Source organism: Stenotrophomonas sp. AC248 (assembly GCF_979258185.1).
The window spans coordinates 3461353-3519023 of the sequence record NZ_OZ409840.1; the positions used below are offsets into that span (position 1 = coordinate 3461353).

Below are 57671 nucleotides of genomic sequence, written 5' to 3' on the forward strand. Positions count from 1 at the left end.
TGCGGGCAGATGTTCAACCACCCGCGCACGTCGTCACCATGGCGGTACATGACCAGCGACTCGCTGTCGCCGTCCAGGGTGACCTCGACCTCGGCAAAGCCTGCGTCGGCAATGGCGTCCAGGGCCATCAGGGGAACGGCGGCGGTATCGGAAACAGACATGTCGGCACGCGGATTCAACGGGGCGGCATTCTCTCACGCCGTCACGTGGCTGGCCCGGCGATGAACACAAGTCATTGATTTGAAATGAACGCACGGTACGTTTAACGAGTTTTTCACTCAATGACAGAGGCCACCCCGGATACTGATGGCTCGCTGACTTCAGCCAAAGAAACGCCATGTACAAGCGCTACTTCCAGTTCAACACGTTCCGCACCCTGTTCGCGCCGCGCAAGCCGCGCCATCCGCTGGTGCGCGTCGCGGTGGGTCTGTTGGGCTTGGCTATCCTGGCCGCGCTGGTGTTCGTAGGGGTATTCGTGGGTGCGGCGATGATCATCGCCGGCGTTGCGTGGAAGCTGCTTGCCCAGCGCAAGCAGGGCACGCGCCCGAGCGACCCGCAGGTGGTGGACGCCGAGTACCGCGTGGTTCGCAAGCAGGCATTGCCGCTGTCGCGTTGAGGGGTTGCCGCGCCGTCGCGCGGCCCTCTGTCCGTCCCGCATTCGGCCACGTTTGGCGTGGCACGTCGCGCGCGCTCGTTCTAGACTGCCTGTGACCCAATGTGACAGGACGCGAGCATGACTGATGTAATTCCCACGCCCGAGCAGCCGCGCATTCCGGTGGCCGGTGGCGGCACGTTCCCGGTGCGCCGCATCTACTGTGTTGGGCGCAATTTCGCCGACCACGCACGCGAGATGGGCGCCGCCGTTCCGGCAGCCGATGACCGCGGCCGCCCGATGTTCTTCAGCAAGCCCGCCGATGCGATCGTGGTCGGGCATGACGATGTGATCCCCTACCCGCCTGCCACCCACGACCTGCACCACGAAGTGGAGTTGGTGGTGGCGATCGGTCGCGATGCGCCCGCCGGCGAGCTGCCGGTGGACCAGGCCGAGGCGCTGGTGTTCGGCTACGGCGTCGGGCTGGACCTGACCCGCCGCGACCTGCAGGCGGCGGCCAAGGCCAAGGGCCACCCGTGGGACCCGGCCAAGGGCTTCGATCATTCCGCGCCGATCAGCGAACTGGTGCCGGCCGGTGAAGTGGGCGACCTGGCCGCGCTCAACCTGTCGCTGGAAATCAACGGCGAAGTGCGTCAGCAATCGCTGCTGGACCAGATGATCTGGAACGTGCCGGAGATCCTGCACGAGCTGTCCAAGCTGTGGGCGTTGAAGGCCGGCGACCTGGTCTTCATGGGCACCCCGGCGGGCGTGGCGGCACTGCAGCCCGGGGACCGTTTCAGCGCGCGTCTGGAGAATGTGGCAGAGCGCCACGGCATCATCGCCGGATGACACCTGCTGCGTTACGCTGCGCCGTCATTTGATTACACCTGCCACAGGAGAGCCCGATGGGAATGTTTACCGAGTTCAAGGAATTTGCCATGCGTGGCAATGTCATCGACCTGGCGGTCGGTGTCGTGATCGGTGCGGCGTTCGGCAAGATCGTCACCGCACTGGTGGACAAGATCATCATGCCGCCGCTGGGCTGGCTGATCGGCCGGGTGGATTTTTCGCAGCTTGCCTGGACCCTTGCCCCCGCGCGGCTGGGACCGGATGGCAAGGAAATCCCGGCGGTGGTGATCGGCTACGGTGACTTCCTCAACACGCTGGTGCAGTTTGTGATCGTGGCGTTTGCGATCTTCCTGGTGGTCAAGGTGATCAACCGCCTGGCCCGCAAGAAGGAAGCCGCGCCGGCCGCCCCGGCTGAAGAAGTGCTGCTGCTGCGCGAAATCCGCGACAACCTCAAGCGCTGAAGCATCAGCATCCCGGTAGTGCCGGCCGCCGGCCGGCTCCGGGCGATGCTGGATGTCCGCAGAGCCGGCCAGCGGCCGGCACTACCGGCTCCGGGCGATGATGGGTTCATGCAGAGCCGGCCAGCGGCCGGCACTACCGGCTCCGGGCGATGATGGGTTCATGCAGAGCCGGCCAGCGGCCGGCACTACCCGGTGGTTCTGGCGGTTGCCGATGCACATGCGAAACCTCGCCCCGGCGGGGTTTTCGCGTATGGAAAACAGCGTCCGCGCAACCATGACCTCCCACCCATGTGCGGGCCGGGCAGGCTGCTAAGCTCGGACGCTTCTGTCCTGCTTTCCGGAGCTGTCCATGCGTCGCCGCGTCCTTGCCATCGCATCCTCCCTCGCACTGTTGGCCGCCCCGGCGTTCGCGGCGACCGGCCCCACCACGCTGGCGCCCAAGTCGCTGGCCACCGCCGCCGAACTGCGCGAGCAGGCCCTCAAGGACGACACCGGCTGGAAGGTGGTCGAGTCGCTCACCACCGAGATCGGCCCGCGCATCGCCGGTGGCGAGGCCGATGCCCGCGCCGTGGCCTGGGCCGTGGCCAAGTTCAAGGCACTGGGTTTTGACAAGGTCTGGACCGAGCCGGTGACCTTCCCCAAGTGGGAACGCCGCAGTGAACACGCCCAGGTGATCGGCAAGCACGCCCAGCCGCTGACCATCACCGCGCTGGGCGGCAGCCCGGGCGGCACGGTCGAGGCCGAGGTGGTGCGCTTTGCCGACCTGGCCGCGCTGCAGGCGGCACCGGAAGGTTCCCTGAAGGGCAAGATCGCCTTCGTCGACTACCAGATGACCGCCTACCGCGACGGCCGTGACTACGGCAACGGTGGCGCGGTGCGCAGCAAGGGCCCGTCCGAGGCGATCCGCAAGGGTGCGGTGGGCTTTGTGATGCGCTCGGCCGGTACCGATTCGCACCGCGTGCCGCACACCGGCATCACCCGTTTCGATGACGGCCTGACGCCGGTACCGGCCGCGGCCTTGTCGGTACCCGATGCCAACCAGCTCGCCCGCCTGGTCGCGCTTGGCAGCACCACGCTGAAGCTGAGCCTGGATTGCGGGTGGGACGGCAAGGCCACCTCGTACAACGTCATCGGCGAAATCACCGGGCGCAGTCTGCCCAAGGAAGTCGTTGTCATCGGCGGTCACCTCGATTCCTGGGACCTGGGCACCGGTGCCGTGGACGATGGCGCCGGCGTGGGCATCACCATGGCCGCGGGCCACCTGATCGGCCAGCTCAAGCAGGCCCCGAAGCGCACCATCCGCGTGGTGGCGTTCGCCAACGAGGAACAGGGTCTGTACGGCGGCAAGGCGTATGCCGAGGCCCATGCCAAGGACGTGGTGCTGCACCAGCTGGCCGCCGAGAGCGACTTCGGCGCCGGCCGCATCTACGCCTTCAACACCGGCTCGCCGAACCCGCAGGGCTCGCGCGATGCCACCCGCCAGATTGCCGACGTGCTCAAGCCACTCGGCATCGAGTACGCCGCCGACAAGGGCGGCCCCGGCCCGGACGTGGGTCCGCTGGCCGCCAAGGGCGGCGCCTGGGCGTGGTTGGCGCAGGACGGCAGCGACTACTTCCACCTGCACCACACCGCCGACGACACGCTGGACAAGATCGACCCGGCCGCGCTGGCACAGAACGTAGCCGCCTACACCGTGTTTGCTTACCTGGCCGCCGAGGCCGACGGCAGCTTCGGCAGCGAAGCCAAGCCGACCACGCCGCCCAACGAATGACGGTCCGCAGGGACCGTGGCGCTTCGCCACGGTCCCTGCCCTGCTCATTTGCCGCCGCGCGCGGCGATCTCGTTCCACAGCTCGGCCCGGGCAACGCCGGCCACCTGCGGGTTGAACACCGGATCGATGCCGGCACGCCGGCTCTTCTCATAGTCGCGCAACGCGGCCAGGGCCGGCTTCTGCAACAGCAGCAGCGCGATGATGTTCAACCAACTCATCAGGCCGACGCCGATGTCGCCCAACGACCACGCTACGGTTGCGGTATTGACCGCCGACCACGTGGCCACGCCCAGGAACGCCACCTGGAACAGCCGCAGCACCCACGGGCGGTGCTGGTTGCGGCACAGGTACACCACGTTGGTTTCGGCGTTGTAATACAGCGCCAGGATGGTGCTGAAGGCGAACGGCAGAATCGCCAACGCGATGAAGGCCGTGCCGAATCCGGGCAACGCCGACTCGACCGCGTGCTGCACGAAGTGCGGTCCGGCGGCCAGCCCCGGTACGTTCGCCACCAGCATGCCGGCATGGCTTGCCGCCGCCGGGTCGTACACGTTGTAAGCGCCGGTGGACAACACCAGGAATGCGGTGGCGCTGCACACCACCAGGGTGTCGATGTAGACCGAGAATGCCTGCACCAGCCCCTGCTTGACCGGATGCGAGACCTCGGCGGCCGCAGCCGGATGCGCGCCACTGCCCATGCCGGCTTCGTTGGACATCACCCCGCGGCGCACGCCCCACTGGATGGCGGTGCCGATCATCGCGCCAAAGGCGGCATCGGTACCGAACGCGCTGTCGACGATCAGCCGCGCCATGCCCGGCAGCGCATCCACATTAAGCGCCATCACCACTGCGGCCACCAGCAGATAGCCGATCGCCATGATCGGCACCACCACCTGCGTCACGCTGGCGATACGGCGTACGCCGCCGAAAATCACCAACCCGACCACGACCACCATGCCGGCCGCCGATGCACTGGCGGGAACGCCCCAGGCGCCGTCGAGCGCACTGGCGATCGCATTGGACTGGGTACCCGGTAGGAACAGCCCGCAGCCAATCACCGCGCTGATCGCGAAGGCCACGGCATACCAGCGCTGGCCCAGCGCGCGTTCGATGTAGTACGCCGGGCCGCCGCGGTACTGCCCGTTGGCATCGCGCTCCTTGTAGATCTGCGCCAGGGTCGATTCGATGAACGCGCTGCTGGCACCCAGGAAGGCCACGCACCACATCCAGAAGATCGCGCCGGGACCGCCGTAGGCGATGGCCATCGCCACGCCGGCGATGTTGCCGACGCCGACGCGGCTGGACAGCGACAGGCTCAGTGCCTGGAACGAGGACACCCCGGAGGCCGAACTGCTGGAACTGAACAACAGGCGCAGCATGTCCGGCAATGCACGCAGCTGGATGAAGCGGGTGCGCACGCTGAAGTACAGGCCGGCCAGCAGGCACAGCCCCACCAGCGCCGGGCTCCAGACCAGGTCGAGCAGGCGGGCGACGATGGATTCGATGGTCATGGGCGGCTCCCGAGGACAGGACGGCGGGTCGAGGGCGCGCGCATCAGAAGTACATCCCGAGTGCGATCTGCGGGCTGACGAACGCACCACTGTTGCGGCCGCCCACGCTGAACTCGACGCCGGCGATCAGCCCCAGCGAGGGACTGAAGTGGTACTCGATGGCCGGCGCAAGGCTGACGCTGCTGCTGGAAGGCCGGCGCTGGTTGACGCTCCGCAGGCCCTCGCTGCCCGGGGCATAACCGGTGATGTGCTGGTCGCTTTCGCGGCTGGCGGTGAGGTCCAGCGCAGCCACCCAGCGGGCGTTGAAGCTGTATTCGGCCCCCAACGAGAGACCCAGCAGCGAGCCCCGCGCGATGCTGCCGCGGAAGCCGGGATCGGTGCCGTACACGCTGCTGTCGTGCAGCGCCACGCGCGCCGGTGCCGGGCTGGCGCTGAGCTGGCCACGCCAGCGCAGCGGGCGGTCATTGGGCATCCACAGCACCTGCTGCACGCCCAGTGCAAAGGTGGTGCGCTGCACGCCATCGCCCTGGGCGTTGAGTGGATTGCCACCGATGCGGTCGTAGCTGCCGGTGGCAAAGCGCTGCAGCAGCGCCACCGAAATGGCCGGGCGCGTGCCGTCGGCGCTGGGCGCCTGCAACAGGTACTGCAGCCGCGCGGTGGTGTCACCGGCACGCACTGCACCGCTGCGCGCGCCGGCCGCGTCGGCACGTGCCGCGCTGAGATTGACCTGCGCGGTCACGCGCTCGCCCATGCCATAAGCGATGGGCACGACGGTGAGCCAGGCGCCGCTGTCGCTGCTGCGCTGGCGGCGACCGGTGGCGTCGTAACCGGCATCACTGTCGACGCGGACCAGGTACGGCTCGATGTACCAGTGGCCACGCGGCACCCCGGCCGGGTTGGCAGTCACCAGTGGACCGGTGAAGTTCACGCCGTCGAGGCTGCGCGCCTGCGCGGCGGCATGCGGGGCGGCAAGCCCCATGGAAACAGCCGCCAGCGCTAGTGCGGCGACACGATGAAACGACAACGCGGACAAGGTCATGCCAAGGCTCCCGTGAGACTGGAAAGAAGGCGGTGCGCAAGCACACCGCTGCGCCAATCTGCACAGCGCGCCGGGCGGCAACAACGTGCGAAAACCTTATTTTTTCCGATCTGTGCGGGGCTTCACGCATGTAAATTCAAAACACTTGCGATGGTGCTGTTTTGCGTTCTTGGCTGGCAATCGCAACGGTGGTGTTCATTGCGTGCGGCAATGACGGAAGCGTAGAGAGCGGGTGTTCCCGCGCTGCGTGCAGCCACCCGTGGGGTGGCTCTACCCATCGATGACGCATAAAAAAGCCCGGTCGAAAAACGACCGGGCTACCGGGACTCGTCACACCCCACGCGGTGAGCGTCACAGACATTCTGCGATCCGGACAACGGCGCCGCGCTGGGTGGGTGTCTCTCCTCACCTACCCAACACTGCACCGCCGAGCACTGTGACGCAGCTCAAGGCCAGCGCACTATGCGAAAAATCCGAATCGGCTGTAGTCACTACGCCATCAGTGACACCGATCACACCGCGTTGGGCAAGCGCGCAGGCGCGCTACCCGAAAAACACCGCCTGCTCAGCGGGCCTGGCGTCCGTACCAGTGCGCCAACAGCACCGCTGTCGCCGATGCCACGTTGAGGCTTTCCACTGCGCCGGTCCCCGGAATGGACACCTGCGCGTCGCAGTCCTGCGCCAGCTCACGGTCCATGCCTTCGCCTTCGGCACCCATCACGTACACCAGGCGCGCCGGCACGTCGCTGGCGAACAGGTTGTCACCGCCGTCCACCAGCGTCGCGGCCAGGCCAAAGCCGGCATCGCGCAGCTGCTGCATCGCCTGCGGCACTGCCGGCAGGCGCACCAGCGGCACCGATTCGGCGCCGCCTTCGGCCACGCGCGCGGCCGCACCGGACAATGCCAGCGTGGAGCCCGGTGGCAGCAGCAGGCCGGCCACGCCGAAATGCGCCGCCGAGCGCAGGATCGCGCCGAAATTGTGCGGGTTGCCCACGCCATCCAGCCACAGCGCCAGCGCCGGCGTGCCGGCCGGCAGCGTGCCCAGCCACTCGCCCAGCTCCAGCATCGGCGCGCGCAGCACGTCGGCCACCACCCCTTCATGGTGGGTGGTAGCGGCCAGCTTGTTGAGGTCGCCCTCTTCCACCACGCGGTAGCCCACGCGGTTGGACACGCACCACTTCAGCATCGGCTGCAGGCGCGGGATCAGCGATTCGGCCAGGTACAGCTTGCGCAGCGCCTGCGGGCGCTTTTCGAACAGGGCCTGCACGGCATTCCAGCCATACAGGCGCAGCTCGTCGTTGCCCCGCCCCGGCGGTGGCGGCGTGCCGCCCTCGCGCGGGGGCAGCGGGGTGGCCCGCGGCGGCCGCGAAGACGGGCGGCGGGCATTCTTCCAGGGATCATTCACTACGGGACAACTCCAGCTTGCGTTGACGCCAGAAATCAGCGTTCTTGATGCCCAATGCATCGGGGTCGAAGGTCGGATCCAGGCCGAGCTTCTTCTGTCGTTCGTAATCGCGCAGCGCCAGCATCGCCGGCTTCTGCACGATCAGGATGGCGATGATGTTCAACCAGGCCATCAGGCCCACGCCGATGTCGCCCAGCGCCCACGCCAGGGTGGCGTTGTGGAACGCACCGAACACCACCATGCCGATGATGCCCAGGCGCAGCACCAGCACGGTGAGCGGGCGCTTGCGGTTCTGGTTGATGTAGCTGAGGTTGGTTTCGGCCATGTAGTAATAGGCCATGATCGTGGTGAAGGCGAAGAAGAAGATCGCCACCGACACGAACGAGGCGCCCCAGCCCGGCAACACCGCTTCCACGCCGGCCTGCGCGTAGCCGGCGCCTTCCGGGATACCGGCCAGGCCCTGGAAGATCGGTTCGGCACCGGCCACCGGCGAGTACACGTTGTAGGTACCGCTGGCCAGGATCAGGAAGGCGGTGGCGGTGCACACCATCATGGTGTCGAAGTAGATCGCGAACGCCTGCACGTAGCCCTGCTTGGCCGGGTGCGAGACCTCCGAGGCGGCGGCGGCGTGCGGGCCCGAGCCCTGGCCGGCTTCATTGGCATAGATGCCACGCTTGATGCCCCACTCCACTGCCAGGCCCATCATCGCGCCGAACGCAGCGTGGGTGCCGAAGGCACTGTCGAAGATGATGCCGAACATTTCCGGCACGCGGTCGTAGTTGATGATCATGATGACGATGGCCATCAGGATGAACGCGGCGGCCATGAACGGCACCACCACTTCGGCGAAGTTGGCGATGCGCTTGACCCCGCCGAAGATGACCACGCCCAGCAGCAGCGCCACCACGACGCCGATGCCCAGCTTCAGTGCCTGGACGTCGGCCAAGCCCATGAATTGGCCATCCAGCGGGCCGCACAGGGCGCCGCCACGGCAGGCGTTGATGATGCTGTCGGCGATGGCATTGGCCTGCACGCCCGGCATCAGGAAGCCGGCGGCGATGATGGTGGCCACGGCGAAGGCCAGGGCGTACCACTTCATGCCCATGGCTTTTTCGATGTAGTAGGCCGGGCCGCCACGGTAGCGGCCTTCGGCGTCCTTGGTCTTGTAGATCTGGGCCAGGGTGCATTCCACGTACGAGGTGGAGGCGCCGACGAAGCCCATGACCCACATCCAGAAGATCGCGCCGGGACCGCCGAAGGCGATGGCGGTGGCCACGCCGGCGATGTTGCCGATGCCCATGCGGCCGGCCATCGACATGGCCAGGGCCTGGAAGGAGGACACGCCGGCATCGGACTTCTCGCCCTTCACCGTAAGGCGGCACATCTCGAAGAAGCCGCGGATCTGCATGAACCGGGTGCGGACGCTGAAGAACAGGCCAGCGCCCAGGCACACGGCGATCAGCGCCTTGCTCCAGATGATGCTGTTGATGAAATGTACGGTTGCTTCCACGCGCTCTCTCCAGTCGGCGGAAAAAAAGGACGTCCCGTCGGCTGGAGGGGACCGGGTCGATTCTCCACCATCACGGCCGCCACGGGTAGCGCCGGGTGCGTGGGGGGCGGCGGCGTGGGGCGGATGAACGCGTCGCCACGCGCCGGGGCAATGACACGCCGCGCTGTAGAGCCGGGCTCTGCCCGGCTGCTTGATGCTTTTTGGCCGCGCGGAGCAGAGCAGCCGGGCAGAGCCCGGCTCTACGCGGCCTCTTATCGGCAGAGCAGCCGGGCAGAGCCCGGCTCTACGCGGCCTCTTATCGGCAGAGCAGCCGGGCAGAGCCCGGCTCTACACGGCAGCTACGTATTCATCTGCCCCGGTCAGGCGTGCCCGCCCACCGACGGGGTCTCCGCCTCCTGCTTCTCCAGCTCACGGGCCACCGCTTCGGGCGAACGCGTGTACGGGGCCAGCAGCGAATAGAACGCCGGCACCACGAACAGGGACAGGAAGGTGGACACGGTGACGCCGAAGATCACCACGATGCCGATGGTGCCGCGGCTGGCCGAGCCCGGGCCGCCGGCGACCACCAGCGGGATCGCGCCGACCACCGTGGCAATGGAGGTCATCAGGATCGGGCGCAGGCGCACCATCGACGACTCGACGATGGCCCGGTGCACGTCGCGGCCTTCGTCGCGCAGCTGGTTGGCGAACTCCACGATCAGGATGCCGTTCTTGGCCGCCAGCCCGACCAGCATCACGATGCCGATCTGGCTGAACAGGTTGATGCTGCCGCCACTGACATACAGGCCCAGCAGCGCGCCGAGCACGCCCAGCGGCACGGTCAACATGATCACCAGCGGGTGGATGAAGCTCTCGAACTGCGCGGCCAGCACCAGGTACACCACCAGCAATGCCATGGCGAAGGTCAGCAGCACCGCGCTACCGGCGTTCTGGTATTCGCGCGATTCGCCCTTCCAGTCCAGCTGCGCGTGCTGCGGCAGTTCCTCGCGGGCGGTCTGCTGGGCCCACGCGATCGCCTCGCCCAGCGGGTAGCCCGGGGCCAGCCCGGCGGTGATGGTGATCGAGCGCAGCCGGTTGAAGCGGTTGAGGTTGCCCGCCTCGGCCACTTCGCTGAGCGTGACCAGGTTGGACAACGGCACCAGTTCGCCGCCGCTGGCGCGCACGCGGATGGCGGCCAGATCGGCCGGGGTGGCGCGACCGTCGCGGCCGGCCTGCACCAGTACGTCGTATTCCTCGCCGTTGTCGACGAAGGTGGTGACCCGGCGCGAGCCCATCATGGTTTCCAGCGCGCTGCCGATCGCGGTGACCGACACGCCCAGGTCGGCGGCGCGCTGGCGGTCGATGTTGACCCGCATCTGCGGCCGGGTTTCCTTGTAGTCCGAATCCGGGCCGACCAGGCCCGGGTTGTCGGCCATGCGTGCCAGCATGCGATCGCGCCACTGCGCGATTTCGGCGTACTCCGGCCCGCCCAGCACGATCTGGAACGGCTGGCCCTGGCTGCGCACCAGCCCGCCACCGACCTGGGTGCGCACGCGCACGCCGCGTATGCCATCCAGGTGCTTCTGCAGGTCGGCGGCCACGTCCGGCGTGGCGGCCTGGCGCTCGCGCCATGGCTGCAGGAACACGCTGATGCGGCCGGTATGCATTTCTTCGCTGGCACCGAAGCCGCCGGGCACGCGCGGGTTGGCGCGCACGATCGGCTTGTCGTCGCCGACAAACCCGGCCACCACCTTCTCCACTTCCTGCACCTGGCCCACGGTGTAGTCGTAGCCGGCGCCTTCCGGGCCATCGATCATGATCTGGAACGAACCGCGGTCTTCGGCCGGCGCCAGTTCGGACGGCAGCAGCTTTAGCAGCAACGCGCTGGCCAGCAGCGACAGCAGCATCACCACCACGTAGATCCAGGTGCGCCCGACGTGTGCGTCGAGCACCCGCCCGTAGGCGGCCGAGACGCGGTCCAGATTGCGGTTGATCACCCCGTGCAGTCCCTTCGGCGGCTGGCCGCTGTGCGGCTTGAGCAGCTTGGAGGCCATCATCGGGGTCAGCGTGAGCGAGACGAATGCCGACAACGCCACGGCGGCGGCCAGCGCCACGGCCAACTCGCGGAACAGGCGACCGGTATTGCCTTCCAGGAAGCCCACCGGCAGGAACACCGCCACCAGCACGGCGGTGGTGGCGATCACCGCGAACGCCACCTGCGCGGTGCCGCGCTTGGAGGCCACCAGCGGCGGCTCGCCCAGGTCGATGCGGCGCTGCACGTTTTCCACCACCACGATGGCGTCATCAACCACCAGGCCGATACACAGCACCAGCGCCAGCAGGGTCAGCAGGTTGATGGAGAAACCAAACGCGTACAACGCGATGAACGCCGCCACCAGGCACACCGGCACGGTGACCGCGGGAATCAGCGCGGCGCGGAAACTGCCGAGAAACAGCCAGATCACCGCCAGCACCAGCAGCATGGCTTCCACCAGCGTGGCGTAGACGCGGTCCACGGCCGCTTCGATGAAGGTGGTGTTGTCGAAGGCGACGAAGATGTGGGTGCCTTCGGGCAGGGTCTGCCCGACCCGCTCGGCTTCGGCACGTGCGGTGCGGGCCACGTCCAGCGAGTTGGCGGTGGAGGTCTTGACGATGCCCAGCCCGATGCCCGGTTCGCCATTGCTGCGGTAGTACGCGCGCCGTTCGGACGAAGCCAGCTCGATCTTGGCCACGTCGCCCATGCGCACCACGTAGCCATCGGCGCCCTTGCCGAGCGGAATGGTGGCGAAGTCTTCCGGCTTCACGTAGTTGCGCTCCACGCGCAGGGTGAAGTCACGGTCGGCCGATTCGATGCGGCCCGCCGGCAGCTCGACGTTCTCGTTGCGCAGCGCGGTTTCCACATCGCCCACGGTGAGGCCGCGCGCGGCCAGCTGGTCGCGGTCCAGCCAGATGCGCATGGCATAGCGCTGGCGCCCGCCGATGCGGACCTGGGCCACGCCGTCCAGGCTGGAGAAGCGGTCGACCACGTAGCGGTCGGCGTAGTCGCTCAGCTCCAGCGTGTCCATGCTGGAGGAGGTCATGTTGAACCAGATGATCGGGTCGGCGTCGCTCTCGACCTTGGCGATTTCCGGCGGGCGCGCCTCTTCGGGCATGCGGTCGGCGACGCGGCTGACCGCATCGCGCACGTCATTGGCCGCCGCTTCGATATCGCGGTTGGAGGTGAATTCGATGCTGACCTGGGCGCGGCCGTTGGAGCTGCGCGCGTTGATGGTGTCGATGCCTTCGATGCCGGCCAGGGCATCTTCGAGCACCTGGGTAATGCGGCTTTCGATGACCGCGGCCGAGGCACCGGTGTAATCCACCGAGACCGAGACGATCGGCGGGTCGATCGCGGGCAGCTCGCGCAGGGTCAGGCGGGTGAACGACATCACGCCCAGCACGACCAGCAGCAGGCTCATCACCACGGCGAAGACCGGGCGCTGGATGGAAATGTTGGAGAGTTTCATCCGGCCGGGTCCACGGGCTTGGCGGCGGGCACGCCGGCAGCCGCCGGCGCCGGGCGGTCATCGACCTTCAGGCCCGGGCGCAGCTTGCCGGTCCCGTCGACCACGATGCGGTCGCCGGCCTTCAACCCGCTGCGGATTTCCACCACGCCGGCACGGCGCGCGCCACTGGTGATATCGAGGCGTTCGACGCTGTGGTCGGCCTTGACCCGGTACACGAACGAGTCGCGGCCGACCTGGACCACGGCGATTTCCGGGATCACCAGGGCCTGGCGCTCCGGACGGAACATGCGGATATCCAGCAGCATGCCCGGGCGCAGGGCGTGGTCGGCGTTGATGAAGTCGGCGCGCACGGTGACCGCGCGGGTGCCCGGGTCGACGCGGGTATCGATGGTGGCCACCACGCCCTCGAAGCTGCGGCCGGGATAGGCCACGCTGGTGGCGGTGACCTTGTCGCCGTTGCCCAGGCTGGCCAGTTCGGCTTCGGGCACCTGGAAATCGACGTGCATGCGTTCGATGTCGTCCAGGGTGGCGATGCTTGTGCTGGGGGTGACCAGCGAGCCCGCGCTGACCTGACGGATGCCGAGCACGCCGGCGAACGGCGCGCGCACGCGACGGTCGCCGATGTCCGACTGCATTTCGCGCACGCGCGCCTCGGCGGCATCGCGGATGGCGCGCTGGGTGTCCAGGGTGGCGCTGGCCACCAGTTGCTGGGCGGCCAGTTCGCGCTGCCGCTTGTAGAGCTGGTCGGCCTCGGCAAACGTGGCTTGAGCCTGCAGCAAGGCCGCTTCCTGGGCCTGCCCACGCAGGGTGACCAACGGGGTGCCGGCGCTGACCTGCTGGCCGCTGTCGAAGTGGACGGTCTCGATGATCTCGCTGACCTTGGCGGTGATGGTCACCGACTCACGCGCCTTGGCGGTGCCCAGGGCCTGCAGCGTGTCGTTCCATGCGGAGGTCTGCACCACCTGGGTAGTGACCGGTACGGCGTCTGCCGCCCGGCGCGCGGTGTCGTCCTTGCTGCTGCACCCGGCCAGCAGGGCCAGGGTGAGGCCAGCGGCGATGCGCGCGGTGATGCGTCCCAACATTTGGAAAAATCCCGTTAAACCCACGACCGCCGAGTGTACGGGTCGGGGCTGGCCGGGCATATGTGCCAAGCGTTTACCGGCGCCCGGTGGCAGCCGAAATGCCTTTCGTGCTGGCCTGTGCGGGTGTGTAACGGCATGTATCGGCGCGTGTCGGATGACGTCAATCGCCGGGTGGAGCCGACCGTTGGTCGGCTGGACGCGTCCCGTAGAGCCGGGCTCTGCCCGGCTCCGGTTCCGTATCGGACGGTGACGCATGCAGCCGGGCAGAGCCCGGCTCTACGTGGCTGCGGTTCCGTATCGGACGGTGACGCATGCAGCCGGGCAGAGCCCGGCTCTACGTGACGGTGACACATGGCAGCCGGGCAACGCCCGGCGCCACGTCCCTCAATACCGGTAGTTCACCTTCATCCACGCCGTCCGGCCCGGTTCGTTGATCCGCACCGGGTCGGCCGGGAAGCCGAAGTCGGCGCTGCCGGCCAGGTTCAGGTGTTCGCTGTAGGCGCGGTCGAACACGTTGTCGATGCCGGCACTGAGCAGCAGCGCATCGTTGATGCGGTAGCTGGCATTGAGCGCAAGAGTGGCAAAGCCGGCGCTCGGGCCCAGGTCCCGGGCCACCACGTTGCCTTGGCCATCGGCGACCCGATGCTGGTGCGCTACCGCACGGGCCAGCGCGCCCACGCTCCAGCGGTCGGCTTCCCAGGTGGCGCTCACGCGTGCTTCCAGCGGCGGCATCTGCGGCAACGGGCTGCCATCGCTGCGGTTTTCGCCCCATGCATAGGCCAGGCTTCCGCCCAGTTTCCAGCGCGTACCGAGCATGATGTCGGCGCCGGCCTCGGCACCGGCGATGCGGGCATCCACGTTGTTGGCCTGGGTCATGCTGCCCATCATGCCGCCGTCGAAGTAGGTGAACAGGATGTAATCCTGCAGCCGGCCGGCATACGCCGAGACCCACGCGTTGAGGCGCGCGCTGCGGTACTGCAGGCCCAGGTCCAGCTGGGTGGTCTGCTCCGGCTGGATGCCGGTAAACGCGTTCGCCGCGCCCATCGGCCCCATGTCCGGCGAGAACAGTTCCCAGTAGTCGGGCATGCGTTCGCTGTGGCCGATGCCGGCGTACCAGGTCAGCGACGGCGCCAGGTCGCGCTCCAGGCGCAGGAAACCGCTGCCGAGGTACTCGCGGCGCTGCTGGCCGGCGGTGGGGTTGGGCATGGCCATCATGCCGCTGGTGCGGCGTTCGTCGGTGACCTCGGCGCGGTCGATGCGCAGGCCGCCCACCCAGCGCTGGGCGGTGCCGTCGCCCAGGGTGATCTCACTGAAGGCACCCAGGTTCTCGAAGCGCGCGTCGGTGCGCCAGGGCTGCTGCTCATAGGTATTGCGGCCCATGCCGCTGCGGCTGCGGTGCCGGCTGTCCTGCGCGTCCACGCCGGCGACCACCGCGATGTCCTGCCAGCGCCATTCCGAGGCGATGCGGCCGCCGGTGGTACGACGGTCGACATTGGCGGCCATCGGCATCGGCATGCTGCTGTCCGGATTGGGCGTGCGCAGCGTGTAGTTGTCCATCACGTGGTCGGCGTCGTTGTAGTACACGTTGGCCAACAGCTTGTCCCAGGCACCGGGCAGATTGTCCTTCTCGAAACGGGCGGCATAGCTGGTGCGCTTGAACGCGGCGCCGTCCATGCCACGCCCGGCGTAGCGCGCGATGGCGTCACCGGTGCCGGCCGACAGCTCCAGCACGGTGTCGGCATCGGGTGTCCAGCCGACGGCCACGTCGCTGTTCCACTTGCGCCATTTCGACGGCACCACGTCGCCATTGCCGTCCTTGTAATCGTCCGCTTCGGAGCGGTTGCCGTTGACCCGCACGTAGCCCTGCGACGCACCGGCGGTCAGGTCGAGCACCTGGTCGTTGCGGTTGCGCGAGCCCACCAGTGCGCTGGCGTTGATATCCACGCCCGGTCCGTCGAAACGGGGGGTGTCGCGCTCGAAACGCACCGTGCCGGCCGACGCCCCGGCGCCCCAGCGCACGCTCTGCGGCCCCTTGATGATGGTCAGCCGGTCGAAGGTTTCCGGCGCGATGTAGGACAGCGGGTTGTCCATGCGCGAGGGGCAGGCGCCGATCAGGTTGCCCTCGTTGCTGACGATGTTCAGGCGTGACCCGAACATCCCACGCAGCACCGGGTCGCCGTTGGTGCCGCCGTTGCGGATCGCCGAAAAGCCCGGCACGGTCTTGAGGTAGTCGGCGCCATCGCTGGCGGGTACCGGTTGGCGCGGCAGGCGCGGGTCGGTGACCCAGTGCAGCGGCGAGGACGGGGCGGTGGCGGTCACCACCAACGTGTCCAGGGTCTGCGCGGGTTCACGCTCGGCGGCGTGCAGCGGCAGCATGGCCAGGGCGAGCGACAGGGAAACAGACAGGCGCGTCATTGCGCCCGCACTGCGGGAAGCGAGATTCATGTGGAACTCCAGAAAACGCACAGGCGCGCGCCGCCATCACGGCGTCACGCAGCAGGAAAGGACATCGGCGGTTTCAGGCGTTCAGCGGCGGGCCGCGTGCGGCATGCGCAGGCCAGCGCAGGCTGCGCGGCGTGGCGACGGCGCGCAGCACCGTCGGGGCGACCACCGGCAGCGCCGGTAGCAGCAGGATCAACACCGCCAGCCACGGCATCAGCCGCGAGGCCATCATGCAGTACTCGCACGCCTCGCCATGGCCGGCGTGTTCGTCCAGCGGTGGCGCAGGTGCACTCGGCGACGGGGCGGCGGCGTGCGTGGCCATGCCGTGCATCGGCATGTCCTGCATCGGCATTGCGTGGTGCTGGTGCGAGGCCGGCATGCCGTGCCCGGCGTGCGGATCAGCGGGAACGTCGGCAACCGGCATGGCATGGGCCATGCCCGAGGGCATCAGCATCAGCGGCGCATCGGCATGCGCCTGTTGCCAGCGGCTGAGCAGCGGCGCCAGCGCCATCAGCAGCGTGGCCACGAAGGCGAGCTGCAGCAGAACGGCGTACGGGCGACGGCGGACATTCACCCCGTCATGGTAGCGCCCGACCGTGGGTCGGGCGGCCCGACGCCCTGCGACCAACCGTCGCAGCGGCCTCTGCAAAGCCCCGGCCGATCCCCTACCCCCCTCTGGAGAAAAGCCCCCTTCTGTTGAAGGGGGCGCGCCAAAGGCGCGGGGTAGAGGAAGCATGCGCCGCCATCACCGTCGCTTCTCAGACGGTGATGGTCTGCGTCAGCGATTCCCAGGTGGGCGGCAGCGGCCAGTTGGCCTCCTGGTTGCCGTCGATGACGCGGCGCAGGTCGCGGGTGTCGATCTGCGGGGCCAGCACGTGCACCAGCTCCAGCGCGTAGTCGCGCAGCACGCGGTCGCGCGGCAGCACCGCCCACGCGATGCACTCGTCGATCGGGGCCGGGGCCGGCCACGCGCGCAGGTCTTCGTCGCTGGCGTTGACCGCCATTTCCGCCAGCAGGCCAACGCCCAGGCCGGTGCGCACGTAGGTCTTGATCAGATCCGCATCCAGCGCGGTCAGCGCGATGTCGGGGGTCAACCCGGCACTGGCGAAGGCACGCTGCAGCGAGGAGCTGCCGCGGGTGGAGGATTCATAGCTGATCAACGGCTGGGTGGACAGCGCCTGCAGGTCCGGTGCGGCACCGGGGCGGTCCAGCACATGCCCGCGCGGCACCAGCACCAGCCGCCGCCAGCGGTACAGCGGAATGGCGATACCGGCGCTGGGTTCGGCGCCGGCCGTGGAAATGATCGCAATGTCCGCATCGCCCTGGCTGAGCAGATCCAGCGCATCGCTTTCGGCGGCCTGCTGCAGGTGCACGCTGACCTGCGGGTAGGCCTGCTTGATCTTCGCCACGGCCGGCGGCAGCACGAAGCGCGCCTGGGTATGGGTGGTGGTGAGAACCAGCTGGCCCTGGCTTTCGCGGCGCTGGTTGGCCGCGTAGGTGCGGATGTTGTTGGCTTCGCCCAGCACGGCACGCGCGCGGCCGATCACTTCCACGCCGGCCGGCGTGACCGCTTCCAGGCTGCGCCCTTTGCGCACGAACAACAGGAAGCCCAGCTCGTCTTCCAGCTGCTTGAGCTGCTTGGACAAGCCAGGCTGGGTGGCATGCACGCGCGACGCGGCGAGCGTGATGTTGAGCTCGGCGTCGGCGATGGCCACCAGATAACGGAGTTGGGTCAGCGTCATGGGCGTGTGGCACGGCAGGCGAAGGGAGGGCAATCCGACTGTAGGGCAATTGCCGTCACCAGCTTATAACCAAATGTTGTTTAAGAAGGGTATTAGGTCATTTCCCGGGGGCATATGCCGGGGCTACGGTCTGCCGGAGCATCCCCGCCCTGCCCTCCCCCTGCCGCGCCGGGCGCGGTGAACGGACTTCCCTGGAGCATTCCCATGGCCCTGTACAACTCGATCCTGGACACCATCGGCAACACCCCGGTGGTCCGCCTGAACCGCATCGCCCCCGACCACGTCACCGTCTACGCCAAGGTCGAGTCGTTCAATCCCGGCGGCTCGGTGAAGGACCGGCTCGCGCTGGCGATCATCCTGGACGCCGAAGCGCGCGGCGTGCTCAAGCCCGGCGACACCATCGTCGAAGCGACATCCGGCAACACCGGCGTGGCGCTGGCGATGGTGGCGGCCGCGCGCGGCTACAAGTTCGTGGCCACCATGGTGGAGACCTTCTCCATCGAGCGCCGCAAGCTGATGCGCGCCTACGGGGCCAAGGTGATCCTGACCCCGGCGGCCGAGCGCGGCTCGGGCATGGTCCGCCGCGCCAAGGAACTGGCCGACGAGCACGGCTGGTTCCTGGCCAGCCAGTTCGCCAATCCGGCCAACCCGGCCTACCACCGCAACACCACCGCACCGGAAATCCTGCGCGATTTCGCCGGCAAGCGCCTGGACTACTTCGTGACCGGCTGGGGCACCGGCGGCACCCTGACCGGCGTGGGCGAGGTGCTCAAGGTGGCCCGCCCGGACACCCGCATCGTCGCGACCGAGCCGTCCGGTGCGGCGCTGCTCAAGGGCGAGGAATGGAAGCCGCACAAGATCCAGGGCTGGACCCCGGACTTCGTGCCGGAGGTACTCAACCGGGGCGTCTACGATGAACTGCTGAGCATCGACGATGCCCGCGCGATCGAGACCTCGCGCCGGCTGGCGGCCGAGGAAGGCATCTTCGTGGGCATCTCCGCCGGGGCCACGGTGGCCAGCGCGCTGGACATCGCCGCCCGGGCCGACAAGGGCAGCGTCATCCTGGCGATGCTGCCCGACACCGGCGAACGCTACTTCTCGACCCCGCTGTTTGCCGACATCAACGAGGGCTCCGACGACGACTGGCTGGCCGGTCTGCCCTGAGCCCCGCGTTGGTCTGAAGGAGCCCGAGACGCCCACCGCCCGGTGGGCGTCTTCGTATTCAGCTATCGAAGTTGCCTTCATCTACGGTGAAGGCAATGGACCGCATCGTGTGAACTGCAAGGCGGCGCACATCGGGTCGCGCCGCCTGAGACGATGATGACGCAGCCTAGATCCCCCGCCCGGTAACGTGCGAGGCAGCAGTCACCCGTTGCAATGGACCCGGTATCAGTATCAAGGAGCGGCACGCATGAAGATCGAAGTGTGGCAGGGCGACATCACGACCCTGGCGGTGGATGCGATCGTCAATGCGGCCAACGAATCCCTGCTTGGCGGTGGCGGTGTGGACGGCGCGATCCATCGCGCGGCCGGCCCGGCGCTGCTGGCCGAATGCCAGGCCCTGCCCGAGATCCGCCCGGGCATGCGCTGTCCCACCGGCGAGGTGCGTGCCACCGCGGCCTACAACCTGCCGGCCCGCCACGTGATCCATACGGTGGGCCCGGTGTGGCAGGACGGTCAGCGCGACGAACCGGCCCTGCTGGCCAACTGCTACTGGAAGTCGCTGCAGCTGGCCGAAAAGCTGGACCTGCACTCGATCGCGTTCCCGGCGATCAGTTGCGGCGTGTTCGGCTATCCGCTGCACCAGGCGGCACAGGTGGCGGTGACCGAAACCCTGGCGTGGCAGCGCAGCCATGCGCAGCCCAAGCGGATCGTGCTGGTTGCGTTCAACACGGCCACCGCGAAGGCCTACCTGCAGGCACTGGCGGCGGCAGGCCAGAGCGCGGACGAACCGCGCCCACTGGTGATGCCACCACTCGGCGATGCAGGCTTGGCGGCCTCGCATTGAGCGAAAACGCCTGATGCACGAAAAACGCCGGCACTGCGCCGGCGTTTTTTTCATGCGTTGCCGATCACGGACAGACCTGGGTGACCTGTGCGGTGCAGCTCAGCCCACCGCCCGCGGCGGGATACTGACCACCACAGGAAATCGAGACCGTGCCCGGTCCCGACGATGCAATGGTCTGGCCGGCCGTCATCGACGCGTTGGCGCCCGGCGCCTGGATGCCGCAGGTGGTGCCGTTGGTGCCGCCGGTGGCCGAGACGCACTGGATGGTGGCGTTGGCTTTCACGGCCGCCAGGCCGCGATACGAGTTGCCACCGCTGGCCGCGCCGGAAATCGTCTGCGATGCCGTGCACACCGTATCGTCGATCTGTGCCGTGCAGCTCAGCCCCCCAGTGGCGGGATACGTCCCGTTGCAGTTGAGGACGACGTTGCCGGCGCCGGTGGTGCCAATGGACTTCCCTACTTCAACAACGCCGTTCCAACCCGGGGCCTGCACACTGCAGCGCGGGATGGTGCCAGCACTGCCCCCGGAGGCCTGCGTGCAGGTGATCCGTGAGGCCGACGTGGCAATGGCATTGCCGGATGTGGAGCCGCCGTTGCGGGTACTTGCGGTAATGGTCTGGGTGGCAGCGAACGCGGCGCCTGCCAGCAGACCGCCTGCGACGAGCGCTACCAGCACACCGGGAAACAGTTGACGCTTCATCATCACTCCTACTCCTGTTGGAAAGAACATTCCCTTGGATGACACATGGAGAAGCCGGAACGCCGAACCGCAACCGGGCGCAGGACGCGCCCTTCCGTACACCACCCCCGGCCATCGTGGACCGTGCGTACAGATGCAAAAGCAATAGCTTGTATGCATCTCAATGCAGCCTACTGCGCATTGCGTCAATCGAAACGTGAACTGTGTTCTATTTCCACCTGCGTACCGCCGATAGTGTTTGCGCTGTAGCAGATGGGCATGGCGCAGGGGTAGCGCAGCCGTTACCGCCGCCAACACGGAGAATGGGATGAGCAAGGGAAACACGCTGCGGGTGGGCAGCCTGGTGGTGATCGTGCTGCTGGCCGGCCTCTGGTTGGTCGTGCAGCCGCGCTCGCTGGCCCGCATGCTCGGCACGGGCGAACCCGCAGATGGCCTGGCAGCGTCAGCCACGCCGGGATCTACCCGACCGACGTCACCGCTCAACGGGCGTGACGCGGGTACGCCAGATGCACGGTGGGTAACGCCCTCGACGCCGCCCGCGGCCAACCCAGCCCCCTACCTCGCGTTTGAATCGGCGATGCTGCAGGGCTCGGAACTCTCCCTCGACCAGGCCATGCTTGCGTTGAAGGGCGACGCGTTCGATCACTACCTGGCGGTGATCGCCCAGCAGTCGATGCGCGTTCCGGAAGCGGCGGAACTGACCGACGCGTATTCCCGGACCTTGCAGGCCGCACTGAAGGAAAATCCTGCGCTGTCGATGCAGAATTTTGCGTGCGGACTGAGCCTGTGCGCGGGCACGATCTCCACGGGCGGCCGCGCTGACGCGGCGCAGGTCGAGCAGTGGCGGCAGTCGCTGTCGCTTGCCGGTAACACGCCCGCCTATTCGATGATCGACGTAACGGTGCCCGGCAAGGACGGGCGCGTCGAGCACCGCTTCATCTTCTCTTCCGATGCCCGCATCAACGGTATCCACGGGCCTTCACTGCCGTAGCGCGGCATGCCGTTGCCAGCGTTTCAGCGCGCCGTTGCGTCTGCGCTGTACACCCAGTGCTGGAAGAACGGTTGCAGCGAGCGCCCGGCCGACTTTTCCATGGCGTGCTGGAAGTCGAGGGTGGTCACCGAACGGCCCTCATAGGTGCGGGTGTAATCGCGCAGGCCGCGCCAGAACACCTCCTCGCCCAGTTCACCGCGCAGCAGGTGCAGCACATACGCGCCCTTGCGATACACCACCGCGCGGTCGTCGCCGGTGGGCGCATCCCAGTTGGCATAGACCAGCGCATGGTCGGCGCCTTTGGCGCGCAGCGCATCCAGCCGCGTGCGCCAGCCCTGCACCTGCGCCTGGTAGGCGGCCTCGCCCTGCGCATGCTGCAGGTAGGCGGCGGTCATGAAGTTGGCCATGCCCTCGTTGAGCCAGAAATGTTCCCAACTGGCGCAGGTCACCCGGTTACCCCACCACTGGTGGGCGGCCTCGTGCGCCATCAGCGCGGTGTCATCCGGGTCGTCCAGCACGCCTTGCCCGTAGTCTTCGGACAGCAGCGACAGACCGGCCATTTCCTGGCCGATGGTACTTTTCACCAGTGCCTGCTGGTAACTCTCACCGCGGTAGGGCAGCCCGGCGCGCGCAGCGAAGAAGTCGAGCATGTCGCCGGTGCGGGCAAACAGCGTCTGCAGTTGTGCCGGGGTTCGATCCACCGACAGGAAGCGCAGTGCGATGGCATCGTGCTGGCGGGTGGCTTCCTGATAGCGCCCGGCCGCAAAGCCATACACGTACGCCGGCAGTGCGCTATCGGACGACCAGCGGTGTTCAATTCGTCCATCAGCCAGCGTGCGCGGTGGTTTTGCACGACCACTGCCGGCGGCCAGCAGACCGGCTGGTAGTGTGAGCGACAGATGCAGGCGGGCCCGCTCATCCGGCGCATCCACCGACGGCATCCATTGGCTGGTGGAGAACACGCTGTACACCTCGTCGCGCTCGGGGGCGAACTCCAGCCCGAAGCGGGGCGCGCCGGAGTATGCAATGCGAACGTTGCCGAAGGCGCCTGAAGGTATCGGCTCGGCCAGCGTGATCCGAAGGCGGCCGTTGGTCTGCTCGAACTGCAGCGCACGCCCGCCCTGGGTGACCGAAGCTATGTCCAGCTCGCCGGCATCCAGGGTCAATGTCTGCACGCGCTCGACCGCGTCGAACCACACCGTCACTTTTCCCTGCAGGCGCTTTTGCTGAATGTCCGGCTCAAGCGCGACTTCGTAGCTGATGACATCAAACGCGCGCGGTGCAGACGCATGTGCACGCACGGCAAACAACAACGGCATCAACAGAAGCGCGTGCAACAACGAACGGCATGCCATCTTCGACTCCCTTCTCGCCCAGGCCTGGCGCATCCTGCCATGCCACGATGGATGCGTGCGGCACGCCATCACAATGGTGGTGGACCTGGAAACAAACCCGCGATGTTCGATGGAGTCGGTGGGTCGGGCGCTGGGGCCCCATGCCCTTGGAGGCGAAATAAAGGAGGAGGTGGCGGCCGCAGGCCGACGCCGGAAAGGGCATGGGGACCCAGCGCCCGACCCGCCGACGGCGGCGCCGGGAAAGCGTCAAGGCACGTTCTGTTTGCCCCGCCTATCGGCGAAGAACCAAAAAAAATGCCGGCACAGGGCCGGCATTTTTTCAGGTGCGGTCAGCTCGGTATCAGCCGTTCCACTTGCCCAGTGCTGCCTGGCCGTTTTCCTTGGCGCGGTCGTACACGGTCTGCTGTGCCTTGGCGATGTTGGCCTTGGTGTCCTTGGCCCACAGCTTCAGCGCGGCCTGCTGCATGGCGCGGCCGTAGGAGAAGCTCAGCGGCCACGGCAGGTTGCCCATCTGGTTCATGGCATCCAGGTGCGCGGTGGACTGCTCGTCGCTCTGGCCGCCGGACAGGAACACCACGCCCGGCAGGATCGCCGGCACGGTGCTCTTGAGGCACATGACGGTCGATTCGGCCACTTCCTCGACGTCGGCCTGCTCTTCGCAGCCCTTGCCCGAGATGACCATCGAGGCCTTCAGGATGGTGCCTTCCAGCAGTACGTTCTGCTGGTACAGCGCGTCGAACAGCGAACGCAGGGTGGCTTCGGTGACTTCGTAGCAGGTCTCGATGTCGTGGTCGCCGTCCATGATCACTTCCGGCTCGACCATCGGCACCAGGCCACATTCCTGGCACAGCGCCGCGTAACGGGCCAGCGCGTGGGCATTGGACTCGATGCAGGTGCCCGACGGGATGCTCTCGCCGATGTTGATCACCGCACGCCACTTGGCGAAGCGCGCACCCAGCTTGTAGTACTCCTGCAGGCGCTCGCGCAGGCCGTCCAGGCCTTCGGTCACCAGCTCACCGGGGCAGCCGGCCAGCGCATGGGCGCCCTTGTCGACCTTGATGCCCGGAATGATGCCGTTGTCGGCCATGTACTTGGCAAACGGCACGCCGTCCTTGGTGGACTGGCGGATGGTTTCGTCGTACAGGATCGCGCCGGAGATATGCTCGTTCAGCTTCGGCGTGGTCAGCAGCATTTCGCGGTAGGCGCGACGGTTCTCTTCGGTGTTTTCCAGGCCGACGCTGGCGAAGCGCTTGCCGATGGTGCCGGTGGATTCGTCGATCGCGATGATGCCCTTGCCCGGGGCGACCATGGCCTGGGCGGTTTCGGCCAGCTGTTCGATGCTCATGTATTTCCTGTGGCGGGTGCGGGAAAAACGCAATTATAGCGCCCGCCTCCCGTGAACTGACCGTCCACAGAATCTGGAAACGCTTTCAGATGCCCAACGCATGACGGCGCGACGTTTCCGCCGCGCCGCCGTGTGCTGCACTGCCGGGGTTTGCCCGGCAGTTTCCCTTACAGGTCGCCCAGACCGCTGGCGCGCCCGTCTTCACCCACTTCCAGCAGGCGCAGGGTGTTGGTGGCGCCATGGGTTTCCATGTGCTCGCCGCTGGTGAACACCACGCGGTCACCGGCCTGCAGCTGGTTGGCTTCGACCAGCAGGCGGATGCTGCCGCGTGCAGCTTCGCGCGGGGTGAAACCGCGGCTGTCGAAGTTGATCGGGAACACGTCGCGCATCAGCGCCATCTGGCGGCGGGCGCCGTCGTGGCGGGTCACCGCGAACACCGGGGCCGACGCACGGAAGCGCGACAGGTAGCGCGCGGTGCCACCGGATTCGGTCATCGCCACGATCGCACGCACGCCCACGTGCTGGGACAGGAACATGGTGGCCATGGCGATGGCCTGGTCGGCACGTTCCAGGTTGCGCGGCGAGGCACCGAAATCGGTCTCGGTCTGGAACTGGCGTTCGGCACCGAGGCAGATACGGGCCATCGCTTCGACCGCCTTGACCGGGTACATGCCAGCGGCGGTTTCGGCCGACAGCATCACCGCATCGGTGCCGTCGATGACCGAGTTGGCCACGTCCAGCACTTCGGCGCGGGTCGGGATCGGGCTTTCGACCATCGACTGCAGCATCTGCGTGGCGGTGATCACCACCTTGTTCTGCGCCAGCGAGGCCTTGATGATCTTCTTCTGCAGGCCCGGCAGTTCGGCGTCGCCGATTTCCACGCCCAGGTCGCCACGGGCCACCATCACCACATCACTGGCGTCGACGATTTCTTCCAGGTTCTCGATGGCTTCGGTGCGCTCGATCTTGGACACCAGCGCGGCGTAGCAGCCATGCGATTCGGCGATGGCGCGCGCATCGTTCATGTCCTGCGCGTTGCGGCAGAACGAGACGGCGATGAAGTCCACGCCGATCTTGGCCACGATGCCGATCAGTTCCTTGTCGCGCTCGGTCAGCGCGCCCAGTGACAGACCGCCGCCCTGCTTGTTCAGGCCCTTGCGGTCGGACAGCACGCCGTCGTTGAGCACGGTGTTGATGATGCGCTCGCCCTGCACTTCCAGGACCTGCAGCTGCATCAGGCCGTCGTCGAGCAGCAGCACGTCACCGGCCACCACGTCCTGCGGCAGGCCGAGGTAGCTCACGCCCACCTGGGTGGTGTCGCCCGGAGGCGGGTTGGCCGAGGCGACCAGGTCGAAACGGTCACCGGCCTTGAGCTTGATCTTGCCTTCGGTGAAACGCTCGATGCGGATCTTCGGGCCCGGCAGGTCGGCCAGGATGCCCACTTCCACGCCCACGCGCTGCGCGGCGGCGCGCACGTCGGCGGCGCGCTTGGCCTGGCCGGACGGGTCACCGTGGCTGAAGTTGAGGCGAACCACGTTCACGCCGGCGCGGAAGAGATCCTCCAGCACGCCCGGCGGGTCGGTTGCCGGTCCGAGGGTGGCAAGGATCTTGGTGCGACGCTGACGCTCAATCATGGTAAATGGGCTCCCGGGAAAGGATCGAAATTAGCACACCCTTCACGTCCCATGAATACGTTTACAGCCTTGGGGCAGCTGGCTCTTGCTGTTGTCCTGCAGACACCGGCGGACCGCCGGGCGGACATCGGTTGACGCCGAAATGCCGACAAGCCCCGACCCGGTTGGCTTTGCGCGGGACATGCGGCGGCGTACGGGACGCCGCCGCGTGCCTCAGGCGAGCAGCGTGAGCAGGTCGTCCGGCGTGTTTGCCAGATGTTGCGCACCGGCCAATTGCAGCTCTTCGGCGCCGCCGAATCCCCACAACACGCCAATATTGCGCATGGCGTGATGACGCGCGCCGGCAATATCCATGCGCCGGTCGCCGATCATCCAGCACTGATCCGGGGTCAGCGACAGGCGCTGCAGGGCTTCGGCGACCAGCTGCGGTTTCTCGCTGCGGCTGCCGTCGATCGTGGCGCCGATGACGTCCTCGAAGCAGCTGCCAAACGGCAGGTGGTCGATGATGCGGCGTGCGTGCGGCTCGTTTTTGGCGGTGACAATGGCCAGGCGGTGGCCGCGGCCGTGCAGTTCCTGCACGACCTGGCCGATGCGCGGATACACCTCGTGCTCGCGCCAGCCCACCACGTCGAAACGCTCGCGGTAGTAGGTGACTGCCTGTTCGACATCGGCCGGGTCGGCAAACAGCGGAGCGAAGCTGGTGCGCAGCGATGGGCCGATCCAGCGCCGCAGTTCCTCCTGCGGCGGGACCGGCTGGCCCATCTGGGTGAGCGCATGGGCCACGCACTGGGTGATGCCGACCGCCGAGTCGATCAGGGTGCCATCGAGGTCGAAGAACAGCGTTGGGCGCTGTTCGAAGGCGTGACGACCGAGGGTCATCAGGCGCCCCGTGCTTCCAGCGCGGCGACCGCCGGCAGGGTTTTGCCTTCCAGGAACTCCAGGAACGCGCCGCCGCCGGTGGAGATGTAGCTGACCTGGTCGGCGATGTCGTACTTGTCGACAGCCGCCAGGGTGTCGCCGCCACCGGCGATGGAGAACGCCGGGGAGGCGGCGATGGCCTGGGCCAGGGCCTGGGTGCCGTGGCTGAAGGACTCGAATTCGAACACGCCGACGGGGCCGTTCCAGACCACGGTGCCGGCCTTGGCGATGAGCCCGGCGTAGTGCTGGGCGGTGTCCGGGCCGATGTCGAGGATGAGGTCGTCTTCGGCGACGTCGGCCACGGCCTTCACGGTGGCTTCGGCGTCGGGCAGGAACTGCTTGGCAACGACGACGTCGGTGGGCAGGGGGATGTCGGCGCCGCGGGCCTTGGCGTCGGCGACGATTTTCTTCGCCGTGTCGAGCAGGTCCGGTTCGTACAGCGACTTGCCGACCGGGTAGCCGGCGGCGGCGATGAAGGTGTTGGCGATGCCGCCGCCGACGATGAGCTGGTCGACCTTGCCGACGAGGCTGGACAGCAGTTCAAGCTTGGTGCTGACCTTGCTGCCGGCGACGATGGCGAGGAGCGGCTGGGCGGGCGCGAGCAGGGCCTTGGCGAGCGCGTCCAGTTCGGCCATGAGCAGCGGGCCACCGGCGGCGATGGGGGCGAAGCGGATGACACCATGGGTGGAGGCCTGGGCGCGGTGCGCGGTGCCGAAGGCGTCCATGACGAAGACGTCGCAGAGGGCGGCATACTTTTTGGCGAGCGTTTCGTCGTCCTTGCCTTCGCCGACGTTCATGCGGCAATTTTCGAGCAGGACGATGGAGCCGGGGGCAACGTCGACGCCGTCGACCCAGTCGCGCACGAGCGGGACCTGGACGCCGAGCAGCTGGGAGAGGCGCAGGGCCACGGGGGCAAGCGATTCGGCTTCGCTCCAGACGCCTTCGGTGGGGCGGCCGAGGTGCGAGGTGACCATGACGGCGGCGCCCTTTTCCAGTGCGAGCTTCAGCGTCGGCAGCGATGCGGTGATGCGCTGTTCGGAGGTGATGCGGCCATTCTCGATCGGTACGTTGAGGTCCTGGCGGATCAGCACGCGCTTGCCGGAGAGATCGAGGTCGGTCATGCGAACGATGGACATGGGCAACTCTTTGGCTGAAAAAGGAAAGGGCGCCACGCACGGCGCAGACGCCCATTGTCCCGGCTGCGCGGGTGCATCGCAAATTTTCGGGTGGAAATAGAAGGTAGAAGCCAAAAGCCAAGGCCAAGGCCAAGTCCAAGTCCAGAGCCCTGCGGCCGATGCTCCTACGCTGTGCGGGGGCCTGTGGGTTCACAGGACACGCTGCAAGTACGTCCCTGTAAGCTCCGTCGCCGCATCCATGCGGCTCAGGGTCCCGTGAACCCACAGGCCCCCACACTCGACAGTTGGTCGGCGCGCATGCAAAAGCCCACCGGTAGTGCCGGGCGCTGCCCGGCAGCCTCATCGTCATGAATGCGGAGGAATGGTGAGAAGCACGTCCACAAAGCGGCGCACGGACACGTAGTGCCGGGCGCTGCCCGGCAGCTCTCATCCTCACCAATGCGGATGGATGATGAGAAGCACGACCACAGAGCGGCGCCCGGACACGTAGTGCCGGGCTCTGCCCGGCAGCTCTTCACCACCAATCCCATCCGCGGAAAACCGTCACATCGCGACGTAGTGCCGGGCGCTGCCCGGCAGCTCTTCCCCCACCGCCAACGCGGTGAACCGTCCGGAGGTGGCCGGGTGGCCTTGCCCAGGACCGTGTGTTGCCATGGATGGCAACACCGAGCCCCCAGGGACGGGTTTACGGCGTGTCCTGGGCAAGGCCACCCGGCCACCTCACCGCATGAACAACCAAAGCGCTGCCTTAGCCGTCAGCAAAACAACAACAACAATCAACCATCAACGTCCGCAGGCTTCTGCCGCAGCACGCTCACCGCAAACCCGCCCACGATCAGCACGCCCAGCATCAGCAGCCCCCACAGCAGCCACCGCTTCCAGTCGCGCTGCGGGGCCACGGCGGCGTCGCCGCCCAGAACCTGCGCCTGCCCTTGCAGCGTGGCGGCGGCCGGCTGCCATTGCGCGCCCTGCTGCTCGCGCAGTTGCGCGATCACCGTGCCCACCGGCGCATCGCTGCGGCGGGCGCGCACGCTGCCGGCGGCCACGCTGTATGGCGGCTCGCCCTGGCTCAGGAACACCAGGGCCTCGGGCTGGTAGCCCAGTTTCAGCGTGGGTGCCTGGTTCGGCTCGGCCTGCGCCGCCACCAGCTTCCAGTAGCGGTCGCGCGTGGGCACCGGCAACGATTGTGTCTGCGACCGACGGCGTTCGGCGGCGTCCTGCACCTGGTAGGCCACCCACGGGCCTGCGCGTACCTGCCACGGCTGCGCGGCATCGTCGCGGCTGAGCAGCGTCCACTGCACCACGCTGTTGTCCGCCGTGCTGATGTCGACCTGCGAGATCGGGAAACGCCCCTGCAGCTGGTACTCGAACTCGCCCGGCTTGCCGGCCGCGCCACCCAGCGATTCCCAGCGCCAGTTGATCGCCTCCAGCGCCGGTGCCAGTTCCGCCTGCACGTTGGACAGCACCGGCAGTGCATCGGCACCGATCGGCAGGATGCGGAAATAGCGCGCCTGGCGGCCGATCTCGATACGCCGCTGCTGCAGGCGTCGTCCGTCGTGCTGCAGGTCCACCAGTGGTACGTCGTCGGCAATGCGCTGCCACTGTTGAAGATCGTCGCTGGCCTCCACCCGTACCCGCGCCTGCAGCGACGACTGCGCCTGCCAATCCAGCCGCAGCGCCTGCACGCCCACTTTCAGCGCACTTGCGTCCACCAGCCACCCGGCGGCCTGTGCACTGCCGCCGCCACTGCGGCCCAGCCGCGCTTCCACCCGGCGCACGCTGCCGTCGGTGTTGCGTTCGGTCAGCAGTTGCAGGCCATCGGCACCGGCACCGGCCATCGCCGGCAGCGGGAACCAGGCCAGGTCCTGCCACTGCGCAGGACGCGCCAGCGGCTGGTCGGCACTCAGCAACGTGGTCGGCAGGGCCTGGCCCTGCGCGTTGAACACCTGCACATCCGCCAGCCTGGGCGACACCGCGCTGCGGTATACCGCCTCGTCCAGCATCACCCGGTAAGCGCCGGCCTGCGGCTGGGACAGCTGCAACGGCCATTGCTGGCGGTAGTCCTGGCGCGCATCGGCGGCCTGCACCAGCGACGGCGATGCGGCAAGGGACAACACGGCGATCAGGGTGCGCAACGTCATCACGACTGAGACTCCACGGTAGCGTCCGGCGCGCGCGGCGGTGCCGGTGCGAGGTAGCCCACGACCGTGCACAGCAGGCCGTAGGCGATGAAGGAAGAAATGCCCAGCAGGTTGCCCAGGTGTTGGCGGTCGATCAGCACCAGCTTGGCCAGCACCACGCCCATCAACACCGCGCCCACCAGCCACAGGGTGCGCTGGCCACGGCGCGAGCCCCACACCCAGCTGATCACGCCGAGCACGCTCCAGACCACGGTGAGGCTGGTCTGGGCCAGGGTCGAGGACCACAGTGCGTCGTTCCACGGCACCGCGCCCCAGTGGTGCACGGTATGCAGGGTGGTGCTGGTAAGCAGGGCGAAACCGGCGATGGCCAGCACCGGGACGCGCCGGCCACGCAGCCCGGCCGGTGCCGGGGCCGACCACAGCCAGCGTGCCGCCAGGGCGAGCACCGCCAGCTGCGCCAGTTCCATCGGATTGAGCAGGGGCAGCCACGGCAGCGGTGCCGGCGAGGCCGGTTGGATCAGCAGACACAGCCAACTCACGCCCAACACCCCGAACAGCGTGGCGGTAAGTGCGGTGCGCAGCGCGTCGAAGCGTGCGCCCAGCGGCATCGCCAGCCACGGCCAGCGCAGCAGTGCGGTGGCGGCCACCAGCAGCCACGGCAGCAACGCCAGTGCCAACGACCAGCCCTGCGCCAGCGCGAAGCGATCGGCCAGCCACATGCATGCCAGCGACACCACGCTGGGCCACAACAGCCACCAGCTGAACTGTGCGGCCAGCGCCACCCGGTCCTGCCCACCGCGCAGGCACCACAGGCTGCGCACGCCCAGCAGCGCGAACACGGCCCAGGCCAGCGCGCCGTAGCCGGCGAACGGCTGCTGGTGCACGTCGGCCTGCCACAGCGCCAGCGGGAACGCGGCCAGCAGCATCGCCAGCGTGGTCAGCACCAGCGCGCGGGCCGGCGCGCGCCGATGCACTTCGGCCGCCACCCAGGCGCTGAAAGCCACCGCGATCAGCAGCGCATCCGGGCGGCTGTCGCGGTCGACGAACCGGCCCACCTCGTGGATCACGCCTCCCAGCCACCACAGCAGGCCCCACAGGTAATACACGATGGCGGGCGAATCCTGGCGTGCACGCCGGTAGCACCACGCCGAGGCGAAGCCGGCCACGGCCAGCAGCAGCCCGCTCATGAAGGTGGGATTGGCGATCGCGGTGGCATCGGTGTGCCAGTAGTCGGCGCCGGCCACGAACCCGAACGCCGCGCCCAGCTGCAGCAGCGCGCCGGCGATCTGGGGCAGCCACCGCTTCTGGCGCAGGCCCAGCCAGACCAGCCCGGCGCCTTCCAGTGCGAACACGCTGGCGGTGGCGCGCGCAGACAGCGCCAACGGTACCGCCAGGGTGGCAAAGCCCACGGCCAGCACCGCGTGCGACTGGCCCAATGCGGCGTAGCGCGCGCGCCGGATCAGCGCCCAGCCGAGCACCGCGTACAACGCCGCCAGGCCCAGGGCACACAGGGCCAGTGCAAGCCGGTCGTCATGCAGCATGCCGGCCTGCAGCGAGAAGGCGATCAGCGGCGTACCGAACACCAGGCTGCCGTCGACCAGGTCGCGCTTTTCCGCCGGCTGCCGGCGTGCATACAGGATCGGAATCAGCAGGTAGAAGGCGAAGAACAGCAGCAGGAACGGCTCGGTGCTGCTGAACTTGTCGGCGTTGTACTGCAGCACGCCCCACGCAGTGCCGATGCCGAAGGTGAAGGCAAACCCGAGCAGGTTGAGTACCCGCCACGGACGCCACCAGGCAATGGCCAGGATCGCCGCGTTGAGCACCGCGTAATACGAGAACAGTGCGACGTGGTTGCCGCTGCCGGTGGACAGCCAGATCGGCGCCATGAATCCGGCGAGGATGCCGAGCACCGCCAGCGTGCGCGAATTCTGCACGACCGCCAGCACGCCCATGCCGGCGATCAGCAGCACGCTCATCGCAAACGCCGGCAGGGCATCGATCAGGTCGTAGCGCTTGAACGCGGCGAAGACGGTCAGCAGCAGCACGCCGATCGCCCCGCCCTGCAGCGCCAGCGCGAACAGGCGCCGGCGGTCGCGCTGGACCCAGCCGAACACCAGGCCGCCCAGAGCGGCAGCGGCAATGGCGGCCAGCCGCAGCTCGATCGGCGCGTTCAACCAGCCTTGGTCGCTGGCGTACTTGAGCAGCGCGGCGACACCGGCCAGCAGCACCAGCATGCCGATCTTGACCGGCACGTTGCCGTCGGTGAACCAGTGTTTGATGGCCCCCACAATGCGCTCGCCCAGGCCTGGCTCCGAAGGCGGTGGCGGCGCGCTCGGTGCCGGCGGCAACGGTGGCGGCCGGCTGGGGGGCGCGGCGGGGGCCGGGTCAGCAGCTGCGGCAGGTGCGGCCGAGGCCGATGCGTCCGGCATGGCCGGCCCGGTCAGGGTGGCCGGCGGTTGGGCAGCGTCGGCAATCGGGACGCGTGCCTGGTAGGGCTGGTCGGCCCAATGCACCGAACGCACCTCCGGCGCGTCGGCGCGTGCGGGGTCAGCGACGTTGGCCGGCCGACCCTCGAACTGCTGCAGTTCCAACGCGGCAACCCGCCGACGCAGGCCGGCGATCATCACCAGCGCCACGATCAGCAGCACCGGGATCAGCAGCAGCACCACCGCTACCAAGGCAATCAACGCTTCCATTGCACGCCATCCTCATAGGGAAGCCCCGGCGGCACTTGCCAACGCCATGCCGGTGGCACGCGGCCATGCTAATGGATCGGCAGCGGCTGCGGGCGGTCGCCCACCTGGACCGGTTGCACTCCGGAAACGACGAACCCCGGCACAGGGCCGGGGTTCGCAGGGACTACCGAGGACGCGCCGCGCTTACTTGGCGGCAACAACCTTGGCCATTTCCAGGCACTTGTTGGAGTAGCCCCATTCGTTGTCGTACCACGACACCAGCTTGACGAAGGTGCTGTCCAGCGCGATGCCGGCATCGGCGTCGAACACCGAGGTGTGGGTCTCGCCGCGGAAATCGGTGGCCACTACCTTGTCTTCGGTGTAGCCCAGGATGCCCTTCAGCGCGCCTTCGCTCTGTGCCTTCACTTCGGCGCAGATCTCGGCGTAGGTGGCTTCCTTTTCCAGCTCGACGGTCAGGTCGACCACCGACACGTCCGAGGTCGGCACGCGGAAGCTCATGCCGGTGAGCTTCTTGTTCAGTTCCGGGATCACCACGCCCACGGCCTTGGCCGCACCGGTGGAGGACGGAATGATGTTCTCCAGGATGCCGCGGCCGCCGCGCCAGTCCTTGTTGGACGGGCCATCGACGGTCTTCTGGGTGGCGGTGGCCGCATGCACGGTGGTCATCAGGCCGCGCTTGATGCCCCACTTGTCGTTGATGACCTTGGCCAGCGGGGCCAGGCAGTTGGTGGTGCACGAAGCGTTGGAGATGATGGCCTGGCCGGCGTAGGTGCTGTCGTTCACGCCGAACACGAACATCGGGGTGTCGTCCTTGGACGGCGCCGACAGGATCACCTTCTTGGCGCCGGCATCGATGTGCTTCTGCGCGGTTTCCTTGGTCAGGAACAGGCCGGTGGATTCGATGACGACGTCCACGCCGACTTCGTCCCACTTCAGGTTGGCCGGGTCGCGTTCCTGGGTCAGGCGGATCTTCTTGCCGTTGACCAGCAGGTCGCTGCCGGACACTTCCACGTCGGCCTTGAAGCGGCCATGCACGGAGTCGTACTTCAGCATGTACGCCAGGTAGTCCGGCTCCAGCAGATCGTTGATGGCGACGATTTCGATGTCATTGCCGAAGTTCAGCACGGCCGAGCGCAGCACGTTGCGCCCGATGCGACCGAAACCGTTGATGCCAACCTTGATTGCCATGTTCACAAGCTCCTGCAGCCGCGACGGTGCGGCGCCGATGGAAAGGGGCGCTCATTCTAGCAGGGCCAGACCGGACCCGGTCCCCGGGAGGCGAATGGGAACCGGTTACATGTGGAATTTCCTGGATTGATCCGGATCAAGGCGCGGCGGGCCCGGGACGGGAAAACTGGCCCCATTCCACCCGCAACGAGACACCCTCATGCGCAACACCTCCCCCTCCTGCTGTCCGCCCTGGCCGCCGCACTTGCGCTGGCTGCCGCCCCGGCCATGGCCCAGTCCAAGGGCGACTGGACGATCGGTGCCGGCGTGCACCAGGTCGCCCCGAAGTCCAACAACGGCTCGCTGGCCGGCGGCACGCTGAAGGTGGACGTCGACAACGACGTCAAGCCGACCATCACCGGTGAGTACTTCATTGCCGACAACCTGGGCATCGAGATCCTGGCCGCGCTGCCGTTCAAGCACGACATCAACATTGCCGGCCTGGGCAACGTGGGCAGCACGAAGCACCTGCCGCCGGTGGTGTCGCTGCAATACCACTTCAACAGCAAGGGCAAGGTGTCCCCGTTCGTGGGCGCCGGCATCAACTACACCACTTTCTTCAGCGAGAAGACCAGCGGCGCGCTGGCCGGCAGCAAGCTGAAGATGGACGACTCCTGGGGCCTGGCCGCCCATGCTGGTCTGGATTTCGCGATCAACGACAAGGGCTCGCTGCGCGTCGATGTGCGCTGGATGGACATCGACAGCAAGGTGAAGCTCGACGGCGAGAAGATCGGCACCGTCAACATCGACCCGCTGGCCTACGGCGTGTCCTACGTGTTCAAGTTCTGATCGGCGGATCAGGACTGACAAGCGCAACACCCCTCGCAGCAAGCGTTTATCCCCGGCTTCGGCCGGGGATTTTTTTTGTTTTTTCTCCCATAAGCGGGGCAAGCAGAAACGTGCCTTGATGCTTTCCCGGCACACAGCCGTCGGCGGGTCGGGCGCTGGGCCCCCATGCCCTTTCCGGCGAATGTCCTCCGGCGTCGGCCTGCGGCCGCCCCCTCCCCCTTTATTTCGCCTCCAAGGGCATGGGGACCCAGCGCCCGACCCACCGACAGCGCCAGAAAAGCCTGGCTTCCCCTGCTTACCGCGAGCCGAGCCCCGTAGCCGCCGGTAGGCTCCTGGGCAAAATAAAGGAGGAGGCCGCCCCGCGGCCGGGGGACATTTGCGCCAGGGGCCTACCGGCGGCTACGGGGCCCTCACGCTTGCGGCCGGCCCGATCGGAGATCGCCAGTCGATCCAAACGAGAACCACTTTTCTGGATCGAAAGGCAGCCACCCATGGGGTGGCTCTACCGCGGTGCAAGAAGATGCTGGGCTGCGGCCTGCGCATGCAGCGCTGCCGTGTCGAACAGCGGTACGGTGGCATCCTCGTCGCCCACCAGCAGCATGATCTCGGTGCACCCCAGGATGATCGCCTGCGCACCGCGGTCCACCAGCCGCTGCATCACCGCGCGGTACGCAGCGCGCGATGAATCCAGCACCCGCCCCTGCACCAGCTCCTCGTAGATGATCCGGTGCACCTGCGCACGGTCGTCGGCGTCGGGCACCAGCACCTCCAGCCCGTGCCGCTGCGCCAGCCGCACCCGGTAGAACTCCTGCTCCATGGTGAAGGCCGTGCCCAGCAACCCCACCCGCGCAAGCCCCAGCGCGCTGATCGCCTCCCCGACCGGATCGGCGATGTGCAGCAACGGCACCTCCACCGCCGCCTGCACCTCGTCGGCCATCAGGTGCATCGTGTTGGTGCAGATCACCAGCGCCGTGGCCCCGGCCCCCTGCAGCCGACGCGCAACATCGACCATTGCCGCCGTGGCGGCGGCCCAGTCGCCCGCCCGCTGCATCGCCTCGATATCGGCGAAGTCGAACGACCACAGCAACATGCGCGCCGAGTGCATGCCGCCCAAGGCATCGCGCACCTGCTCATTGATCATCCGGTAGTAGTGCGCCGAACTTTCCCAGCTCATCCCGCCGATCAGGCCCAAGACCTTCTGCACTGCCGCTGCTCCCGTAGTCGTCCAGGCCCCAGCCTATCGCCCGCGCGTGCCGCCAGCCAGATCCGGCCAAGCCGCCCCGCAGGCAGCCCGCTAGAATGAGGCCGATGAAGATCGCCTCCCTGATTCCGGCCACGGCCCTCGCCCTGGCCCTCACCCTTGTTTCCACCGATGCTCTGGCCTGGGGCGCACAAGGCCACCGCCTGGTCGCCCGCGTCGCCGAAACGCGTCTCACCCCGGCGGCCCAGGCCGAAGTGGACCGCCTGCTCGCCAGCGAGCCCGACCCCACCCTGCACGCCATCGCCCCCTGGGCCGACGAGCTGCGCGCCAAGGACCCGGGCCTGGGCAAGCGCTCGGCGCGCTGGCATTACGTCAACATCGGCGAAGACAACTGCCACTACGAAGCACAGAAGCACTGCAAGGGCGGCAACTGCATTGTCGACGCGTTGAAGGTGCAGACCGCGATCCTCGGCGATCGCAGCAAAAGCGATGCCGAGCGCGCCCAGGCGCTGAAGTTCGTGGTGCATTTCACCGGCGACATCCACCAGCCCATGCATGCCGGTTACGGCCACGACAAGGGCGGCAACGACTTCCAGGTGCAGTTCAACAACCGCGGCACCAACCTGCACTCGCTGTGGGACAGCGGCATGCTCAACGAGCTCAAGCTCGATGACGACCAGTACCTCAAACGCCTGATGGCCCTGCCCGCGCCCAAGCTGGGCAAGCGCTCCAGCATCAACACCGACGCCGTGCAGTGGGCCGAGGCCAGCTGCCGCATCGCCATTGCACCTGGCGTTTACCCGGGCAAGCGTACGCTGGCCCCGGAGTATGCCGCGACCTACCGCCCGGTCGCGGAACAGGAGCTGCGCCTGGCCGGCGAACGCCTGGCCGTGCTGCTCAACGCTACGCTGGGCAAACGCTGAGGAACCCCCATGTCACTGCACGTCGCCAGTTTCTTCCACCCCGACAGCCATACCTTCAGCTACGTGGTGCATGATCCGGCAACGTTGCAGGCTGCGGTGATCGACCCGGTGCTGGACTACGACCCGGACACCGACGCGCTCGGTGCCGGGCCGCTGCAGCCGCTGCTGGCACATGTGCAGAACAACGCGCTGCAGGTGCACTGGCTGCTGGAAACCCACGCCCATGCCGACCACGTCAGTGCCGGCCGCTGGCTCAAGCAGCACTGGCCACAGGCCACGCTGGCGATGGGCGACGGGATCGTGCAGGTGCAGAAGACCTTCGCGCCGCGGTATGCGCTGGAAGTGCCGACCGACGGTTCGCAGTTCGACCACCTGTTCGCCGATGGCGAGCATTTCGCACTGGGCGGCATCGATGCCGAGGTGATCGCGGTGCCCGGCCACACCAGCGACAGCGTGGCCTACCGCATCGGCGATGCGCTGTTCACCGGGGACTCGCTGTTCATGCCCGATGGCGGCACCGCCCGCTGCGATTTCCCCGGCGGCGATGCGGCGCAGCTGTACCAGTCGATCCAGCGCCTGCTGGCGCTTCCCGACGGCACCCGCGTGTTCATCTGCCACGACTACGGCCCCGGTGGGCGCGAGGTAGCCAACCAGACCACCATCGGCGAACAGCGCGCGCGCAACATCCACCTGCGCGATGGGGTCAGCGAAGCCGACTTCGTCGCCACCCGACAGGCACGCGATGCAACGCTGGCCGAGCCCGCGCTGATGCACCCCTCGGTGAAGGCCAACATCCAGGGCGGCCCACCAACGTAGAGCGGGGCTCTGCCCCGCTGCCTCACCGGTCACGTAGAGCGGGGCTCTGCCCCGCTGCCTCAACGGTCACGTAGAGCGGGGCTCTGCCCCGCTGCCTTCCTCTGCCGCCGCGCAGCCACCCATGGGGTGGCTCTACCGCCCCTGGCGATGCACGGTCTGTTTGCCTTTCACAATCTCGAAGGTGAAGGCGTACAGCAGGCTCACCGGCACCGGTTCGACGCGTTCGGCGCCGGTGCAGTCACTGCGGTCCCCCGGCACGTGACCGGCCGGGTAGTGGCACACCGCCGCAGGCGAGTAACGCCACTGCGCCACCGCGGCCTGTGCCGCTTCCACCAGCGGTACGTTCTCGGGCATGCCGCCGGCCTTGCATTCGGCCCGGTCAAGCAGCGCCAGGCTGCGCTCCACCCGGCCGTCGGCATCCACCACCACCTGCAGGCAGACCATCGTAGGCGCCAGCTCGCGGCGGGGATCGCGGTCGCCCAACACCGGGTCGGGGGCGGCGTACAGCTGCGGCATCCGGTACCCCTGGCTGGACTGCAGCTGATACGGCTGCACCGCGCCCGCGCCACCGTCGCCATCACTCCGCAGGCGCTGCAGGTTCACGTTCTCCGTGCGGGTGTCCACCGTGTCTGTCGTGGTCAGCGGCTGATGAGCGGCACAGCCGCTCACCAGCAGTGTGAGCGTCATCGCCCGCAGTCCCTGCTTCACTGCGTCGGGGCCTTCTCATTCATCTCGAACGTCATCGGAATCTTCAACGCCGAGGCAACGGCGGTTCCATTCCGGCGCGCCGGCTCGAAGGTCCATTCTTTCGCCGCCGCCACCGAGGCCGCGTCGAACACGCCGGCCGGGGTCGAACTGAGTACGCGGACGTTGCTCGCCTTGCCGCTGGCGTCCACCTCCACGCGCAGCACCACCTTGCCGGAGATGCCCTGGTCGAAGGCCGCTTTGGGATACGTCGGTGGCGTCGTGGTGCGCGCCTGGGCATCCACGTTACCTGCGGCGGCGTTGGCCTGCGCGGCCGGGCCGGTACTGGTCGACGGCCCCGCGCCTGCGCCGCCCTGGCTGGCCCACGCCACCGTTCCCATACCCACGCACAGCCCCATCACCAGCACCTGCCCGGTCATCCACGGCAGTGCTTTCCGCTTGTGTTCCTTCAACATGGCAATTCGCTCCTTCAACATCGGTTGGCTGCGCCAATGGCAGGCCATCGGTGCAACCGGGTGAACCAACTGCGCCTTGAGCAGCGCGTTGGCGTAGAGCCGGCGCAGGGCCGGATGCGGGTCGACCGTGCGTGCGTCGCAGGCCAGCTCCTGGTCACGCAGGAACCGACGCGCCGCCCACGGCAGCAACGGATGGAACCAGAACACGCAGCGCAGCAGGGCCAATACGGCATTGGCCCAGGGATCGCCATGGCGGCGATGGCTGCGTTCGTGCTGCAGAATCAGATCCTGTTCGGCCGGGCTGAAATCTGCCTCGAAGGCCGGGCCCACCACGATGCGCGGTGCCCACAGCCCCACCAACGCCGGCAGGCCGGGGTCGGCGCTGGCCTGCCAGGTGCCGTCGGCGCGCGGCCGCAACGTGCCCATGGCCCGCTCGAAGCGGCGTTGCGCGCGCCAGCTTGCACCGCCCATGCCCAGTGCCCCCAGTGCCCACGCCAGCAGCAGCAACCACGGCCACGCGGGTGCGGCGGGCACCACGACCGGCGCGGTCCAGGCGACGGCGGCGGCCAGCACCGGCAATGCATCGACCATCGGTCCCATCGGCAACGGCAGGTGCAGCGCCACCAGCAGTACTGGCACGCACCACCAACTGCGATACACCAGCGCCGCCCCACCCAAGGCCAGCAACAGCGGTCGCAGCGCGGCCAGCAGCACCACCGTGATTGCCAGCCACACGCTGGCCTGCAGGAGTGCGTTGAGCGACTCAGCCATGGTCCAGCCCCTCGATCAGCGCCTTGAGTTCGGCGATATCCTGCGGGCTCAGTGCTCCGCGCTGGCTGAAATGCGCCACCAGCGGTGCCACCCGCCCGTCGAACAGCTTGTCCAGCATGCCGCTGCTCTGCTCGGCCACCCAGGCCTGGCGCTGCAGCACCGGCGAGTAGAGGTAGCGACGCCCATCGCGGCTGGCGCTGATCGCGCCCTTGGTCAACAGCCGGTTGAGCAGGGTCTTGATGGTGGGCTCGGCCCAGTCACGCTCCGCCAGGGCGGCCACCACGTCGTCGGCGCCCAGCGGGTGGCTGCGCCACAACACGTCCATCACCACCGCTTCGGCTTCGCTGATCTGGCTCATCATTTACATCCGTAATCGACGAACCGATTACGCCCGTAATCGAATCGCGTGTCAACCCCTTCGACGGTCGGTTCATGCGCCCGCTGCGAGGATCGGCGCATTGCCTGCGGAGCCTGCGATGAAACGCTACCGAAAGCTGGACTACCCGGTGGACGAGGTCCGTCGCTTGCTGGAACCCGGCCCGGTGGTGCTGGTCAGTTCGGCGTGGAAGGGCCAGCGCAACGTGATGACGCTGGGCTGGCACACGGTGCTGGCGTTCACGCCTTCGCTGCTGGGGACGATGATTTCCAGCGGAAACCACAGCTTCGAGCTGATCCGGCGCAGCCGCCAGTGCGTGATCAACCTGCCCACCGCCGACCTGCTCGACACCGTGGTGGGCATTGGCAACTGCAGCGGCGCCGAGGTGGACAAGTTCGAACGCTTCGGGCTGGACACCACCCCCGCCCACGACGTGGACGCCCCGCTGCTGGCGCAGTGCCCGGCCAGCTTCGAGTGCCGGCTGCACGATGCCAGCCAGGTGAAGCGGCACGGCCTTTTCATCTGGGAAGTGGTCAAGGCGCACGTGGCGAAGGTGCCGAAACGGCCCCGAACCCTGCACTACCGGGGCGATGGGCAGTTCATGCTGTCCGGCGCCGAAGTGTCGCGTCGCGGTCTGTTCAAACCGGAAATGCTGTAATGGCCCGCATGACTCTGCAGGATGGCGCTGGATGACCGATCACCTTACCGACCTCGACGCGGCCACCGACTGGTTGCTGCAGCGGGTGGACGGCCCGCTGCGCATCGGCGCGCCGCTGGCCCTGGGCAAACCGCATCGGCTGCTCAATGCGCTGTACGCGCGCGTGGAAAACGATCCCGCACGGCCGCTGCAGATCTACACCGCGCTGTCGTTGAACCCGCCCAAGCCCGCCGCGGGTGGATTGGAAGCGCGCTTCATGGCGCCGTTCGCGCAACGCCATTTCGGCGACGACTTCCCGCGCCTGGCCTATGCCGACGCGATGGTCCGCGACCGCCTGCCGGCGCACGTGCAGGTGGAAGAGTTCTACATGCAGTCCGGCGCCCTGCTCGGCTCCTCGCAGGCGCAGCGCAGCTACACCAGCCTCAACTACACCCATGCCGCCGATGCGGTGGCGCAGCGCGCGCCGCATGCGATCGTGCAGAAGGTAGCGATGCGGCCGGACGATCGGCGGCTGTCGCTGTCGTGCAATAACGACATCACCCAGGACACCCTGGATGCGATGGCCGCGCGTGGCCTGCCGCGACCGCTGATGATCGCCGAGATCGACCCGCAGCTGCCCTACCTCGGCGGCTCGGCCACGGTGGATGTGAGCTTCTTCGACCTGGTGATCACCCCGCCGCCGCCTTACCCCGCTCTGTTCGGGCTGCCGCGGCAACCGGTCAGCGATGCCGACTACGCCATCGGGCTGTATGCCAGCGCGCTGGTCCGGGACGGCGGCACGCTGCAGATCGGCATTGGCACACTGGCCGATGCGATCAGCCATGCGCTGGTGCTGCGGCATACCGACAATGCCCGCTACCGGCAGATCCTGCACGCGTTGGATCCGAGCCTGGCCACCCACCCCACCGTGCTCGAATGCGGTGGCCTGCACCCGTTCGAGATCGGCCTGTATGGCTGCAGCGAGATGCTCAACGAGGGCTTCCGGCGGCTGGTGCAGACCGGCGTGATCCGGCGCAAGGTGCATGACGATCTGGGGCTGATGCAGCGCATCGAGAACGGCAGCACGCTGACCATCGACCACGCCACGCTGGAGGCCGAAGGCGAATACCTGCATGGCGCGTTCTACCTGGGCTCGCCGGAGTTCTACCAGTGGCTGCGCGACTTGCCCGACGACGAGCGCGGCGCGATCGGCATGCGCCGGATCAGTGAGATCAACCAGCTGTACGGGGGCAACGAGGCCCTGGAGCGCGTGCAGCGCCGCCACGCCCGCTTCTTCAACTCCTGCATGATCGCCACCGCGCTGGGCGCGGCCGCCTCCGATGCGCTGGAAGATGGGCGCGTGGTGTCGGGCGTGGGCGGGCAGTACAACTTCGTGGCAATGGCGCATGCGTTGCCTGAAGCCCGCAGCGCGCTGATGTTCCGCGCGGTGCGCGAAGACAAGGGCCAGGTGCAGTCGAACGTACGCTGGAACTACGGGCACACCACCATTCCGCGGCACCTGCGTGACATCTACATCAACGAGTACGGCATCGCCGACCTGCGCAACCTCACCGACGAGGACTGTGTGACCGGCATGACCGCGATCACCGATGCGGCGTTCCAGGCCGCGCTGCTGCAGACCGCAATAGCCGCCAAAAAGCTGGACGCCGCGTTCGTGGCACCGGCGCACTGGCAACAGCGCAACACCGCCGCAGCGGTGAGCGCCGCACTGGCCCCGTTCCGCCAGTCGGGGCTGCTGCCGGACTATCCGCTGGGCAGCGACTTCACCGAGGTCGAACAGCACCTGGTGAAGGCGTTGGGCTGGCTGAAGCAGAACACCCAGACCCGCGGCAGCAAGCTGCGCACGCTGCTGGCCGCCCTGCGCCAGCCGGCCGGCGATGGTGACGCGGTGTACCTGCAGCGGATGGGGCTGGATGCACCGAAGACGTTTGGCGAAAAGGTGGAAGCACGCTTGGTGCGCCTTGGGTTGGCGCGCACCGCGTAATGATGAACGCGTGGCCCGGCAATAAAGCGCCGCGCATCGCGCGCCGGTAGAGTCGGTTCCCAAACGACTGCCGACGGCGGTGCAGCATCCGGTAACGCATGACCTGAAACGAAGGCGCGTTTCCGTTCGACGGTCATGCGTCCCAGTAGCGCTCACCCGTGTCGGCAGTCGTTTGGGAACCGACCCTACCCGCAACAGCAACGGCAGATCCATCGCCTCAGCGCCCAAATGAAGCGGCGCGCATCGCGCGCCGGTAGAGTCGGTTCCCAAACGACTGCCGACGGCGGTGCAACATCCGGTAACGCATGACCTGAAACGAAGGCGCGTTTCCGTTCGACGGTCATGCGTCCCAGCAGCGCCCACCCGTGTCGGCAGTCGTTTGGGAACCGACCCTACCCGCAACAGCAACGGCAGATCCATCGCTTCAGCGCCCAAATGAAGCGGCGCGCATCGCGCGCCGGTAGAGTCGGTTCCCAAACGACTGCCGACGGCGGTGCAGCATCCGGTAACGCATGACCTGAAACGACGGCGCGTTTCCGTTCGAAGGTCATGCGTCCCAGCAGCGCCCACCCGTGTCGGCAGTCGTTTGGGAACCGACCCTACCCGCAACAGCAACGGCAGATCCATCGCCTCCGCGCCCAAACGAAAACGGCGCTTCCGTTTCGGGAAGCGCCGTTCGCACTACGTCAGTGGCTGCCCCTTAGTTGGCCAGCTGCGCCTTCGCAGCGGCGACCACCGCATCGGTGGTGATGCCAAAGTGCTTGTACAGCGCTTCGGCCGGGGCCGAGGCACCGAAGGTGTCGATACCGATCACCGCACCGTCCAGGCCCACGTACTGGCGCCAGAAACCGGTAACGCCCGCTTCCACCGCCACGCGCTTGCGCACGGCGTTGGGCAGCACGGATTCGCGGTAGGCCGCGTCCTGGCGCTCGAACACGTCGGTGGACGGCATGGACACCACGCGGGTCTTGATCCCGGCGGCATCCAGCTCGGCCTTGGCGGCCACGGCCAGACCCACTTCCGAACCGGTACCGATCAGGATCACGTCCGGCACACCGCCTTCGGCGTCGGCCAGCACGTAGCCACCGCGCGCGATCTGGGCGACCTGCTCGGTGCTGCGCGGCTGGTGCGGCAGGTTCTGACGGCTGAACACCAGGCAGCTCGGGCCGTCGGTGCGGGTGATCGCCGACTTCCAGCTGACCGCCGACTCGACCGCATCGCACGGGCGCCACACATCGTTGTTGGGGATGTAGCGCAGCGAGGCCAGGTGTTCCACCGGCTGGTGGGTCGGGCCGTCTTCGCCCAGGCCGATCGAGTCGTGGGTGTACACGTGGATGGCGTGCGCCGGGATCAACGCGCTCATGCGCACGCCGTTGCGGGCGTAATCGCTGAACACCAGGAAGGTGGCGTCGAACGGAATGAAACCGCCGTGCAGGGCCAGGCCATTGGCGATGGCGGTCATGCCGAACTCGCGCACGCCGTAGTAAACGTAGTTGGCGTTCGGGTCGTCGGTGGCCACCGACTTGCTGGCCTTCCACAGGGTCAGGTTGGAATGGGCCAGATCGGCCGAGCCGCCCACCAGTTCCGGCAGCAGCGGCGCGAAGGCTTCAATGGCCAGCTGCGAGGCCTTGCGCGAGGCGATGGTCTGGCCGTCGGCCTGCACCTGGGCGATGTAGGCATCGGCCTTGGCGACGAAGTCGGCCGGCAGTTCGCCGTGCGAGCGACGGGTCAGTTCATCGGCTTCGGCCGGGAAATGCGCGGCGTACTTGTCGAACTGCTGTTCCCACTCGGCCTGGCGCAGGGTGCCGGTACCGCCGGCACGCCAGCCGGCGTAGATCTCTTCGGGGATTTCGAACGGACCGTAGTTCCAGCCCAGCTGCTTGCGGGTGGCCTCCAGTTCGTCCTTGCCCAGCGGCGCGCCGTGGCTGGATTCCTTGCCGGCCTTGCCCGGCGAACCGAAGCCGATCGTGGTGCGGCAGCAGATCAGGGTGGGCTTGTCGAACTGCGCCAGCGCGCCGTCGATGGCCGCCTTGATGCTGTCCGGGTCGTGGCCATCGACGCCGCGCACCACGTTCCAGCCATAGGCTTCGAAACGCTCGGGGGTGTTGTCGGTGAACCAGCCATCGGTGTTGCCGTCGATGGAGATGTGGTTGTCGTCCCAGAAGCAGACCAGCTTGCCCAGGCCCCAAGTACCGGCCAGCGAGGCGGCTTCATGCGAAATGCCTTCCATCAGGCAGCCGTCGCCCAGGAACACCCAGGTGCGGTGGTCGACGATCTCGTACTCGGGGCGGTTGTAGCGCTGGGCCAGCAGCTTTTCAGCCAGCGCAAAGCCCACGGCGTTGGCCAGGCCCTGGCCGAGCGGACCGGTGGTGGTTTCCACGCCGGGGGTTTCATGGTGCTCCGGATGGCCGGCGGTCTTGCTGCCGAGCTGACGGAACTGCTTGAGCTGTTCGATCGGCAGGTCGTAGCCGCTCAGGTGCAGCAGCGCGTACTGCAGCATCGAGCCGTGGCCGTTGGACAGCACGAAGCGGTCGCGGTTGAACCACTTGGGGTTGTTGGGGTTGTGACGGAGATAGTCGTTCCAGAGGACCTCGGCGATATCGGCCATGCCCATCGGCATGCCGGGATGCCCGGACTTGGCGGTTTCGACCGCATCAGCGGCAAGGAAGCGGATGGCATTGGCCAACTGGCGGCGGGTAGGCTGCGTCATGGTTCTGAGAGTCGGGAGGCTCCCGCGGAGCTGCGGGCAGCCAATTGTCCCACAGACCTCCGGCGGGGTCAGGCCGGGCGTCGGCTTTCTGAACAAAAACGCCCCGCACGGGGCGGGGCGTTTTCGGGGGCGGTGCGCGGCAGGCCGCGCCACGCCGGGCGGTCAGTCGCGCTTGACCTGTTCCGGCACCGGGCTGTCCTCGGTCTCGCCCTTGGCCACCAGGGTGGTCAGGGCCAGGTCGCCGGTGACGTTCAGCGCGGTACGGCACATGTCCAGGAAGTGGTTCACGCCCAGGATCAGGCCGATGCCCAGCGGGTTGACCCCGACCATGGCGCAGATCATCGCCACCACCGGCAACGAGCCGGACGGCACGCCGGCCGTGCCGATGCCGCCCAGGATGCAGACCGCCATCACCATGATCTGCTGGCCGATGCTCAGGTCCACGCCGAAGAACTGGGCCAGGAAGATCACCGTCACGCCCTCGAACAGCGCGGTGCCGTTCTGGTTGGCGGTGGCGCCCACGGTCAGCACGAAGCGCGACACCTTCTGCGGCAGGCCCATCTGGTCAGCCACGCGCAGCGCGGTCGGCAGGGTGGCGTTGCTGGAGGCGGTGGAGAAGGCCATCACCGTCGCTTCCTGGGTGTCGCGGAAGAACGACAGCGGCGAACGCCCGGACAGCCACACGGCGGTGCCGTAGGTCACCACCATGTGCAGGCCCAGCGCCAGCACCACCACGCCCACGTAGGCGCCCAGGCGGATGATCAGGTCGAAGCCGAACAGCGCGGCCAGGTTGAACATGAAGCAGGCCACCGCGTACGGGGCCAGCCGGATGACCAGGTTGATCAGCGTCATCGACACTTCGAACACGCCTTCCACGGCGCGACGCAGCGGGGCAACCTTCTCCTCGTCGCTGAGCACCATACCGATGCCGAACATCAGCGCGAAGAACATCAGCGACAGGATCGCGCCATTGTCCGATGCGGCCTGCAGCACGTTGCTGGGCACGATCGACAGCAGCATGTCCATGCCCTTGGGGGTTTCATGGATACCGGCGACGATTTCCTTGCTGCGCTCGGCGTTCTCCGAGAGCATCTGCGCGGCCACATGCGGGTCCACCCCGGCGCCGGGCTTGAGCACGTTGACCAGCACCAGCCCGATGCCCACCGCGATGCCCGACAGCAGCACCGTGTAGGCCAGGGTCTTCCAGCCGATCCGGCCGAGCGCGCGGATGTCGCCCATCTCCGACACGCCCATGATCAGCGCCGAGAAGATCAGCGGCACGATCAGCATGAAGATCAGGTTGAGGAACAGGCCCGACAGCGGCGTGGTCACCCAGGCCATCACGCCCTTGGCGACGTCGGTCAGGCCGGGCACGCCCGGGCCGGCGGCGTGCACGATCAGGCCCAGCACCAGGCCCAGCGCGAAGCCAATGCCCATTTTCCAGTGCAAGGGCAGTTTCTTGCGGGTCGTTGCGGCCTCAGTCATCTAGCAGCTTTCCTGTAAAGAATTGAACGAGCTTAGCAAAGCCGGCCCGTCAGGCCCGGCAGCGCATCAAGATCCCGAAGGATATAGAGGCGCCAGCCCATTGTTTTCCGCCACCGCGGCGACCTGCCAGTGCGGTCCGTCATGGAAGGCCCGGCGCAGCGCCTGGCGTGCGGCCGCCACGTCGCCGCCCTGGCCGGACCAGCGCACCCGCTGCATCGCCAGCAGCGCCTCGCGCTGGACCGGGTCGGCCAGCCGTGCCAGCAGGGCCTCCAGGCCCACTACCCCGCCCATGCTGGCCAGCAGCGCGATGATTTCATCCAGCCCTTGGCTTTCCAGCGCGCGCCGCAGTTCCGCGCGCGACACCACGACCGCGGGCGAAACGGGCGGGCCCGGCTGCGGGGCGGTGGCCGTATCCCGGCGCTGCACCCGGCGCCAGCCCCACCACAGCGTCAGCAGCCAGAGCACCGCGAACCCGGTGGCGGCCGCGATCCAGCCCCAGGGACGCGCCGACGCCGGCGGGTCGGCCAATGGCAGCGCGTTGGAGGCCGGCGGCGCCTCGCCCGGCAGCGCCGACTGCGTGTCCACCGGCACCGCGGCGGCGGCACTGCCCGCCCCCGCTGCGGCGACCTGCAGGGTCAGCGCCGGCAAGCTGGCCGTCCGCGCCTCGCCCGCCTTTACGTCCCACCAGGGCATGCTCGGCCCGGGCACGCGCAGGGTGCCCGGCGTGCGCGGCACGATCGAGTAGCGCCGGGTCAGCTTGAGCTGGGGCGTGTTGCCGCTGAAGGTCTCGTCGAACTGGGCCGGTTCGGCGAACACCTGCGCGTCGGGGCCGACGTCCAGCGCCGGCAGTTCCGGGAACTGCGCGCGGGTGGCGCCCTGGGCCACGGCTTCCACCACTACCGTGGCCGCCTCCCCGGCACGCGCCTGGGTGGGGGCGGCGGTGTAGCGCAGGCGCAGGTCGTGCAGCGGCAGCCACGGCTGCGCCGCGTTGGCCGGTTGCGGCTGCACCTGCAGCGTGCGCGTCGGCGCGGTTGCGCGCAGCCGTCCGTCGCCACCGAACATGTCATCGAAGAAGCCACCGGCGGCACGTCCGTTGAACTGGGCGGCCGGCAGCTGCAGCGGGCCGCTGCGTTCGGGAATCAGCAGGAAACGCCGCTCCACCAGGTTGTAGCGGCGGCCATTGACCTCGCGTACCAGGCTGCGGTCTTCACCTACCCGCTGCATCGACGCACCGGCTGGGGTATCCAGCAGCAGTTCGCCCGACACCAGCTGCGAGGCGTAGTACAGACGCACCACCACGCCCACGCTCTGCTGGACGTAGGGGGTAAGGTCGTCGACCTCGGTTTCCATGAAGACCGCCGCGTTACCGGGGACGGCCGCCGGCGCAGCGGAACTGGCGCCCACCTGCAGCAGCAGCGGTGCGGTGCGGTTGGCCCCCACCTGCAACGCGGGAATCTGCAGCGTGCCCGTGCGACGTGGCGACAGGGCCACCGCGTAGAGATTGCGCGCGGTGGTACCGCCCGTGCCCCATTGCATCTGGCGGCTGCTGGTCTGCGCGCTGAGCTCGAAATCAGCGCGCAGGGGCGTGTAGTCCGGTGCCCCGCCTGCATCGCTCTCGATGTTGAGGGTGACCGTTTCGCCGTCGCTGATCTGCTCGCGGTCCAGCCAGGCACGGGTCTGCGCCTGGGCCCAGCTGCTCGCCGCCAGCAGCAGCCAGCAGCAGCCGCGCATCCAGCGTCGCGTGGTCGAAATGGTGCTCATCGTCCTTCCCGTTTCCTGCGTTCGTTTTCGAGTTGGAACTTGGCGCGCAACAGGCTACCCGGATCATCCGGCACCCGCCGCATCCACGCTTCCACGGCCTGGCGCTGCTCGCGCTGCTGCGGGGTTTCCGCGGCCTGCCGTTGCGCCGGGGTGTCCTTGCCGTCCTTGCCCTGCCGCTGCAGCGCCTGTTGCATCTGCTGGCGCTGGGCCGCATCGGCCTGGGCCTGCGCGGCGGGGTTGGGATCCGGGTTGCCGGCGTCCTGCGTGTCCTTGCCCTGCGCGGGCGTACCTGGCGGCTGGCCAGCGTTCTGCTGCCCGGGCTGCTTCGGAGGCTGGCCGGCGTCCTTGCCCGGTTGGCCCTGGCCCTGCGACGGTGGCGAGGTGGGCGGTTGCTTGCCCTGGCCGTCTTTGGGCGGCGCCGACGGCGGCTTGCGCTTGCGGGCGGCATCCACCGCCGCGCGGTTGGCGACCGCATCGGGCATGCCCGGGGTCTTGCGCAACGCCTTGTCATACGCCTCGATCGCGGCGTCGTACTGACCCTGGCGCGCCAGCGCATTGCCCAGGTTGTACCAGCCGACGTCGCTGTCGATACCGTCGAACTGCGCCTGCGCGGCCTTGAAATCGCCCCGCCGGTAAGCCTCCACACCCGCGCCCAGTGCCTGTTGGTCCACCTGGTCGGCACGCGTCCACCACGTGCCTTCGGCAGCATGCGCGGGGGTTGGCAACGCCAGGGGCACCGACAGGCAGGTCACCAGCACCACGGCCAGGCCGCGTCTGCGGAACGCCCACAACGACAGCAGCATCAACGGCGGCAGCAACCAGAACCCTTCATCGCGCCAGGCCATGCCATTGCCGTCGCGGCGATCGTCCATGCTCGTCTTGGGGGTCAGCACGCCCAAGGCGCGCAGGTCGCCATCGTCGCTGGCCATCCGCGCGTACTGGCCGCCCCCGGCACTGGCCACCGCGCGCAGGGACGCTTCTTCCAAACGCGCCTGGGCAATCTGCCCATCGCCACTGCGGTAGGCGGCGCCGGTGGGTGTGCCCACGCCAAGCACCGAGACCGTTACGCCCTGGCGGCGCGCCGCGGTGGCCGCGCTGCTGGCGGCAGCGTCGGCACGATCGGTGAGCAGCAGGATGTCGCCGCTGCGTGCGCCGGACTGTTGCAGCAGCAGTACGGCCGCGTCCAGTGCGCGCTCGGCGCGCTGGCCATCACGCGGCATCACGTCCGGCCCGAGCGCATCCAGATACAGCGCCACATTGGCGGTATCGGCCGTCAGCGGCGCCACGGTGTACGCATCGTCGGCGTACACCAGCAGGGCAACCTCCCCGCCTTTGCGCTCGCGCAGCAGCGCGGCCAGCTTGGCCCGCGCCTGCAGCAGCCGCGAGGGCGGCAGGTCGGTGGCCGTCACCCGCGAGGACAGGTCCAGCGCCACCACCAGCGGCGCCGGCGATTGCCACAAGGGCTGTGCCACCTGCCGCCAGCTGGGACCCGCCAACGCAACCACGGCCAGCGTCCACCCCAGCAGCAACACCATCAAGCCGCCCCACGCACGCTGCCCACCGGCCACCAGCAGGTGGCGCAGCAGGTGCGCATCCACCGCGCTGTGCCAGGCGCTGCCGCGGCGGCGGCGCCAGTACCAGAACGCGGCGATCAGCGGCAGCGCCAGCAGCAGCCATAGTGCGTTTGGACGCACCAGGTGCAGGGCATTCCAGTCGATGTTCATGCCCACCGCCTTGGCAGCAACCACGCCAGGCCGGCCAACAGCAGCGACAGCGCCAACGGCCATGCATACCGTTCGATGCGCGGCCGCACCGCCGGCCCGGCCGATGCCACCGGTTCCAGCCGCTGCAGTTCGGCATAGATGCCGGCCAGCTCGTCGGTATTGCGCGCACGGAAGGCGCGGCCGCCGGTGAGCGTGGCGATCTTCTGCAGGGTGGCTTCGTCAACGGGGTCTTCGCCCGGCGCGATCTGCACCCCGAACAGGCTGAAGCCGCCGTCACCGCCGAAGGCCACGGTGTACACGCGCACGCCTTCGGCCTTGGCCAGTTCTGCCGCGCGCAGCGGCTCGAGCACGCCGGCATTGCTTACCCCGTCGGTGAGCAGGATCAGCACGCGCTGCCCCTGCGGTTGTTCGCGCAGGCGTTTCACCGCCAGCGCGATCGCATCGCCGATGGCGGTCTCACGCCCGGCCAGGCCGACCACGCTGTCCCCCAGTTGCAGGCGCACGCTGGCCAGGTCGCCGGTCAACGGGGTCAACGTGTAGGCGCGTTCGCCGAAGATCAGCAGACCGACGCGGTCACCGGCACGCCGGTCGAGGAAATCCGCCAGCACCGCCTTGGCGGCCGTCAAACGGTCCACCACCTGGTGGCCGAGCAGCATGTCGGCCTCGCTCATGCTGCCGGACACATCGACGGCCAGCATCATCTGCCGTCCCTGCTGCGGCGGCGTCACCGCCTCACCCAGCTGCTGCGGGCGCGCGGCGGCCACGCACAGGCAGGCCCAGGCCAGCCACAACACCAGCCGCCCCAGCCCCAGCGAACGCCCGCCCGCTGCCTCGCCCAACGCCTGCAACTGCGCCGCCGCATAGGGCACGCGCAGGGCGGCAGCGGTGGCGCTGCGCTGTGGCCACCAGCGCATCAGCACCGGCAACGGCAGCGCGGCCAACATCCATGGCCACGCCAGCGTGTCCAACCACGCCAGCCAGCTGGGCAACCAGGCGGCCCAGTGTTCGGGTATCTGCATCGCGATCATCGGCGACGCCCCGCCATCAACCCCAGGAAGCGCCGGCGCGCCAGTACCCGCAGCCGCGTGGCGGCCTCGGCCTCCACCTGGGGGCGGTAGCCGCCGTCCAGCAGTAGTCGGCCATCGCCATCGGAGAAGGCGCGGCTGCCGGGCTCATCGAGGGACTCGAGCCAGGCCTGACCCTGCAGCAGCTCGGCGCCGGGTTGATGGGTACGCGCGGCACGGCGCAGCAGCGCGGCGATGGCGGCCACTTCATCCACCGGGGTGGCGGCCTGCGCCACGCCGTCGTCGAACGTGCGCATCCAGCGCTGTTCGCGGCGACGGCGACGCGCACGCCACCACCACAGCAGCGCCACGACACACAGCAGCGCCGCCAGCACCAGCCACCAGCCCGGGGCCGGCGGCCACCACGGCGGCGACGGCGGCAGGTGCACATCGCGCAGCGGCAGGCTGCTGGCCGCGCTCATGCCACCACCGCCGAGGGCATCGGGGTCAACCAGCAGTCACTGGCATCATCGGTGGCCACCACGTGCACCTGGATGCGGCGCGACGACAGCTGCTTCTGCAGCGTTTCCAACGGTGCCACGAAGCGCTCGCGCCAGTGCTCGCGGACAGCGGCCCGGTCCAGGTCGAGCATCACGCGGCGGCCCTGCGACAGGAACGCGAGCGGTGCCGATGGCGGGGCCAGTTCCAGCGGGTCCACCAGCAGCATCACCACCACTTCGTGGTGCATCGCCAGGGCGGTCCAGCGTGCAACGCTGATGGCGGAAGCCTGGCCGGGGTCGGCCAGCACCACCACGCGCGCGCCCGGCCGCAGCAGGCGGGCGGCATGCTCCAGTGCACGGTCCAGGCCGGCATCGTCGGAAGGCGGTTGTGCGTACCAGCGGGTCAAGGCATCCAGCACGCGCAGGACGCCCCGGGTGCCACCGGCCGGCGGCACCGGCGCTTCGACCGCACTGCCGCGCAGTGCACCCAGGCGATCGCCCTGGCGCTGCGCCAACCAGGCGGCAATCGCGCCGACGCGCGCGGCCTGCACCGACTTGAAGCGCGCCCGGGTGCCGAAATACAGCACCGGGTCGGTATCGGCCACCAGCAGAGTCAGACGCTCACGCTCGGCCTGGAACAGCTTGGTATGCGCGCGCCCGGTGCGGGCGGTGACGCGCCAGTCGATGTGGCGGGCGTCGTCGCCTGCCACGTACTCGCGCGACTCGGCGTACTCCATGCCGCGCCCCCGCATCGGTGCGGGCGCGCTGCCGGCATGGCCAAGCCGGCCACGCCGGGCCGGCGCCAACCGGTGCGCATTGCGTCGCAAGGCGACCAGTTCGGCCAGGCTGGGGCGCAGGCCGTCGCCGTTGGTCGCGCCTGCAGCGCTGTCCGCGTTGAATTCCATCTGGATCAGGGTGCCGGTACGCGGGCCAGCAGTTCGGCCACCAGGCGGTCGCCATCCCAGCCTTCGGCGGTGGCTTCGTAGCTGGGCAGCACGCGGTGGCGCAGCACGTCCGGCGCTACGCTGCGCACGTCATCGGGCGTCACGAAGTCGCGCCCGGCCAGCCAGGCTCGCGCACGTGCGCAGCGCTCCAGTGCGATGGAGCCACGCGGGCTGGCGCCCCATGCAATGCGTCGGGCCAGTGCGGGGTCGTAACGGGCGGCGTCGCGCGAGGCCAGCACGATTTCGATCAGGTAGCGTTCCAACGCCGGCGCCATGTGCAGCGACAGCACCGCCTTGCGTGCGTCAAACACATCCTGCAGCGGCATCCGCGCCGGGGCCGGTGGCGGTGTGCCCAGGGCATCGCGGGCACGCTCGCGCGCCAGGCGCAGGATCTCCGCTTCGGCGTCGGAGTCGGGGTAGCCGATGCGCACATGCATCAGGAAGCGGTCCAGCTGTGCTTCGGGCAGCGGGAAGGTGCCCTCCTGCTCGATCGGGTTCTGCGTGGCCATCACCAGGAACAGCGCCGGCAACGCGTAGGTGTGGCGACCCACGGTGACCTGGCGCTCGCCCATGGCCTCCAGCAGCGCCGATTGCACCTTGGCCGGGGCCCGGTTGATTTCATCGGCCAGCAGGATCGGGTGGAAGATCGGCCCCGGTACGAATTCGAAGCGGCCTTCCTGGGGACGCCAGATTTCGGTGCCGGTCAGATCGGCCGGCAACAGGTCCGGGGTGAACTGCACGCGCGAGAAGTCGGCCTCCAGGCGTGCGGCCAGCGCGCGGATGGCGGTGGTCTTGGCCAGCCCGGGCGCACCTTCGACCAGCAGGTGACCGTCGGCCAGCAAGGCGGTCAGCAGCCGATCGACCAGCGCCGCCTGTCCGACAATCTCGCCGGCCAGGGCATCGCGCAGGGCGCGGAAACCGTCGTGCAGGCGGTCGTGGGCCAGTTCGGCGGCAGCAGGGGTATCGATCGAGGCGTCTGGCATGGGGGGAGGCAGGTTCATGGCGTCCGTGTGACCCGCGCGGCGTGCGAAGGTTCCATCCACATGATGGCAGGCACGCCGGGGATCGGCATCAAGATTGCCTGAACGCGAAAGGGCCGCACGTGGCGGCCCTTTCGTTGGAGCAGGTGGCGCGACCTCAGTTGGTCTTGGCCACGCGCAGCACCTTCGGGGTGACGAAGACCAGCAGTTCGGCCTTGTCCTTGTTGCGGCTGCGCTTCTTGAACAGGTTGCCCAGGAACGGCACGTCGCCCAGGAACGGCACCTTGTTGACGCTGTTGCGGTCGGTGAACTCGTACACGCCACCGATCACCACGGTCTGACCATCTTCCACCAGCACCGCGGTGTTGACTTCGCGACGGTTGATGGTGGGCACTTCGCCGTAGCCCGCAAGGCGGATGTAGCCTTCCACTTCATCCTTCTTGACGGCCATGTTCAGGAACACGCGGTTGTCGTTGGTGATGGTCGGGGTGACCTTCAGCTCCAGCACCACTTCCTTGAACTGCACGTTGGGCGTGGCAGCGCCACCGGCACCACCACCGGTGATGGTGACATAGCCGATTTCCTTACCCTGCTTGATGATCGCTTCACGCTGGTTGGTGGTCACCACGCGCGGATTGGAGATCACTTCGCCGCGCGATTCCTGCTGCATCGCCGACAGCTCGACGTCCAGCAGGTAGCCCGCATTGAGGATCGACAGCGCCAGCGAACCCGGATTGCTGGCCGCAGCGACCGGCAGGTTCCAGTTCAGTCTGTCCGTGCTGATCGTATACGGGGCGCGAATCGGGATAGCACCAGTACGACCGCCAGCGTCCCATTCAGCCAGCGCCTTGGCGTAGTCATTGTTGACCGTGGCCTGGTTGTTGATGTTCTTGTGGGTGTCGTCGGTACTACCACCAAAGAACACATTGTCACGACTACCGGTGATGCCGAACTTGGCACCCAGTTCACGCGCGAAGGTGTCGGTCGCGATGACGATGCGGCTTTCGATCAGCACCTGGTCAACCGGACGGTCGATCACGTTGATCAGCTCGCGCATGCGCGCCAGCTTCTTCGGGATGTCGCTGATCATCAGCGTATTGGTGCGCTCGTCGGCGACGATGCGACCACGCGAGGACAGGAACCCGCTGTCTTCCTGCGCGCTGTTGCCGCTACCGCCACCACCACTACCGCCGCCACCGCCGATGCCCTTGGCTTCGGTCAGCGCTTTGAATATCTGCGCCGCATTGTGGTAATTGACCTGGATGTAATCGGTGACCAGGTCTTCGCGGTTCTCGATCGCGATCCGCGCGTCTTCCTTGTCCTGCTCGAACTTGGCCAGTTCCGGCTGCGGCGCAACCCACACCACGCCGCCGTCACGGCGCTTGTCCAGGCCCTTGGCACGCAGCACGATGTCCAGCGCCTGGTCCCACGGCACGTTGACCAGGCGCAGGGTGACGTTGCCTTCGACACTGTCGGAGGCCACGATGTTCAGGTTGGACTCTTCGGCGATCAACTGCAGCACGGTGCGCACCGGCACGTCCTGGAAGTTGAACGTCACCGGCTTGCCGCTGTAGCCGCGCTGGGCAATCGCGCTGGCCGCCTGGGTCACTGCGGTGGCGTTGATCGCACCGGTAGCCGGAGCCGCCTTGCGCGGGCTGATCTCCACCACGTACTCGTTGCCGGTCTGGTAGGCCAGCGATTCAAACGCGGTATTGGTGTTGAGCACCAGCTGGGTGCCGCCGCCGTAAGGCTTGGGATCGATGCGCTGCACCGGCGTGGCGAAGTCGGTCACGTTGATCGACTTCTGCAGGTTTTCCGGCAGACGCACGTTGCCGACGTCGATCACCACGTTGTTGCCCTGGGTGCGCAGGTCCGGGCTGGCGCCCTTGCCGTCGAACTGCAGGATCAACCGCCCGGCGCCGTCTTCACTGCGCTTGAAATCGATCTTGGATACCGACAGCGAAGCCGGCGCGGTGATCGGCGCGGCGCTGGCGGCAGGCTGCGGCGCCGCTGCGGCAGGCGTGGCCGCCCACAGCGTGCCATTGGCCACCATGAGCGCGACTCCCAGCGCGCACAGGTGGATCAGCTTCGGGCGCCGGTTGGGACGCTGCCGCATGGCATTGGAAAAGGTCATCGTGCTATCCCCGTAATCATTCATTGATCTTCAAGCGCAAGCGATGCAGGCCGTTCCAGCCAGCCGCCCGCGCCATCCGGCACCAGTTCAATCAGTTCGATCCGGTCTTCGAAGACCCCGGTCACCCGGCCGTCGCTCTGCCCCAGATAGACGCCCGGACGCACCCGATAGGTGACCTTGTCCGGCGCCATCACCAGCGCGACCAGCCCGCCGCCCTTGCCGATCGAACCGACCATGTCCAAGGCATCCAGCGGAAAGGCTTCCAGCGGCTCCTTGCGACGGTTCGGATCGGGACGCAGCCCCGAGCCGCCCTGTGGATTGGTCCAGGCATCGGTGAACGGATCGCGCATCCCCTGCGCGGAGTATTCAAACGTTTCGAACTGCTGCATCACCGGCAGTGGCTCAAGCGGGGGCGCCGGGCGTGCACGCACGTCGTCCACCCACTTGGCCAGGTTCGGCGCATCGCCCGGGGTACTGCTTACCCCGCGCGCGCAACCGGCCAGCAACGCCAACACCAGCAGCCCACACACCCGTGCGGTCATCCCCAGGCTCATGGCGTACCTCCGGGGGTGGCGGTCTTGTCGGCGGCGGTGGCTTTTTCCTGCGCTTCCATTTCCAGCTCGTCCAGGTAGCGATAGGTCTTGACCGTACCGGACAGCTCCAGCGCACCGCTGCGCGCGGTGATGCCGGTCTTGGGGTCCTTGGGCTTCAGGTTGATGTCGTGCATGGTCAGGATGACCACGCGCGGCAGCGAGGCCACGCCGCTGACGAAGGCACCGAACTGGTGGTAGCTGCCCACCATGCGCAGGGCGATCGGCTTTTCGGCGTAGAACTCCTTGGGCTGCTCGGCACCGGGCTGGAACAGCTCATTGACCAGGCCGCTGGACAGCGCGGTCTGCGAGATGTCGATGATCAGGTCCGGCATTTCGGTCTTGCTGGGCAGCTGGCGCAGCATCTGCTGCAGCACCTGCTCCATCTGGGCCAGCTGTTGCTTGAGCGGCGCCAGGTTCACCGCGCGGCCCTGTTCCTTCTCGAACTCGGCACGCAGGCTGGTCTCGGTACTTTCCAGCGACGCCAGCTCTTCACGCTTGCCGCTGATCAGGGCAAACCAGGCCAGGAACACGATCAGCAGCGACAGCAGCACGCAGAAGACGACTTTGGCCTGCTGCGGCCAGTTGCCGATGTTGTTGAAGTCCAGCTCTTTGAGGTTCATTTTCTGGCTCATGCGCCCCCCTTCTGCGGCGTACTGGACGCCGCCGGCTGTGCGGGTGCGGCGGGCGGGGCGATGCGGCTGCCCGACGGCTTGGACGGCTCGGCGGCCGGCGCAGGCACAGCGGCCGGCGGGGTCGACGCAGGCGTCGCGGCCGGCGACAGCGGGGCGACCGCCGGTGCCGGTGCGGCGGCCGGATCGGCCGGGATGGCAGCGGCATCGGCCGGCACCACCACACTGCCATCGGGACCTACGCCACCGACCGGTTCACTCTGCGCAGGCAGAGTCACCTTGACCTCGAACATGTACGGCAGTGCGCTGATGTCGGTCACCGGACCGGGGCCATCCTTGCCGGCCTCAGGCTTCTTGGCCTCGATCACCGACAGTTCCGGCTTGCTCATCCAGCCCGAGCTTTCCAGATTGCGCATGTACGCACTGACCCGGGCATTGGACTGGGTGCGCCCCTGCAGGGTGAGGATGTCCCCTTCCTGCTTGAGCGCG

General features: G+C 68.0%; 47 protein-coding genes (2 of these 47 only partly in view). 12 read left to right on the forward strand and 35 right to left on the reverse strand.

The genetic code is table 11. The annotated features are described in order from the left end of the window. Nucleotides 1–161, reverse strand: partial view of a Rieske (2Fe-2S) protein gene (locus tag ACZ0AE_RS15650; RefSeq protein WP_038691887.1) — the start only. It extends 187 nt beyond the left edge of the window; only the first 161 of its 348 coding nucleotides appear in the window; it begins with the start codon at nt 159–161; its stop codon lies off the left edge, out of view. A 176-nt stretch (nt 162–337) separates the two neighbouring features. Between ACZ0AE_RS15650 and ACZ0AE_RS15655 the strand changes: the two genes are divergently transcribed. The 4 genes from ACZ0AE_RS15655 (at nt 338) to ACZ0AE_RS15670 (ending at nt 3673) form a co-directional block, all read left to right on the forward strand. After that, nucleotides 338–616, forward strand: coding sequence for a hypothetical protein (locus ACZ0AE_RS15655; RefSeq protein WP_137190173.1), 279 nt, complete (start codon nt 338–340; stop codon nt 614–616). 117 nt (nt 617–733) lie between these two features. Further along, nucleotides 734–1441 carry a fumarylacetoacetate hydrolase family protein gene (locus tag ACZ0AE_RS15660; protein WP_038686598.1) on the forward strand — a complete coding sequence of 236 codons (708 nt, stop codon included), beginning with the start codon at nt 734–736 and terminating at the stop codon, nt 1439–1441. A gap of 56 nt (nt 1442–1497) precedes the next feature. After that, the gene (gene mscL, locus ACZ0AE_RS15665; protein ID WP_038686597.1) at nt 1498–1902 is read left to right on the forward strand and encodes a large-conductance mechanosensitive channel protein MscL; all 405 of its coding nucleotides are present in this window, start codon (nt 1498–1500) and stop codon (nt 1900–1902) included. 349 nt (nt 1903–2251) lie between these two features. After that, nucleotides 2252–3673 carry a M28 family peptidase gene (locus ACZ0AE_RS15670; RefSeq protein ID WP_038686595.1) on the forward strand — a complete coding sequence of 474 codons (1422 nt, stop codon included), beginning with the start codon at nt 2252–2254 and terminating at the stop codon, nt 3671–3673. Nucleotides 3674–3717: 44 nt separating this feature from the next. On the opposite strand, the gene ACZ0AE_RS15675 is transcribed toward ACZ0AE_RS15670, so the two are convergent. The 9 genes from ACZ0AE_RS15675 to ACZ0AE_RS15715 all read right to left on the reverse strand — a co-directional run bounded on the left by ACZ0AE_RS15675 (nt 3718) and on the right by ACZ0AE_RS15715 (nt 17889). Beyond that, nucleotides 3718–5184, reverse strand: coding sequence for an alanine/glycine:cation symporter family protein (locus ACZ0AE_RS15675; RefSeq protein WP_448134280.1), 1467 nt, complete (start codon nt 5182–5184; stop codon nt 3718–3720). Between the two features lie 43 nt (nt 5185–5227). Further along, a complete protein-coding gene (locus ACZ0AE_RS15680; protein ID WP_463601558.1) occupies nt 5228–6163 on the reverse strand; it encodes a hypothetical protein in 936 nt (311 codons plus the stop codon). A gap of 625 nt (nt 6164–6788) precedes the next feature. Beyond that, nucleotides 6789–7628, reverse strand: coding sequence for a TrmH family RNA methyltransferase (locus ACZ0AE_RS15685; protein ID WP_463601559.1), 840 nt, complete (start codon nt 7626–7628; stop codon nt 6789–6791). Then, on the reverse strand, nt 7621–9138 hold the full coding sequence (locus tag ACZ0AE_RS15690; RefSeq protein ID WP_038686589.1) for an alanine/glycine:cation symporter family protein: 1518 nt from the start codon (nt 9136–9138) through the stop codon (nt 7621–7623). The genes ACZ0AE_RS15685 and ACZ0AE_RS15690 overlap by 8 nt, the downstream gene beginning before the upstream one ends. A gap of 359 nt (nt 9139–9497) precedes the next feature. After that, nucleotides 9498–12623 (reverse strand): efflux RND transporter permease subunit, encoded by a 3126-nt coding sequence (locus ACZ0AE_RS15695; protein ID WP_038686587.1) that lies wholly within the window; start codon nt 12621–12623, stop codon nt 9498–9500. After that, nucleotides 12620–13705, reverse strand: a complete 1086-nt coding sequence (locus ACZ0AE_RS15700) for an efflux RND transporter periplasmic adaptor subunit (protein ID WP_448134282.1) — start codon at nt 13703–13705, stop codon at nt 12620–12622. The genes ACZ0AE_RS15695 and ACZ0AE_RS15700 overlap by 4 nt, the downstream gene beginning before the upstream one ends. A 384-nt stretch (nt 13706–14089) precedes the next feature. Further along, nucleotides 14090–16150, reverse strand: coding sequence for a TonB-dependent copper receptor (locus ACZ0AE_RS15705; protein ID WP_463601560.1), 2061 nt, complete (start codon nt 16148–16150; stop codon nt 14090–14092). 73 nt (nt 16151–16223) lie between these two features. Further along, nucleotides 16224–16721 (reverse strand): DUF2946 family protein, encoded by a 498-nt coding sequence (locus ACZ0AE_RS15710; protein WP_448134284.1) that lies wholly within the window; start codon nt 16719–16721, stop codon nt 16224–16226. A gap of 184 nt (nt 16722–16905) precedes the next feature. Continuing rightward, nucleotides 16906–17889 carry a LysR family transcriptional regulator gene (locus ACZ0AE_RS15715; protein WP_038686579.1) on the reverse strand — a complete coding sequence of 328 codons (984 nt, stop codon included), beginning with the start codon at nt 17887–17889 and terminating at the stop codon, nt 16906–16908. Between the two features lie 204 nt (nt 17890–18093). Here ACZ0AE_RS15715 and cysK point away from each other — a divergent pair, with 204 nt between their 5' ends. Then, nucleotides 18094–19053 carry a cysteine synthase A gene (gene cysK, locus ACZ0AE_RS15720; protein WP_038686578.1) on the forward strand — a complete coding sequence of 320 codons (960 nt, stop codon included), beginning with the start codon at nt 18094–18096 and terminating at the stop codon, nt 19051–19053. 247 nt (nt 19054–19300) lie between these two features. Next, nucleotides 19301–19897, forward strand: a complete 597-nt coding sequence (locus tag ACZ0AE_RS15725) for an O-acetyl-ADP-ribose deacetylase (RefSeq protein ID WP_447595397.1) — start codon at nt 19301–19303, stop codon at nt 19895–19897. A 64-nt stretch (nt 19898–19961) separates the two neighbouring features. Here the strand turns inward: ACZ0AE_RS15725 and ACZ0AE_RS15730 are convergent, their stop codons facing one another. Next, on the reverse strand, nt 19962–20597 hold the full coding sequence (locus ACZ0AE_RS15730) for a hypothetical protein (protein ID WP_185753457.1): 636 nt from the start codon (nt 20595–20597) through the stop codon (nt 19962–19964). 307 nt (nt 20598–20904) lie between these two features. Here ACZ0AE_RS15730 and ACZ0AE_RS15735 point away from each other — a divergent pair, with 307 nt between their 5' ends. Continuing rightward, entirely contained in the window at nt 20905–21588 is a 684-nt protein-coding gene (locus ACZ0AE_RS15735; protein WP_463601561.1) for a hypothetical protein, read from the forward strand. Nucleotides 21589–21611: 23 nt separating this feature from the next. Here ACZ0AE_RS15735 and ACZ0AE_RS15740 read toward each other — a convergent pair whose 3' ends face one another. The 8 genes from ACZ0AE_RS15740 to gap all read right to left on the reverse strand — a co-directional run bounded on the left by ACZ0AE_RS15740 (nt 21612) and on the right by gap (nt 34001). After that, on the reverse strand, nt 21612–22943 hold the full coding sequence (locus tag ACZ0AE_RS15740) for a M1 family metallopeptidase (protein ID WP_463601562.1): 1332 nt from the start codon (nt 22941–22943) through the stop codon (nt 21612–21614). Between the two features lie 340 nt (nt 22944–23283). Further along, nucleotides 23284–24288 carry a class I fructose-bisphosphate aldolase gene (locus ACZ0AE_RS15745; RefSeq protein WP_038686571.1) on the reverse strand — a complete coding sequence of 335 codons (1005 nt, stop codon included), beginning with the start codon at nt 24286–24288 and terminating at the stop codon, nt 23284–23286. A 167-nt stretch (nt 24289–24455) separates the two neighbouring features. Beyond that, the gene (gene pyk, locus ACZ0AE_RS15750; RefSeq protein ID WP_038686569.1) at nt 24456–25922 is read right to left on the reverse strand and encodes a pyruvate kinase; all 1467 of its coding nucleotides are present in this window, start codon (nt 25920–25922) and stop codon (nt 24456–24458) included. Between the two features lie 213 nt (nt 25923–26135). Continuing rightward, nucleotides 26136–26801: an HAD hydrolase-like protein gene (locus ACZ0AE_RS15755; RefSeq protein WP_463601563.1), complete on the reverse strand. Its 666-nt coding sequence runs from the start codon at nt 26799–26801 to the stop codon at nt 26136–26138. Continuing rightward, complete coding sequence (locus tag ACZ0AE_RS15760; protein WP_038686567.1) at nt 26801–27976, reverse strand: phosphoglycerate kinase; 1176 nt, start codon at nt 27974–27976, stop codon at nt 26801–26803. Before ACZ0AE_RS15760 ends, ACZ0AE_RS15755 begins: the two co-directional genes overlap by 1 nt. A 776-nt stretch (nt 27977–28752) precedes the next feature. After that, on the reverse strand, nt 28753–30117 hold the full coding sequence (locus tag ACZ0AE_RS15765; protein ID WP_463601564.1) for a DUF3999 domain-containing protein: 1365 nt from the start codon (nt 30115–30117) through the stop codon (nt 28753–28755). Next, nucleotides 30117–32813 carry a DUF2339 domain-containing protein gene (locus ACZ0AE_RS15770; RefSeq protein ID WP_463601565.1) on the reverse strand — a complete coding sequence of 899 codons (2697 nt, stop codon included), beginning with the start codon at nt 32811–32813 and terminating at the stop codon, nt 30117–30119. The genes ACZ0AE_RS15765 and ACZ0AE_RS15770 overlap by 1 nt, the downstream gene beginning before the upstream one ends. Before the next feature lie 183 nt (nt 32814–32996). Further along, complete coding sequence (gene gap / locus ACZ0AE_RS15775; RefSeq protein ID WP_448134292.1) at nt 32997–34001, reverse strand: type I glyceraldehyde-3-phosphate dehydrogenase; 1005 nt, start codon at nt 33999–34001, stop codon at nt 32997–32999. Between the two features lie 219 nt (nt 34002–34220). On the opposite strand from gap, the gene ACZ0AE_RS15780 reads away from it, so the two are divergent. Next, on the forward strand, nt 34221–34829 hold the full coding sequence (locus ACZ0AE_RS15780; protein ID WP_369970412.1) for an OmpW/AlkL family protein: 609 nt from the start codon (nt 34221–34223) through the stop codon (nt 34827–34829). Nucleotides 34830–35331: 502 nt separating this feature from the next. Here ACZ0AE_RS15780 and ACZ0AE_RS15785 read toward each other — a convergent pair. Then, nucleotides 35332–36033, reverse strand: a complete 702-nt coding sequence (locus ACZ0AE_RS15785) for an aspartate/glutamate racemase family protein (protein WP_463601566.1) — start codon at nt 36031–36033, stop codon at nt 35332–35334. A 104-nt stretch (nt 36034–36137) separates the two neighbouring features. On the opposite strand from ACZ0AE_RS15785, the gene ACZ0AE_RS15790 reads away from it, so the two are divergent. Together ACZ0AE_RS15790 and ACZ0AE_RS15795 are read left to right on the forward strand one after the other, a co-directional pair. After that, nucleotides 36138–36953, forward strand: coding sequence for a S1/P1 nuclease (locus ACZ0AE_RS15790; protein ID WP_038686556.1), 816 nt, complete (start codon nt 36138–36140; stop codon nt 36951–36953). A 9-nt stretch (nt 36954–36962) separates the two neighbouring features. After that, entirely contained in the window at nt 36963–37769 is an 807-nt protein-coding gene (locus ACZ0AE_RS15795; protein ID WP_463601567.1) for an MBL fold metallo-hydrolase, read from the forward strand. A 132-nt stretch (nt 37770–37901) separates the two neighbouring features. On the opposite strand, the gene ACZ0AE_RS15800 is transcribed toward ACZ0AE_RS15795, so the two are convergent. Genes ACZ0AE_RS15800 through ACZ0AE_RS15810 form a run of 3 tightly spaced genes read right to left on the reverse strand, consistent with a single transcriptional unit; the run spans nt 37902 to nt 40058 of the window. After that, entirely contained in the window at nt 37902–38456 is a 555-nt protein-coding gene (locus ACZ0AE_RS15800) for a hypothetical protein (RefSeq protein WP_463601568.1), read from the reverse strand. 17 nt (nt 38457–38473) lie between these two features. Further along, on the reverse strand, nt 38474–39700 hold the full coding sequence (locus tag ACZ0AE_RS15805) for a M56 family metallopeptidase (protein WP_463601569.1): 1227 nt from the start codon (nt 39698–39700) through the stop codon (nt 38474–38476). Beyond that, the gene (locus tag ACZ0AE_RS15810) at nt 39693–40058 is read right to left on the reverse strand and encodes a BlaI/MecI/CopY family transcriptional regulator (protein ID WP_141057423.1); all 366 of its coding nucleotides are present in this window, start codon (nt 40056–40058) and stop codon (nt 39693–39695) included. The genes ACZ0AE_RS15805 and ACZ0AE_RS15810 overlap by 8 nt, the downstream gene beginning before the upstream one ends. A 118-nt stretch (nt 40059–40176) precedes the next feature. Here ACZ0AE_RS15810 and ACZ0AE_RS15815 point away from each other — a divergent pair, with 118 nt between their 5' ends. Together ACZ0AE_RS15815 and ACZ0AE_RS15820 are read left to right on the forward strand one after the other, a co-directional pair. Next, entirely contained in the window at nt 40177–40734 is a 558-nt protein-coding gene (locus tag ACZ0AE_RS15815) for a flavin reductase family protein (protein WP_463601570.1), read from the forward strand. Nucleotides 40735–40765: 31 nt separating this feature from the next. Then, nucleotides 40766–42718: an acetyl-CoA hydrolase/transferase C-terminal domain-containing protein gene (locus tag ACZ0AE_RS15820; protein WP_463601571.1), complete on the forward strand. Its 1953-nt coding sequence runs from the start codon at nt 40766–40768 to the stop codon at nt 42716–42718. A gap of 700 nt (nt 42719–43418) precedes the next feature. Here ACZ0AE_RS15820 and tkt read toward each other — a convergent pair. The 12 genes from tkt to ACZ0AE_RS15880 all read right to left on the reverse strand — a co-directional run. Further along, on the reverse strand, nt 43419–45428 hold the full coding sequence (gene tkt, locus ACZ0AE_RS15825) for a transketolase (protein ID WP_463601572.1): 2010 nt from the start codon (nt 45426–45428) through the stop codon (nt 43419–43421). 162 nt (nt 45429–45590) lie between these two features. Further along, on the reverse strand, nt 45591–46913 hold the full coding sequence (locus ACZ0AE_RS15830) for a dicarboxylate/amino acid:cation symporter (RefSeq protein ID WP_447595434.1): 1323 nt from the start codon (nt 46911–46913) through the stop codon (nt 45591–45593). 66 nt (nt 46914–46979) lie between these two features. Further along, nucleotides 46980–48674 (reverse strand): BatD family protein, encoded by a 1695-nt coding sequence (locus ACZ0AE_RS15835; protein ID WP_463601573.1) that lies wholly within the window; start codon nt 48672–48674, stop codon nt 46980–46982. Next, a complete protein-coding gene (locus ACZ0AE_RS15840; protein ID WP_463601574.1) occupies nt 48671–50398 on the reverse strand; it encodes a VWA domain-containing protein in 1728 nt (575 codons plus the stop codon). The genes ACZ0AE_RS15835 and ACZ0AE_RS15840 overlap by 4 nt, the downstream gene beginning before the upstream one ends. After that, nucleotides 50395–51417, reverse strand: coding sequence for a vWA domain-containing protein (locus tag ACZ0AE_RS15845; RefSeq protein WP_463601575.1), 1023 nt, complete (start codon nt 51415–51417; stop codon nt 50395–50397). Before ACZ0AE_RS15845 ends, ACZ0AE_RS15840 begins: the two co-directional genes overlap by 4 nt. Nucleotides 51418–51422: 5 nt before the next feature. Continuing rightward, on the reverse strand, nt 51423–51884 hold the full coding sequence (locus tag ACZ0AE_RS15850; protein WP_463601576.1) for a DUF4381 family protein: 462 nt from the start codon (nt 51882–51884) through the stop codon (nt 51423–51425). Then, nucleotides 51881–52807, reverse strand: a complete 927-nt coding sequence (locus tag ACZ0AE_RS15855) for a DUF58 domain-containing protein (RefSeq protein ID WP_463601577.1) — start codon at nt 52805–52807, stop codon at nt 51881–51883. The genes ACZ0AE_RS15850 and ACZ0AE_RS15855 overlap by 4 nt, the downstream gene beginning before the upstream one ends. A 5-nt stretch (nt 52808–52812) precedes the next feature. Continuing rightward, nucleotides 52813–53847, reverse strand: coding sequence for an AAA family ATPase (locus ACZ0AE_RS15860; RefSeq protein ID WP_038686533.1), 1035 nt, complete (start codon nt 53845–53847; stop codon nt 52813–52815). A gap of 136 nt (nt 53848–53983) precedes the next feature. Next, a complete protein-coding gene (locus ACZ0AE_RS15865) occupies nt 53984–55960 on the reverse strand; it encodes a type IV pilus secretin PilQ (RefSeq protein ID WP_463601578.1) in 1977 nt (658 codons plus the stop codon). Nucleotides 55961–55980: 20 nt separating this feature from the next. Next, a complete protein-coding gene (locus tag ACZ0AE_RS15870; RefSeq protein WP_447595446.1) occupies nt 55981–56514 on the reverse strand; it encodes a pilus assembly protein PilP in 534 nt (177 codons plus the stop codon). Continuing rightward, nucleotides 56511–57185, reverse strand: coding sequence for a type IV pilus inner membrane component PilO (locus tag ACZ0AE_RS15875; protein WP_447595448.1), 675 nt, complete (start codon nt 57183–57185; stop codon nt 56511–56513). The genes ACZ0AE_RS15870 and ACZ0AE_RS15875 overlap by 4 nt, the downstream gene beginning before the upstream one ends. Then, on the reverse strand, nt 57182–57671 hold the 3' portion of the coding sequence (locus ACZ0AE_RS15880) for a PilN domain-containing protein (protein WP_463601579.1). 347 nt of this gene lie beyond the right edge of the window; 490 of the gene's 837 nt are visible here — the last part of the coding sequence; its start codon lies off the right edge, out of view; the stop codon is at nt 57182–57184. The genes ACZ0AE_RS15875 and ACZ0AE_RS15880 overlap by 4 nt, the downstream gene beginning before the upstream one ends.

What these genes read in the sequence shown, in the direction of transcription:
- ACZ0AE_RS15655 (WP_137190173.1), top strand. Translation starts at nt 338, where the DNA reads ATGTACAAGCGCTACTTCCAGTTCAACACGTTCCGCACCCTGTTCGCG.
- ACZ0AE_RS15660 (WP_038686598.1), top strand. Translation starts at nt 734, where the DNA reads ATGACTGATGTAATTCCCACGCCCGAGCAGCCGCGCATTCCGGTGGCC.
- mscL (WP_038686597.1), top strand. Translation starts at nt 1,498, where the DNA reads ATGGGAATGTTTACCGAGTTCAAGGAATTTGCCATGCGTGGCAATGTC.
- ACZ0AE_RS15670 (WP_038686595.1), top strand. Translation starts at nt 2,252, where the DNA reads ATGCGTCGCCGCGTCCTTGCCATCGCATCCTCCCTCGCACTGTTGGCC.
- ACZ0AE_RS15675 (WP_448134280.1), bottom strand. Translation starts at nt 5,184, where the DNA reads ATGACCATCGAATCCATCGTCGCCCGCCTGCTCGACCTGGTCTGGAGC.
- ACZ0AE_RS15680 (WP_463601558.1), bottom strand. Translation starts at nt 6,163, where the DNA reads ATGGGGCTTGCCGCCCCGCATGCCGCCGCGCAGGCGCGCAGCCTCGAC.
- ACZ0AE_RS15695 (WP_038686587.1), bottom strand. Translation starts at nt 12,623, where the DNA reads ATGAAACTCTCCAACATTTCCATCCAGCGCCCGGTCTTCGCCGTGGTG.
- ACZ0AE_RS15700 (WP_448134282.1), bottom strand. Translation starts at nt 13,705, where the DNA reads ATGTTGGGACGCATCACCGCGCGCATCGCCGCTGGCCTCACCCTGGCC.
- ACZ0AE_RS15705 (WP_463601560.1), bottom strand. Translation starts at nt 16,150, where the DNA reads ATGAATCTCGCTTCCCGCAGTGCGGGCGCAATGACGCGCCTGTCTGTT.
- ACZ0AE_RS15715 (WP_038686579.1), bottom strand. Translation starts at nt 17,889, where the DNA reads ATGACGCTGACCCAACTCCGTTATCTGGTGGCCATCGCCGACGCCGAG.
- cysK (WP_038686578.1), top strand. Translation starts at nt 18,094, where the DNA reads ATGGCCCTGTACAACTCGATCCTGGACACCATCGGCAACACCCCGGTG.
- ACZ0AE_RS15725 (WP_447595397.1), top strand. Translation starts at nt 19,301, where the DNA reads ATGAAGATCGAAGTGTGGCAGGGCGACATCACGACCCTGGCGGTGGAT.
- ACZ0AE_RS15730 (WP_185753457.1), bottom strand. Translation starts at nt 20,597, where the DNA reads ATGAAGCGTCAACTGTTTCCCGGTGTGCTGGTAGCGCTCGTCGCAGGC.
- ACZ0AE_RS15735 (WP_463601561.1), top strand. Translation starts at nt 20,905, where the DNA reads ATGAGCAAGGGAAACACGCTGCGGGTGGGCAGCCTGGTGGTGATCGTG.
- ACZ0AE_RS15740 (WP_463601562.1), bottom strand. Translation starts at nt 22,943, where the DNA reads ATGGCATGCCGTTCGTTGTTGCACGCGCTTCTGTTGATGCCGTTGTTG.
- ACZ0AE_RS15745 (WP_038686571.1), bottom strand. Translation starts at nt 24,288, where the DNA reads ATGAGCATCGAACAGCTGGCCGAAACCGCCCAGGCCATGGTCGCCCCG.
- pyk (WP_038686569.1), bottom strand. Translation starts at nt 25,922, where the DNA reads ATGATTGAGCGTCAGCGTCGCACCAAGATCCTTGCCACCCTCGGACCG.
- ACZ0AE_RS15755 (WP_463601563.1), bottom strand. Translation starts at nt 26,801, where the DNA reads ATGACCCTCGGTCGTCACGCCTTCGAACAGCGCCCAACGCTGTTCTTC.
- ACZ0AE_RS15760 (WP_038686567.1), bottom strand. Translation starts at nt 27,976, where the DNA reads ATGTCCATCGTTCGCATGACCGACCTCGATCTCTCCGGCAAGCGCGTG.
- ACZ0AE_RS15765 (WP_463601564.1), bottom strand. Translation starts at nt 30,117, where the DNA reads ATGACGTTGCGCACCCTGATCGCCGTGTTGTCCCTTGCCGCATCGCCG.
- ACZ0AE_RS15770 (WP_463601565.1), bottom strand. Translation starts at nt 32,813, where the DNA reads ATGGAAGCGTTGATTGCCTTGGTAGCGGTGGTGCTGCTGCTGATCCCG.
- gap (WP_448134292.1), bottom strand. Translation starts at nt 34,001, where the DNA reads ATGGCAATCAAGGTTGGCATCAACGGTTTCGGTCGCATCGGGCGCAAC.
- ACZ0AE_RS15790 (WP_038686556.1), top strand. Translation starts at nt 36,138, where the DNA reads ATGAAGATCGCCTCCCTGATTCCGGCCACGGCCCTCGCCCTGGCCCTC.
- ACZ0AE_RS15795 (WP_463601567.1), top strand. Translation starts at nt 36,963, where the DNA reads ATGTCACTGCACGTCGCCAGTTTCTTCCACCCCGACAGCCATACCTTC.
- ACZ0AE_RS15800 (WP_463601568.1), bottom strand. Translation starts at nt 38,456, where the DNA reads ATGACGCTCACACTGCTGGTGAGCGGCTGTGCCGCTCATCAGCCGCTG.
- ACZ0AE_RS15805 (WP_463601569.1), bottom strand. Translation starts at nt 39,700, where the DNA reads ATGGCTGAGTCGCTCAACGCACTCCTGCAGGCCAGCGTGTGGCTGGCA.
- ACZ0AE_RS15810 (WP_141057423.1), bottom strand. Translation starts at nt 40,058, where the DNA reads ATGAGCCAGATCAGCGAAGCCGAAGCGGTGGTGATGGACGTGTTGTGG.
- ACZ0AE_RS15815 (WP_463601570.1), top strand. Translation starts at nt 40,177, where the DNA reads ATGAAACGCTACCGAAAGCTGGACTACCCGGTGGACGAGGTCCGTCGC.
- ACZ0AE_RS15820 (WP_463601571.1), top strand. Translation starts at nt 40,766, where the DNA reads ATGACCGATCACCTTACCGACCTCGACGCGGCCACCGACTGGTTGCTG.
- tkt (WP_463601572.1), bottom strand. Translation starts at nt 45,428, where the DNA reads ATGACGCAGCCTACCCGCCGCCAGTTGGCCAATGCCATCCGCTTCCTT.
- ACZ0AE_RS15830 (WP_447595434.1), bottom strand. Translation starts at nt 46,913, where the DNA reads ATGACTGAGGCCGCAACGACCCGCAAGAAACTGCCCTTGCACTGGAAA.
- ACZ0AE_RS15835 (WP_463601573.1), bottom strand. Translation starts at nt 48,674, where the DNA reads ATGAGCACCATTTCGACCACGCGACGCTGGATGCGCGGCTGCTGCTGG.
- ACZ0AE_RS15840 (WP_463601574.1), bottom strand. Translation starts at nt 50,398, where the DNA reads ATGAACATCGACTGGAATGCCCTGCACCTGGTGCGTCCAAACGCACTA.
- ACZ0AE_RS15845 (WP_463601575.1), bottom strand. Translation starts at nt 51,417, where the DNA reads ATGCAGATACCCGAACACTGGGCCGCCTGGTTGCCCAGCTGGCTGGCG.
- ACZ0AE_RS15850 (WP_463601576.1), bottom strand. Translation starts at nt 51,884, where the DNA reads ATGAGCGCGGCCAGCAGCCTGCCGCTGCGCGATGTGCACCTGCCGCCG.
- ACZ0AE_RS15855 (WP_463601577.1), bottom strand. Translation starts at nt 52,807, where the DNA reads ATGGAATTCAACGCGGACAGCGCTGCAGGCGCGACCAACGGCGACGGC.
- ACZ0AE_RS15860 (WP_038686533.1), bottom strand. Translation starts at nt 53,847, where the DNA reads ATGAACCTGCCTCCCCCCATGCCAGACGCCTCGATCGATACCCCTGCT.
- ACZ0AE_RS15865 (WP_463601578.1), bottom strand. Translation starts at nt 55,960, where the DNA reads ATGACCTTTTCCAATGCCATGCGGCAGCGTCCCAACCGGCGCCCGAAG.
- ACZ0AE_RS15870 (WP_447595446.1), bottom strand. Translation starts at nt 56,514, where the DNA reads ATGAGCCTGGGGATGACCGCACGGGTGTGTGGGCTGCTGGTGTTGGCG.
- ACZ0AE_RS15875 (WP_447595448.1), bottom strand. Translation starts at nt 57,185, where the DNA reads ATGAGCCAGAAAATGAACCTCAAAGAGCTGGACTTCAACAACATCGGC.